General features: G+C 70.0%; 52 protein-coding genes, 2 tRNA genes and 1 other RNA gene (2 of these 55 only partly in view). 13 read left to right on the forward strand and 42 right to left on the reverse strand.

Annotation, left to right across the window (positions count from 1 at the left end):
* The 8 genes from ACIPYT_RS00595 to ffs all read right to left on the reverse strand — a co-directional run.
* Positions 1-1,427, reverse strand: the 5' portion of a protein-coding gene (locus ACIPYT_RS00595; RefSeq protein WP_401069378.1) for a DNA polymerase III subunit gamma and tau. 931 nt of this gene lie to the left of the window's left edge; 1,427 of the gene's 2,358 nt are visible here — the first part of the coding sequence; it begins with the start codon at positions 1,425-1,427; its stop codon lies beyond the left edge, outside the window.
* 75 nt (positions 1,428-1,502) lie between these two features.
* Complete coding sequence (locus ACIPYT_RS00600; protein WP_401069381.1) at positions 1,503-4,001, reverse strand: glycoside hydrolase family 65 protein; 2,499 nt, start codon at positions 3,999-4,001, stop codon at positions 1,503-1,505.
* A complete protein-coding gene (locus ACIPYT_RS00605; protein ID WP_401069384.1) occupies positions 3,998-4,822 on the reverse strand; it encodes an HAD-IA family hydrolase in 825 nt (274 codons plus the stop codon). The genes ACIPYT_RS00600 and ACIPYT_RS00605 overlap by 4 nt, the downstream gene beginning before the upstream one ends.
* A 68-nt stretch (positions 4,823-4,890) precedes the next feature.
* Positions 4,891-6,111, reverse strand: a complete 1,221-nt coding sequence (locus tag ACIPYT_RS00610) for an acetate/propionate family kinase (RefSeq protein ID WP_401069387.1) — start codon at positions 6,109-6,111, stop codon at positions 4,891-4,893.
* Positions 6,108-8,225: a phosphate acetyltransferase gene (gene pta / locus ACIPYT_RS00615; protein WP_401069390.1), complete on the reverse strand. Its 2,118-nt coding sequence runs from the start codon at positions 8,223-8,225 to the stop codon at positions 6,108-6,110. Before pta ends, ACIPYT_RS00610 begins: the two co-directional genes overlap by 4 nt.
* 73 nt (positions 8,226-8,298) lie before the next feature.
* On the reverse strand, positions 8,299-8,874 hold the full coding sequence (locus ACIPYT_RS00620) for a hypothetical protein (RefSeq protein WP_401069393.1): 576 nt from the start codon (positions 8,872-8,874) through the stop codon (positions 8,299-8,301).
* A gap of 107 nt (positions 8,875-8,981) precedes the next feature.
* Complete coding sequence (locus ACIPYT_RS00625; RefSeq protein WP_401069396.1) at positions 8,982-9,593, reverse strand: rhomboid family intramembrane serine protease; 612 nt, start codon at positions 9,591-9,593, stop codon at positions 8,982-8,984.
* A gap of 41 nt (positions 9,594-9,634) precedes the next feature.
* Positions 9,635-9,731: signal recognition particle sRNA small type (gene ffs / locus ACIPYT_RS00630), an RNA gene on the reverse strand.
* A gap of 91 nt (positions 9,732-9,822) precedes the next feature.
* Between ffs and ACIPYT_RS00635 the strand changes: the two genes are divergently transcribed.
* From ACIPYT_RS00635 to ACIPYT_RS00645, 3 genes are read left to right on the forward strand one after another with little or no spacing between them, the layout of a single operon-like run.
* Positions 9,823-10,812 carry an AAA family ATPase gene (locus ACIPYT_RS00635; protein WP_401069399.1) on the forward strand — a complete coding sequence of 330 codons (990 nt, stop codon included), beginning with the start codon at positions 9,823-9,825 and terminating at the stop codon, positions 10,810-10,812.
* A 14-nt stretch (positions 10,813-10,826) separates the two neighbouring features.
* On the forward strand, positions 10,827-12,041 hold the full coding sequence (locus tag ACIPYT_RS00640) for a DUF58 domain-containing protein (protein WP_401069402.1): 1,215 nt from the start codon (positions 10,827-10,829) through the stop codon (positions 12,039-12,041).
* Positions 12,028-14,277, forward strand: a complete 2,250-nt coding sequence (locus tag ACIPYT_RS00645) for a transglutaminaseTgpA domain-containing protein (protein WP_401069405.1) — start codon at positions 12,028-12,030, stop codon at positions 14,275-14,277. Before ACIPYT_RS00640 ends, ACIPYT_RS00645 begins: the two co-directional genes overlap by 14 nt.
* Before the next feature lie 40 nt (positions 14,278-14,317).
* Here ACIPYT_RS00645 and ACIPYT_RS00650 read toward each other — a convergent pair whose 3' ends face one another.
* A complete protein-coding gene (locus ACIPYT_RS00650; protein WP_401069408.1) occupies positions 14,318-15,208 on the reverse strand; it encodes a rhodanese-related sulfurtransferase in 891 nt (296 codons plus the stop codon).
* Positions 15,209-15,304: 96 nt separating this feature from the next.
* Between ACIPYT_RS00650 and ACIPYT_RS00655 the strand changes: the two genes are divergently transcribed.
* Positions 15,305-15,392 (forward strand) — tRNA-Ser (locus ACIPYT_RS00655).
* Positions 15,393-15,628: 236 nt separating this feature from the next.
* On the opposite strand, the gene ACIPYT_RS00660 is transcribed toward ACIPYT_RS00655, so the two are convergent.
* The 8 genes from ACIPYT_RS00660 to ACIPYT_RS00695 form a co-directional block, all read right to left on the reverse strand.
* Positions 15,629-16,234: a GNAT family N-acetyltransferase gene (locus ACIPYT_RS00660; protein ID WP_401069411.1), complete on the reverse strand. Its 606-nt coding sequence runs from the start codon at positions 16,232-16,234 to the stop codon at positions 15,629-15,631.
* Positions 16,235-16,262: 28 nt separating this feature from the next.
* Entirely contained in the window at positions 16,263-16,910 is a 648-nt protein-coding gene (locus ACIPYT_RS00665; protein ID WP_401069414.1) for a phosphatase PAP2 family protein, read from the reverse strand.
* A 31-nt stretch (positions 16,911-16,941) separates the two neighbouring features.
* Complete coding sequence (locus tag ACIPYT_RS00670) at positions 16,942-18,300, reverse strand: multidrug effflux MFS transporter (protein ID WP_401069416.1); 1,359 nt, start codon at positions 18,298-18,300, stop codon at positions 16,942-16,944.
* A gap of 79 nt (positions 18,301-18,379) precedes the next feature.
* Entirely contained in the window at positions 18,380-19,534 is a 1,155-nt protein-coding gene (locus ACIPYT_RS00675; protein ID WP_401069419.1) for a cystathionine gamma-synthase, read from the reverse strand.
* Between the two features lie 53 nt (positions 19,535-19,587).
* Entirely contained in the window at positions 19,588-20,964 is a 1,377-nt protein-coding gene (locus tag ACIPYT_RS00680) for a cystathionine beta-synthase (protein WP_401069422.1), read from the reverse strand.
* Between the two features lie 89 nt (positions 20,965-21,053).
* On the reverse strand, positions 21,054-22,016 hold the full coding sequence (locus ACIPYT_RS00685) for a carbohydrate ABC transporter permease (RefSeq protein WP_401069425.1): 963 nt from the start codon (positions 22,014-22,016) through the stop codon (positions 21,054-21,056).
* Positions 22,016-23,155, reverse strand: coding sequence for a carbohydrate ABC transporter permease (locus tag ACIPYT_RS00690; RefSeq protein WP_401069428.1), 1,140 nt, complete (start codon positions 23,153-23,155; stop codon positions 22,016-22,018). Before ACIPYT_RS00690 ends, ACIPYT_RS00685 begins: the two co-directional genes overlap by 1 nt.
* A gap of 104 nt (positions 23,156-23,259) precedes the next feature.
* The gene (locus ACIPYT_RS00695; protein ID WP_401069431.1) at positions 23,260-24,576 is read right to left on the reverse strand and encodes an ABC transporter substrate-binding protein; all 1,317 of its coding nucleotides are present in this window, start codon (positions 24,574-24,576) and stop codon (positions 23,260-23,262) included.
* Positions 24,577-24,853: 277 nt separating this feature from the next.
* On the opposite strand from ACIPYT_RS00695, the gene ACIPYT_RS00700 reads away from it, so the two are divergent.
* A complete protein-coding gene (locus ACIPYT_RS00700; protein WP_401069434.1) occupies positions 24,854-25,858 on the forward strand; it encodes a LacI family DNA-binding transcriptional regulator in 1,005 nt (334 codons plus the stop codon).
* A gap of 101 nt (positions 25,859-25,959) precedes the next feature.
* Here the strand turns inward: ACIPYT_RS00700 and rplL are convergent, their stop codons facing one another.
* The 3 genes from rplL to ACIPYT_RS00715 form a co-directional block, all read right to left on the reverse strand.
* Positions 25,960-26,340: a 50S ribosomal protein L7/L12 gene (gene rplL, locus ACIPYT_RS00705; protein ID WP_401069437.1), complete on the reverse strand. Its 381-nt coding sequence runs from the start codon at positions 26,338-26,340 to the stop codon at positions 25,960-25,962.
* A gap of 48 nt (positions 26,341-26,388) precedes the next feature.
* Positions 26,389-26,877, reverse strand: a complete 489-nt coding sequence (gene rplJ, locus ACIPYT_RS00710; RefSeq protein WP_067121242.1) for a 50S ribosomal protein L10 — start codon at positions 26,875-26,877, stop codon at positions 26,389-26,391.
* Positions 26,878-27,264: 387 nt separating this feature from the next.
* Entirely contained in the window at positions 27,265-28,245 is a 981-nt protein-coding gene (locus ACIPYT_RS00715; protein WP_401069439.1) for a hypothetical protein, read from the reverse strand.
* A gap of 284 nt (positions 28,246-28,529) precedes the next feature.
* Here ACIPYT_RS00715 and ACIPYT_RS00720 point away from each other — a divergent pair, with 284 nt between their 5' ends.
* On the forward strand, positions 28,530-29,210 hold the full coding sequence (locus ACIPYT_RS00720; protein ID WP_401069442.1) for a YqaJ viral recombinase family protein: 681 nt from the start codon (positions 28,530-28,532) through the stop codon (positions 29,208-29,210).
* Between the two features lie 43 nt (positions 29,211-29,253).
* Here the strand turns inward: ACIPYT_RS00720 and ACIPYT_RS00725 are convergent, their stop codons facing one another.
* From ACIPYT_RS00725 to ACIPYT_RS00745, 5 genes are all read right to left on the reverse strand, one after another.
* Positions 29,254-29,784 carry a hypothetical protein gene (locus tag ACIPYT_RS00725; protein WP_401069445.1) on the reverse strand — a complete coding sequence of 177 codons (531 nt, stop codon included), beginning with the start codon at positions 29,782-29,784 and terminating at the stop codon, positions 29,254-29,256.
* Entirely contained in the window at positions 29,781-30,443 is a 663-nt protein-coding gene (locus ACIPYT_RS00730) for an LPXTG cell wall anchor domain-containing protein (RefSeq protein ID WP_401069447.1), read from the reverse strand. Before ACIPYT_RS00730 ends, ACIPYT_RS00725 begins: the two co-directional genes overlap by 4 nt.
* The gene (locus tag ACIPYT_RS00735; protein WP_401069450.1) at positions 30,440-31,045 is read right to left on the reverse strand and encodes a signal peptidase I; all 606 of its coding nucleotides are present in this window, start codon (positions 31,043-31,045) and stop codon (positions 30,440-30,442) included. The genes ACIPYT_RS00730 and ACIPYT_RS00735 overlap by 4 nt, the downstream gene beginning before the upstream one ends.
* Positions 31,046-31,075: 30 nt before the next feature.
* Positions 31,076-31,633 carry a SipW-dependent-type signal peptide-containing protein gene (locus ACIPYT_RS00740; RefSeq protein WP_401069452.1) on the reverse strand — a complete coding sequence of 186 codons (558 nt, stop codon included), beginning with the start codon at positions 31,631-31,633 and terminating at the stop codon, positions 31,076-31,078.
* Positions 31,634-31,739: 106 nt separating this feature from the next.
* The gene (locus tag ACIPYT_RS00745) at positions 31,740-32,375 is read right to left on the reverse strand and encodes a SipW-dependent-type signal peptide-containing protein (RefSeq protein ID WP_401069455.1); all 636 of its coding nucleotides are present in this window, start codon (positions 32,373-32,375) and stop codon (positions 31,740-31,742) included.
* A gap of 278 nt (positions 32,376-32,653) precedes the next feature.
* Between ACIPYT_RS00745 and ACIPYT_RS00750 the strand changes: the two genes are divergently transcribed.
* Both ACIPYT_RS00750 and ACIPYT_RS00755 read left to right on the forward strand, forming a co-directional pair.
* Positions 32,654-34,351 carry an MDR family MFS transporter gene (locus ACIPYT_RS00750; protein ID WP_401069458.1) on the forward strand — a complete coding sequence of 566 codons (1,698 nt, stop codon included), beginning with the start codon at positions 32,654-32,656 and terminating at the stop codon, positions 34,349-34,351.
* Complete coding sequence (locus ACIPYT_RS00755) at positions 34,341-34,814, forward strand: MarR family winged helix-turn-helix transcriptional regulator (RefSeq protein WP_401069461.1); 474 nt, start codon at positions 34,341-34,343, stop codon at positions 34,812-34,814. Before ACIPYT_RS00750 ends, ACIPYT_RS00755 begins: the two co-directional genes overlap by 11 nt.
* A 19-nt stretch (positions 34,815-34,833) precedes the next feature.
* On the opposite strand, the gene ACIPYT_RS00760 is transcribed toward ACIPYT_RS00755, so the two are convergent.
* Positions 34,834-35,706, reverse strand: a complete 873-nt coding sequence (locus ACIPYT_RS00760) for a LysR family transcriptional regulator ArgP (protein WP_401069464.1) — start codon at positions 35,704-35,706, stop codon at positions 34,834-34,836.
* A 70-nt stretch (positions 35,707-35,776) separates the two neighbouring features.
* Here ACIPYT_RS00760 and lysE point away from each other — a divergent pair, with 70 nt between their 5' ends.
* Positions 35,777-36,430 (forward strand): L-lysine exporter, encoded by a 654-nt coding sequence (lysE, locus tag ACIPYT_RS00765; RefSeq protein WP_401069467.1) that lies wholly within the window; start codon positions 35,777-35,779, stop codon positions 36,428-36,430.
* 111 nt (positions 36,431-36,541) lie between these two features.
* On the opposite strand, the gene ACIPYT_RS00770 is transcribed toward lysE, so the two are convergent.
* The 10 genes from ACIPYT_RS00770 to poxB form a co-directional block, all read right to left on the reverse strand.
* Positions 36,542-37,351, reverse strand: coding sequence for an amino acid ABC transporter ATP-binding protein (locus ACIPYT_RS00770; protein ID WP_401069471.1), 810 nt, complete (start codon positions 37,349-37,351; stop codon positions 36,542-36,544).
* A complete protein-coding gene (locus tag ACIPYT_RS00775; RefSeq protein WP_401069474.1) occupies positions 37,338-38,003 on the reverse strand; it encodes an amino acid ABC transporter permease in 666 nt (221 codons plus the stop codon). The genes ACIPYT_RS00770 and ACIPYT_RS00775 overlap by 14 nt, the downstream gene beginning before the upstream one ends.
* A gap of 21 nt (positions 38,004-38,024) precedes the next feature.
* Positions 38,025-38,840, reverse strand: a complete 816-nt coding sequence (locus tag ACIPYT_RS00780; RefSeq protein WP_401069477.1) for an amino acid ABC transporter substrate-binding protein — start codon at positions 38,838-38,840, stop codon at positions 38,025-38,027.
* A gap of 179 nt (positions 38,841-39,019) precedes the next feature.
* Entirely contained in the window at positions 39,020-39,709 is a 690-nt protein-coding gene (rplA, locus tag ACIPYT_RS00785) for a 50S ribosomal protein L1 (RefSeq protein ID WP_401069480.1), read from the reverse strand.
* Positions 39,710-39,720: 11 nt separating this feature from the next.
* Positions 39,721-40,152 (reverse strand): 50S ribosomal protein L11, encoded by a 432-nt coding sequence (gene rplK / locus ACIPYT_RS00790; protein WP_247625126.1) that lies wholly within the window; start codon positions 40,150-40,152, stop codon positions 39,721-39,723.
* Positions 40,153-40,397: 245 nt separating this feature from the next.
* Positions 40,398-41,435, reverse strand: a complete 1,038-nt coding sequence (nusG, locus tag ACIPYT_RS00795) for a transcription termination/antitermination protein NusG (RefSeq protein ID WP_401069482.1) — start codon at positions 41,433-41,435, stop codon at positions 40,398-40,400.
* Between the two features lie 40 nt (positions 41,436-41,475).
* The gene (gene secE, locus ACIPYT_RS00800; protein ID WP_401069485.1) at positions 41,476-41,751 is read right to left on the reverse strand and encodes a preprotein translocase subunit SecE; all 276 of its coding nucleotides are present in this window, start codon (positions 41,749-41,751) and stop codon (positions 41,476-41,478) included.
* A 40-nt stretch (positions 41,752-41,791) separates the two neighbouring features.
* Positions 41,792-41,864, reverse strand: a tRNA-Trp gene (locus tag ACIPYT_RS00805).
* A 164-nt stretch (positions 41,865-42,028) separates the two neighbouring features.
* Complete coding sequence (locus ACIPYT_RS00810) at positions 42,029-42,406, reverse strand: hypothetical protein (protein WP_401069488.1); 378 nt, start codon at positions 42,404-42,406, stop codon at positions 42,029-42,031.
* Positions 42,407-42,588: 182 nt separating this feature from the next.
* Complete coding sequence (gene poxB, locus ACIPYT_RS00815) at positions 42,589-44,313, reverse strand: ubiquinone-dependent pyruvate dehydrogenase (protein ID WP_401069491.1); 1,725 nt, start codon at positions 44,311-44,313, stop codon at positions 42,589-42,591.
* Between the two features lie 240 nt (positions 44,314-44,553).
* On the opposite strand from poxB, the gene ACIPYT_RS00820 reads away from it, so the two are divergent.
* The 3 genes from ACIPYT_RS00820 to ACIPYT_RS00830 are packed head-to-tail and all read left to right on the forward strand — an operon-like array spanning position 44,554 to position 46,983.
* Positions 44,554-45,192, forward strand: coding sequence for a DedA family protein (locus ACIPYT_RS00820; RefSeq protein ID WP_401069493.1), 639 nt, complete (start codon positions 44,554-44,556; stop codon positions 45,190-45,192).
* Positions 45,193-45,208: 16 nt separating this feature from the next.
* Positions 45,209-46,339, forward strand: a complete 1,131-nt coding sequence (locus tag ACIPYT_RS00825) for a sensor histidine kinase (RefSeq protein ID WP_401069496.1) — start codon at positions 45,209-45,211, stop codon at positions 46,337-46,339.
* Positions 46,330-46,983, forward strand: coding sequence for a response regulator (locus ACIPYT_RS00830; protein ID WP_401069499.1), 654 nt, complete (start codon positions 46,330-46,332; stop codon positions 46,981-46,983). Before ACIPYT_RS00825 ends, ACIPYT_RS00830 begins: the two co-directional genes overlap by 10 nt.
* A 190-nt stretch (positions 46,984-47,173) precedes the next feature.
* On the opposite strand, the gene ACIPYT_RS00835 is transcribed toward ACIPYT_RS00830, so the two are convergent.
* From ACIPYT_RS00835 to gabT, 6 genes are all read right to left on the reverse strand, one after another.
* Entirely contained in the window at positions 47,174-48,538 is a 1,365-nt protein-coding gene (locus tag ACIPYT_RS00835; protein ID WP_401069502.1) for an NAD-dependent succinate-semialdehyde dehydrogenase, read from the reverse strand.
* A gap of 23 nt (positions 48,539-48,561) precedes the next feature.
* A complete protein-coding gene (locus tag ACIPYT_RS00840; protein WP_401069504.1) occupies positions 48,562-50,028 on the reverse strand; it encodes an NAD-dependent succinate-semialdehyde dehydrogenase in 1,467 nt (488 codons plus the stop codon).
* 44 nt (positions 50,029-50,072) lie between these two features.
* Positions 50,073-51,614 (reverse strand): APC family permease, encoded by a 1,542-nt coding sequence (locus tag ACIPYT_RS00845; RefSeq protein WP_401069507.1) that lies wholly within the window; start codon positions 51,612-51,614, stop codon positions 50,073-50,075.
* Positions 51,614-52,498 (reverse strand): universal stress protein, encoded by an 885-nt coding sequence (locus ACIPYT_RS00850; protein ID WP_401069510.1) that lies wholly within the window; start codon positions 52,496-52,498, stop codon positions 51,614-51,616. The genes ACIPYT_RS00845 and ACIPYT_RS00850 overlap by 1 nt, the downstream gene beginning before the upstream one ends.
* Positions 52,498-53,880, reverse strand: coding sequence for a flavin monoamine oxidase family protein (locus ACIPYT_RS00855; RefSeq protein ID WP_401069513.1), 1,383 nt, complete (start codon positions 53,878-53,880; stop codon positions 52,498-52,500). Before ACIPYT_RS00855 ends, ACIPYT_RS00850 begins: the two co-directional genes overlap by 1 nt.
* Positions 53,881-53,980: 100 nt before the next feature.
* On the reverse strand, positions 53,981-55,342 hold the full coding sequence (gabT, locus tag ACIPYT_RS00860) for a 4-aminobutyrate--2-oxoglutarate transaminase (protein ID WP_401069516.1): 1,362 nt from the start codon (positions 55,340-55,342) through the stop codon (positions 53,981-53,983).
* 99 nt (positions 55,343-55,441) lie between these two features.
* On the opposite strand from gabT, the gene ACIPYT_RS00865 reads away from it, so the two are divergent.
* Positions 55,442-56,357 carry the 5' portion of a PucR family transcriptional regulator gene (locus ACIPYT_RS00865; RefSeq protein WP_401069519.1) on the forward strand. 593 nt of this gene lie beyond the right edge of the window, so only the first 916 of its 1,509 coding nucleotides appear in the window; the start codon lies at positions 55,442-55,444; its stop codon lies beyond the right edge, outside the window.

Below are 56,357 nucleotides of genomic sequence, written 5' to 3' on the forward strand. Positions count from 1 at the left end.
GCCGTGACGCGATCGAACGTGACCGGGCCGGAGGGGGCGGGAGCCGCGGGAGCGCTCGCGGCTCCCGTTCCGGAAGGATCGGCGGGTGTCGTCGCGGTCGGTTCGCTCTCCGGTTCGGCGACCGGGGCGGGTGCTTCGCTCTCTCGCGGGGCGACCGGGGCGGATGCGTCGCTCGCTCGCTCGGCGACCGGAGTCGGTGCGTCTGCAGCAGCGGGTGCCGGCGCACTGGCCCGCGGAGCCGGGGTGGACGGCGCGGTCGCACGCCCCGCGGTCGCGACCGGAGCTGCTGGCGCCCCGGCACCGGCATCCGCAGAGCCGGACAGCACACGCGCCACCATCAGCTCGAGGTGCAGGCGCGGCGAGGTCGCGCCGGACATGTCGTCGAGGGCGGCGCTCACGACGTCGGCCGTGCGCGACAGACGCGCGGCGCCGAAGGCCTCGGCCTGCGACTGCATGCGCGCGAGCTCGTCCTCCGCGATTCCGCGGAGCACGGCGGAGGCTCCCGACCCGACGGCGGCGATGACGATGAGGTCACGGAGTCGCTCGAGCAGGTCGTCGACGAAACGGCGAGGGTCCTGACCGGTCTGCACGACCCGGTCGATCGCGGGAAACGCTCCGGCCGCATCGCCCGCAGCGAGGGCGTCGACGATCTCGTCGAGAAGAGCGGCGTGCGTGTAGCCGAGCAGCGCGACGGCGCGCTCGTACGCGACCGTCACGGTCTCGGAGCCGGCGGGCGAATCCGATCCCGCGATCAGCTGATCGAGAAGCGACAGCGTGTCTCGCGGCGACCCGCCGCCCGCGCGCACGACCAGGGGCAGCACGCCGCGTTCGGCGACGACCCCCTCCTCGGCGCAGAGCTTCTCGACGTACTCGAGCATCGCGGCGGGCGGCACCAGTCGGAACGGGTAGTGGTGCGTGCGCGAGCGGATCGTGCCGAGGACCTTCTCGGGCTCGGTCGTCGCGAAGATGAACTTCACGTGCGGCGGCGGCTCTTCGACGAGCTTGAGCAGGGCGTTGAAGCCCTGCGGCGTCACCATGTGCGCCTCGTCGAGGATGAAGATCTTGTAGCGGTCACGGCTCGGCGCGAACGTCGCGCGCTCGCGCAGGTCGCGGGCGTCGTCGACGCCGTTGTGGCTCGCAGCGTCGATCTCGACGACGTCGAGCGATCCGCCCCCGGCGCGCGACAGCTCGACGCAGCTGGGGCAGGTGCCGCACGGCACGTCGGTCGGGCCTTCGGCGCAGTTCAGGCAGCGCGCGAGGATGCGCGCCGACGTCGTCTTGCCGCATCCGCGCGGGCCGGAGAAGAGGTAGGCATGGCCGACGCGGTCACCTCGCAGCGCCGTCATCAGCGGGTCGGTCACCTGGGCCTGCCCGATCATCTCGCCGAACGACTCGGGGCGGTAGCGGCGGTAGAGGGCTGTGGTCACCAGAACAGCCTACGGCGTGCCGCCGACATCGCGGCAGGCGCGGCATCCGCTCGCGCATCTCGGCGCGGCGCCGAGTCAGTCCTGCGACTCGATCACCGGGATCGCGGTCGTGATCACCGGGACCGACGCCGACAGACGCGTGCCGTCCTCACGACGCGCATCCGCGAACTGGCGCAGGGTCGGACGCCCCGCGATCAACGGCCCCTGGTCGGCGAGAGGTGCCACGACGTCGGCATCCGTCGTCGCGACGTACTCCACGTCGCGAACCGTGAACCGCACCGGTTCGCCCGAACGCACGTGCACACGCAGCTCGTGCTCGGTGACGGTGACCTCCAGAGCCGAGCCCTGCCACTGCAGCGGGAACGACAGCGACGGCCAGCCGGCGGGGAGCCGCGGGTCGAAGCTCAGCTCCCCCGCCCAGTCGCGCATGCCGCCGAAGCCGCATACGAGCGCGGTCCACACGCCGCCGGCCGAGGCGACGTGCACCCCGTCGGAGGCGTTGTGGTGCAGGTCGTGCAGGTCGACGAACAGCGACTGCTCGAAGTACTCGAGCGCGAGATCCTGGTATCCCACCTCGGCGGCCAGGATCGACTGCACGACGGCCGACAGCGTCGAGTCGCCCGTCGTCAGCGGGTCGTAGTAGTCGAAGTCGGCCTTCTTCTCCTCGGGAGTGAAGTGGTTGCCCTGCAGGAAGAGCGCCAGCACGACGTCGGCCTGCTTGAGCACCTGGAACCGGTAGATCACCAGCGGGTGGAAGTGCAGCAGCAGCGGACGCTGCTCGTCGGGCGTGTGCGCCAGGTCCCACACCTCGCGCTCGAGGAACAGCGAGTCCTGCGGGTGGATGCCGAGCGCCTCGCTGTACGGGATGAACATGGCGTCGGCCGCCCGCTCCCATCCCTCGGCCTCGCCCGGCTGCAGGCCGGTGCGCTCGCGGACGAGCGCGAACTCCTCGCCGTTCGCCTCTTCGGCCTCGCGCACGACCTTGGCGGCGTAGCGGAGGTTGTAGCGCGCCATGACGTTCGTGTACAGGTTGTCGTTCACGACCGTCGTGTACTCGTCCGGCCCGGTGACGCCGTGGATGTGGAACGTCTCGGTCGGGTCGCCGACTCCGGGCACGGCGTGCGAGGAGCGCCAGAAGCCGAGCGTGGCCCACAGTCGTGCGGTCTCGATCGCGACGTCGATGCCCTCGCGGCGCAGGAAGTCCTCGTCACCGGTCGCCCGCACGTACTTGCCCAGTGCGAAGCTCACGTCGGCGTTGATGTGGTACTGCGCGGTGCCTGCCGCGTAGTACGCCGAGGCCTCCTCGCCGTTGATCGTGCGCCAGGGGAACAGCGCTCCGGCCTCGTTGAGCTGGGCGGCGCGGCGCCGGGCGGCCGGGAGCATGTGCACGCGGGCGCGCAGCGCGTTGCGGGCCCACTGCGGCGAGGTGTACGTGAGGAAGGGGAGCACGTAGATCTCGGTGTCCCAGAAGTAGTGACCGCTGTAGCCCGATCCCGAGACGCCCTTCGCCGGCACTCCGGTGCCGTCGGCCCGCGCCGACGCCTGAGCGAGCTGCAGCAGGCACCAGCGGGTCGCCTGCTGCACGGCATCCTGCCCTCCGATGCGCACGTCGCTGCGCTCCCAGAACGCGGCGAGCCATTCGGCCTGGCGGCGGAACTGCTCGTCGACGCCCTCGGCCATCGCCCGGTCGAGAGACCGGCGGCAGCGGTCGACGAGCTCGCGCGGCGGCACGCCCCGCGAGGTGTGATAGCTCACGAGCTTCGTGATCGAGATCGGCACCCCCGCCTTCGCCTGCACGCGGAAGACGTTCTTGGCGATGTCCTCCTCGATCAGGGTCCGCGAGGTGTACTCGTTCTCGGTCTCGATGATGTGGTCGGCGACGACGGCGACAGTCATGCCGGACGCCGCGACCGAGTACGACAGCGCGGAGCGCAGGCCGTCCTGCCAGTGCTCGGCCGGCTGCAGCACGCGCTCGGCGATCTTCTCGGCCTTGCGCGGATCGAAGCCCTTCTTCGCCTCGACGGGGGTGCCGGCGTACACGCCGGCGCCGTCCTGGCGGTTGAGCAGCTGGCAGCTGATCGTGACCGGGGCGTCGGAGTTCTCGACGACGACCTCGAGCCGCAGGATGGCGAGGTGCCGCTCCTCGAAGCTCACGATGCGCTCGTCGCGCATGCGCACGCGCTTGCCCGACGGCGTCTCCCAGACGACGATGCGCTCGAGCACGCCGGTCTTCATGTCGAGCGTGCGACGGTACTCGCGCACGTCGGCGACGTCGAACGAGATCGGCTCGTCGTCGACGTACACGCGCATGACCTTGGCGTCGGGCGCGTTGACGATGGTCTGCCCCACCTCGGCGAAGCCGTACGCCTGCTCCGCGTGCCGGATCGGCCAGGTCTCGTGCAGGCCGTTCACGAAGGTGCCGTGCTCATGCGCGCCACGACCCTCGATGTGGTTGCCGCGCAGTCCCAGGTAGCCGTTGCCGACGCCGAACAGGGTCTCCCCCACTCCGTCCTCGGAGTAGCGCGTCTCGATCAGACGCCAGGGGTCGACGGGGAAGCGGTCGCGGTCGATCATGCGGTCTCCTCGGGGTCGGAAGGTGCGGACGAGGTGGTCGAGGTGGGATCGGATGCCGGGAGGAACGCGTCGAGGTCGGTCACGACGACGGTCGCCCCGGCGGCGCGCAGGGCCTCGGCGCCCGCACCGCGATCGACGCCGACGACCGTCGCGTATCCGGCTGCCGCGGCCGACGCCGCCCCGGAGGTGGCGTCCTCGACCGCGACGCTGCGGGCGGGGTCGACGCCGAGTGCCACGGCGCCGGCGCGGAACATGTCGAGCGCGGGCTTGGAGGCGAGACCGTCGCGCTCCGCGACCACCCCGTCGACGACCACGCGGAAGAACCCGCGGATGCCGGCGGCGGCCAGCACCTCCTCGGCGTTCTTCGAGCTCGACACGACGCCGAGGGGGATGCCGGCGGCGGTCAGCGCCTCGACGAGCGCGAGAGAACCGGGGAAGGGCGCGATGCCCTCGGCGCGCAGCGACGCCGCGAAGGCCGCGTTCTTGCGGTTGCCGATGCCGCAGATCGTCTCGGCCTCGGGCGGGTCGTCGACCGCTCCCCACGGCACCTCGACGTTGCGGCTCTGCATCAGGCTCGCGACACCGTCGTAGCGCTTCTTGCCGTCGACGTAGTCGAAGTAGTCGGCGTCCGTGTACGGGGGTTCGATGCTCCACTGCGCGAAGACCTCGTCGAACACGTGCTGCCAGGCGCGCATGTGCACCTCGGCGGTCGGGGTGAGCACGCCGTCGAGATCGAACAGCACGCCGTCTGCGCCGAACAGATCGGGCAGGGCTTCGGGCACAGGAGCCTCCAGGAGAAGGACGAGGGATTCCGGCACCATCTCCGTGCCACTGTGCCAGCGTAGTGGGGTGCGGCGGACGTCGGTAACCCCCGACGCGGGTCGGCGCGTCAGAGCATCCGGGAGGTCTGCCGGGCGATCTCGAGCTCCTCGTCGGTCGGGACGACGAGCACTGCGACCGCGGAGGCGTCGGTGGAGATCCGACGGATGCCGCGACGGCGCTCGACGTTGCGGCCGTGGTCGACCTCGATGCCCGCGAAACCGAGCGTCGCGAGGGCTTCGGCGCGGACGACCGCGGCGTTCTCGCCGACGCCGGCGGTGAACGAGATGACGTCGACGCCGCCGAGCTGGGCGATGTAGGCGCCGGCGTAGGCGCGCAGCCGGTGGATGTACACGTCGAACGCGAGCGTGGACGCCGGGTCTCCCGCATCCCGCCCGGCGAGGATGTCGCGCATGTCGCTGCGCCCGGCGAGTCCCTGCAGGCCGCTGCGCGTGTTGAGCAGGGCGTCGAGGTCGTCGATCGAGTATCCCGCTCGGCGCGACAGGTGCACGAGCGCGGCCGGGTCGAGGTCGCCCGATCGCGTGCCCATCACGAGTCCTTCGAGCGGGGTGAGCCCCATCGAGGTCTCGACGGAGCGCCCGCCCTCGATCGCCGTGACCGAGGCCCCGTTGCCGAGGTGGAACACCAGCTGACGGAGCGTGCCGAGATCGCGCCCGAGGAACGCCGCCGCGGCCTCGCTGACGAACTGGTGGCTGGTGCCGTGGAACCCGTAGCGGCGCACCCGGTGCGCGGCGGCGAGCTCGGCATCGATCGCATACGTGTACGCGGCGGGCGGGAGCGTCTGGTGGAAGGCCGTGTCGAACACCGCGACGTGCGGCACGTCGGAGAACACGGCACGGGCGGCGCGGATCCCGGCGAGGTTCGCGGGGTTGTGCAGGGGCGCGAGCACCGCGAGCTCCTCGATCTGCTCCTCGACGCCGGGTGTCACCAGGGTCGGCGCGTAGAACCGCGCCCCGCCGTGCACCACGCGGTGCCCCACGGCGGCCGGCGGATGCTCTGCGAGCGCGGGCCCGTGCTCCGCGAACTGCTCCAGCATGACCACGAAGGCCGCGTCGTGATCGGCGACGGCGCGCTCGCTCTCGTACGAGGCGTCGAGCATCGCGACGACGGCCTCGCCCCCGGCATCCGGTCGCACGGTGTGCGTGATCGCGCTGACGTCCTGCCCGATCCGCTCGACGAGCCCGCTCGCGAGCTCGCGTTCGTCGTCGATGTCGATCAGGGAGTACTTGAGCGACGACGAGCCGCTGTTGATCACGAGGATGGTCGTCACGCGTCGGCTCCCTGGGCCTGGATCGCGGTGATCGCGACCGTGTTGACGATGTCGTCGACCAGCGCACCCCGCGACAGGTCGTTGATGGGCTTGTTGAGGCCCTGCAGCACCGGACCGATCGCGACGGCGCCGGCCGAGCGCTGCACGGCCTTGTAGGTGTTGTTGCCCGTGTTGAGGTCGGGGAACACGAACACCGTGGCGCGTCCGGCGACCGCGGAGTCGGGGAGCTTCGCCTTCGCGACGGCCGCATCGGCCGCGGCGTCGTACTGGATCGGCCCCTCGACCAGGAGCTCCGGGGCCCGTTCGTGCACGAGCGCGGTGGCCTCGCGCACCTTGTCGACGTCGGCGCCCGAGCCCGACTCCCCCGTCGAGTACGACAGCATCGCGATGCGCGGATCGATCCCGAACTGCGTCGCGGTCGCGGCGGACGACACCGCGATGTCGGCCAGCTGCTCGGCCGTGGGGTCGGGGATCACGGCGCAGTCGCCGTACACGAGAACGCGGTCGGCGAGCGCCATGAGGAAGACGCTCGAGACGACCTTCACGCCGGGTTTCGTCTTGATGATCTCGAACGACGGACGGATCGTGTGCGCCGTGGTGTGCGCGGCACCCGACACCATGCCGTCGGCGAGCCCCAGGTGCACCATCATGGTGCCGAAGTACGACACGTCGGTGACGGTGTCGGCGGCCTGCGCGAGCGTGATGCCCTTGTGCGCGCGGAGCCGGGCGTACTCCGCGGCGAAGCGCTCGACGAGTGCGGGATCGGTCGGGCTCACGACGTCGGCTCCCGCGATGTCGACGCCCAGTTCGACCGCGCGGGCGCGCACGGCCGACTCGTCGCCGAGGATCGTGAGATCGGCCACCTCCCTCGCGAGCAGGGTGGCGGCGGCGCGGAGGATGCGGTCGTCGTCGCCCTCGGGCAGCACGATGCGTCGGCGGTCGGCCCGCGCCCGCTCGATCAGGCCGTACTCGAACATGAGGGGCGTGACCACGGTGGACTCGGCGAGCCCCAGCTGCGTCGTGAGCTCGGTGATGTCGACGTGCGTCTGGAAGAGGCCGAGCGCCCGGTCGTATCGCGCGCGGGACTCGGGCGAGATGCGACCGCGCGCCCCCATGACCCGCACCGCGGTGTCGTAGGTGCCGAGATCGGTCGCGATGATCGGCACGGTCGAGGCGAAGCCGTCGAGGAGCTGCACGATCGGCTCGGGCAGCGGGAAGGGCCCGTTGAGGATGATGCCCGCGATGCGGGGGAAGGTGCCGGAGGCGTCGGCGAGCAGCGTGGCCAGCAGCACCTCGGTGCGGTCGGCCGGGATCACCACGACCGCCTCCTCGGTGAGCCGGGGCAGCACGTTGACCATCGACATCCCCGCCACCACGATCGTGAGCGCTTCGCGCGCGAGCCGGTCGGGGTCGCCCTTGATCAGACGGCCGTCGACGGCCGCGAGGATGCCGCGGATCGACGGGGCGACGAGCGTGCGGTCCTCGGGCATCGCCCACACGGGGGTGCCACGGGCGGGTCGCACCGCCGCGACCGCCGACTCGATCTCGGCGAGGAGGTCGGGATCGGCGCGGTTCACGACGACCGCGAGCAGTTCGGCGCGCTCGACCTCGAGCTCCGACAGCGCGAGCGCCGCGATCTGGCCGACCGCCGCGGGGGTGCGGGCCGTGGTCGTGCCGAGCTGCTCGGCCTGCCGCTGCTGATCCCGACCGCTGAGCACGAGGAGCACGGGGGCTGCGAGGTTCGCGGCGATCCGCGCGTTGTACCCGAGCTCGGCGGGGCTCGCGACGTCGGTGTAGTCGCTGCCGATGATCACGACCGCGTCGCACTGCGCCTCGACGGCCTTGAACCGGGCGACGATGGTCGACAGGGCGCGCTCGGGGTCGTCGCGCACGTCGTCGTAGGTGACACCGATGCAGTCGTCGTAGTCGAGATGCACGCCGTCGTGGGCGAGCAGGAGCTCGAGAACCTCGTCGCGCGCGGTCACGGATCGGGCGATCGGCCGGAAGACGCCGACGCGCGGAGTGACCCGCATGAGCGCATCGAGCACGCCGAGGGCGATCGTGGACTTCCCGGTATGGCCTTCGGCCGAGGTGATGTAGATGCTCTGCGCCACGCCTCCAGCTTAGGCGACCCTCACCGGGCCGTCCCTGGCATCGACCGTGAGAATCGCTCGACGCCGGGCGACGTCAGCAGGGCTCCGACATCGCGTCGACGACCGCCACCGCATCCTCGGTGTACCGCGTGTAGTAGGCCGGGTCGAGGTTGATCTGCACGCGGTGGATCGCGAGCGACCGGTCGAGATTCTGCCAGTCGGGAACGCGGGCGAGTCGCTGGTAGAACAGCGTCGCGGCGGTCGCCGGGTCCATCCGCTGCTCCACGCTCCCCCACCACTCCTGCTGCTGGAACAGGCCGACGCTCGTGGTCCGGCTGCCGTCGGGGTTCGTGAAGCCGCTGGTCTCCCAGTCGCCGTAGTCGATGTTGCGCAGACTGCTCTCGCCCATCGCCGTCATGACCCCGAGGATCTGCCCGTCACGACCGAAGCCGAGCGACGACGCCGTGAGCATGATCGTCGCGGCGTTGTCGAGCTGCTCCCCCTCCCAACCGGCGATGCCCGCCTCGGGGAAGCTCGTCGGATCGCTCAGACAGATCGCCGCCGTCCGCTCGTGCGCGAGGCTCAGCGGGATCAGGATGCCGGCGACGGCGACCACCGCCACCGCGGCCGCCGAGAGCGCGATGCGCACCAGGACGCGCCTGCGCTGCATCCGCCGTCGTGCCCGCGCGCGCGCCGACGGCCGGCGTCGACGCGCGCGTGTGGCTGTGCGCCGTCGCGTCGTCGGGCGGCCTGCCCCGCGCCGTCCGGTCGACCGGGTCATGTCGCGCGCGGCCGTCCGCGTCCGACGAAGACCGCGAGCCCTCCGCCGACCGCGCCGAACAGGTGCGCCTGCCACGAGATGCCTTCGCGCACCCCCACGACGCCGGCGAGCATCGACCCGCCGTACAGGGCGATGACGACGAGGGCGATCACCGCGTACAGGATGCGGTGCGACACGCGCCCCGGGGCGAACACGCGCAGCACGGTGTAGCCGAAGTACCCGAAGACGAGGCCGGATGCGCCGACCGTGAGCGTGCCCGGCGCGTTCAGCAACCACGTTCCGAGGCCGCCGACGACCGCGGCGAGCGCCGTGACGATCCAGAAGCGGCGGGCGCCCTCGACCGCGACGAGGCAGCCGAGCACGAGCAGCGGCACCGTGTTCGCGATCAGGTGCTGCCAGTTGGCGTGCAGCAGCGGACCGACCACGATGCCCATCAGCCCGTCGAGATCCCACGAGCGCAGACCGAAGCCGGTGAACGACCCGGGGAGGATCGCGTCGGCGAGCTGGACGACCCACATCACGGCGAGCAGCAGGAGCGGCGAGGCGAAGCGTCCCATCGCGCTCGGGCGCGGGGCGCCTGCAGCGCGGATCGCATCGGGGCTCGTCACGTCTCGATCCTGTCAGGCGTGCCCCGGAAGACCCTGAAAAAGAAAGTGACCCTCCGCGCACCCAGCAGAGCCCGGTTACCCTTGCTGCGTTTCCGCCCTGGGGGAATTGGCCTGGATGCCGCCACGCGGAGAGCCGTGGACCAGTCTAGCCGATCCGGGGCACTACCCCCGCCGCTCGGGTTACGATCGGTTCACGCGCGCATCGCTGCGCCCACGTGAGAGGGAACCCATGCATGAGAACCCGCCCCCGAGGCCGCCGGTGACCGACGCCGCGCAATTCGCCGCGCAGACCTCGGCCATCATCGACTCGGTCTCGCGCGTGATCGACGGCAAGCCCGAGGCGGTGCGCAGCGCCCTCGTCTGCCTGCTCGCCGAGGGGCACCTCCTGATCGAAGACGTTCCCGGCGTCGGCAAGACCATGCTCGCTCGCGCTCTGGCCTCGAGCGTCGACGCCACGGTGCGCCGCATCCAGTTCACCCCCGACCTCCTGCCCGGCGACGTCACCGGCGTCAGCGTCTACAACCCCGTCGACCGCGAGTTCGAGTTCAAGCGCGGTGCGGTGTTCGCGCACATCGTGATCGCCGACGAGATCAACCGCTCGTCGCCGAAGACGCAGTCCGCGCTGCTCGAGGCCATGGAGGAGGGGCAGGTCACGGTCGACGGCTCGACGCACCCGCTGCCCGACCCGTTCCTCGTGGTCGCCACGCAGAACCCGCTCGAGATGGAGGGCACGTACGCGCTGCCCGAGGCGCAGCGCGACCGCTTCATGATGCGCATCTCGATGGGATACCCGGATGCTGCGGCGGAGGCCGAGATGCTGCGCCAGCGCGACACCGTCAACCCGCTGTCGTCGGTCACCGCGGTCGCAGATGCCGCATCCATCACGGCGCTCATCGCCTGGGCCCGGTCGGTGCACGTCGCCCCGGCGATCGAGGAGTACACGGTCGCGCTCGCGCAGGCCACCCGCTCCGATCCGAGTCTGCACCTCGGGGCGAGCCCACGCGCCACGCTCCAGCTCATCCGCGCCGCGAAGGTGTGGGCGGCGCTCGACGGACGGGACTTCGTGATCCCCGACGACGTGTCGGCGCTCCTCGCCCCCGTGCTCGCCCATCGTCTGCTGCCGGCACGCGGCGCGCACCGCGCGGGTGCGCAGCCCGTCGAGGCCGCACTGCGGCAGATCGTCGAGCGGGTGCGCGTGCCCGTCGCCGCTCGGTCCTGATCGGACGCACGACCATGCCCCGCCGCCGCACCCTCACCCTGCGGGGAGCGGGTGCGCTCGTCGCGGGCGCCGGATGCATCGTGGCGGCGAACCTGCTGGGCGCGCCGGTGCTGCTGTACATCGGGTTCCTGCTGATCGCCCTGACCGTGCTCGCCGTGATCGTGGTGCGCGCCCCTCGGCGCTCGGGGGCGGTGACGCGGCAGGTGTCGACCGATCTGCTCACGGTGTCGGAGACATCGCGCGTGTCGATCCGCTTCTCGCTGCGCGCCCTGCGCATCCCCCGCGGACTGTGGCGCGACGTCCTGCCGGAGGCCGTGTCGGGCGATGCCGCGGGCGAGTACCCGCCGCCCACCGGTCAGCTCGGCTACCTCATCACCGGGGTGCGGCGCGGTGTCTGGCCGATCGGGCCGCTGCTGCTGCGCACGGTCGATCCGTTCGGGCTCGCGCAGCGCGAGCAGGCGTTCGGGGAGACCAGGACCGTCACGGTGGTGCCGGAGGTCTTCACGCTGTCACCGCTCACCGCACGGGTCGGAGCGGCCGGCGGCACGGCGCAGACCTCGTCGAGCCGACTCGGCCAGGGCAGCGACAACCTGTCGCCGCGCGTGTACATCCCCGGCGACTCGATGCGGCGCATCCACTGGCGGGCGACCGCGCATCGCGGACAGCTCATGGTGCGCCAGGAGGAAGAGGAGTCGAGCCCGGACGCCCTGGTCGTGCTCGACCGCAGCGCTGCACGCTGGACGGCGCGGGGGGACGAGGCGGATCCGGCGTTCGAGGCGGCCGTGTCGCTGTGCGCCTCGGCCGCCGTGCATCTCGCGCAGGAGGGGTACGGCGTCGACGTGGTCGACAGCGCGGGCGCGCTGCTGGGCACGCTGCGCGGACACGAGGACGACCGCGACGGCCTCCTCGTCGCCCTGGCACTGGTGACCCCGCGCGGAGAGGCGCGCGATGTCGCCGCACTCGTGGGCGGCACCCCGCCGGGGCCGCTCGTCTACATCACGGGCGCCCTCGACGAAGAGGATGCCGCGCTGCTGCGCCCTGCCGGCGCGGCCGCCCCGATGCTGTTCACGACCGCACCGGCGCCGGGCGCTGCAGCCGCCGCCACCCTGCACGGCTGGCGGGTCGCGACCCTCGGCGACGACGTGACCGAGGCCTGGGACGACGCGCTCCCCGAACGCATCGGCCTCACACCGGCGGAACGACGGGAGCCCGGCGATGTCCCGGCGTGATCGCACCCCCGTGCAGACGGCGCAGTGGCACCGGGAGTACGACCTCCCCGCGGGAGTCGTCGCACCGGGGGTGCTCGCCGCCGCCGCGGGACTGGTCGCGATGTGGCCGTTCACCGCGGTCATCCAACCCGGCGCATGGTCGTTCTCGGTCGTCGCGGTCATCGTGGTGACCGGGATCACCGGCGTCATCGTGCGTACTCTGCTGCGCCGCCGGACGCCGTGGGTGCGCGACCTCGTGACACTCACCGCCCAGGTCGTGATCGCGGTCGCCACCGTCACGCGTCTCGTCGCCGGAGACACGGCCGTGCTGGGCGTGATCCCGACGGAGACGACGCTCGTCACGTTCCAGACGCTGGCGGCGTCCGCCGCCGAGCAGATCACGTTCGGATCTGCTCCTCTCGAATCCACCCCCGGCCTGCAGGCCATCCTGGCGGGAGGGTTCGCGATCGTCGCGATCCTGCTCGACCAGCTGATCGCGCAACGGGGCGCGGTCATCGCCTTCCTGCTCACGGCCGTCGTGGGGGCGATGCCGATGATCGTCACCGTCAGCGGCGTGAACGTCGTGTGGTTCGTGATGCTCGGCATCCTGCTGTTCCTCCTGCTGCGGCAGACCGCCGCACAGCATCCCGAGGCACCGCGGCGCTCGTCCGCCGCGCTGGCTGCGGGCGTGGGCGTGGCGGCTCTCGCGTCGACCGTGATCATCGCCCCAGCGCTCCCCGTCTCGGCAGCGCTCACGGGAACCGGTGCGGGAGTGACGGTCGACGCGTCGCTGCGCCTCGGGAACGATCTGCGGCAGCCCAACCCGGTCGAGGTCCTCACACTCGCGACAACGGCCGACACGGCCCCGTACCTGCGACTGACGACGCTCTCGGAGTTCGACGGGCGCGTGTGGCGGCCCGACCGCGGCGACCTGCAGGCGCAGAGCGAAGGCTTCGGCGCCGAGGAGTGGGGGTCGGAGATCGCTGTCGAGGAGCAGAGCACGTCGATCCGCGTGATCCGCATGTCGAGCTCGTGGCTGCCCGTGCCCTACCCCGCGACGAGCGTGCAGGGCATCCCGGCGACGTGGCGGGTCAGCCCTGAGAACCGCACGCTCACCTCGCGCAGCGCCGACGCCGCGGGCAACGACTACACCGTGCGCTCGCTCTCCGTCGAACCCACGCTCGAGCAGATCCGCGCGACGCCCGCGGCCCCGGCCGAACCCGACCCCGACGCCGAGCCCGTCGAGCTCCCCGCGGTCATCGCCGAGAGCGCCGATGAGGTCACGGCGGATGCGACGAACGACTACGACCGCCTGATCGCGCTGCAGTCGTGGTTCCGCAGCGAGTTCACCTACTCGCTCGAGACGCCCGTCGAGGAGGACTTCGACGGCACGGGAGCTGAGGCCGTGGCGCGGTTCCTCGACGTGCGATCGGGGTACTGCATCCACTTCGCGGGCGCCTTCGCGCTCATGGCCCAGAGCCTCGACATGGACGTGCGCATCGTCGTCGGGTACCTGCCCGGTTCGCTCACGACGAGCACGCGCGGCGACGAGGCCGTGTACTCGGTGTCGAGCGACCAGCTGCACTCCTGGCCCGAGGTCCGGTTCCCCGGCATCGGATGGGTGCCGTTCGAGCCGACCGCCTCCCTCGGCGTCCCCACGGCCTTCGCCGCGGGCGCCACGACCGGGGGTGGCACGGGAGGCAGCACGCCGACCGAACCGTCCGCCGCCCCGAGCGCCGAGCAGACGACCGGGCCCGAGGTCGAGCGTCCGGATGCCGGCGACAACGCCGGGGCGACGGGCACGCTGCGCACGCTCGACCCGACGCCGGTGATGCTCGTGACCTTCGGCGTGCTCGTGGTGGTGCTGCTCCCGGGCCTGATCCGTCTCGCCGTGCGCGCGTCACGCCGAGGACGCGCGCGGCGCGGCGACGCGGCATCCGCATGGACCGAACTGCGCGCGACCATGCTCGACCTCGGCCTCTCCCTGTCGGATGCCGAGTCGCCGCGCATGCGCGGAGCCGACCTCGTGCGGGATCACGGCGTGGATGCCGACGCGATGCGCATGCTCACGGATGCCGTCGAGCACGCGAGCTACGCCCGCCCCTCCGCCGCGCCCGCCGACGACCTCGACGATGCGCTCGCGACTGTGCTGGCCCGGTTGCGCCGGAGCGTGGACAGGCCCGCGCGGCTGCGGGCGCTGTTCATCCCGCGGTCGCTGTTCGCGAGCCGCGACCAGGACGCGCCCGTCCTCGCCTGAGCCCGACTCCGCGGCCGGTGCCGTCGTGCGTGGGCGCGGGTCAGGCCGCGTGCGCGACGCAGCGCACGGCGTCGCAGGCGGCGCACACCACGAACTGCTCACGGCACGACGCATCGGGGCAGTTCGCGGTGCGGTTCGTCGCCACGCCGCATCCGGCGCAGGCGCCGATCACGGCCGCGTGGTCGGTGAAGTCGACCGATCCGCGCTTGTCGAACACGTACAGCGACCCCTCCCACAGCCCGTCGTCGCCGTAGGTCTCGCCGTAGCGGACGATGCCGCCCTCGAGCTGGTACACCTCGCCGAAGCCGCGCGATGTCATGAGGCTCGACAGCACCTCGCAGCGGATACCGCCCGTGCAGTACGTCACCACCGGCTTGCCCTTGAGGTCGTCGTAGGCGCCGGAGTCGAGCAGCCGCACGAAGTCTCGCGTGGTGTCGACGTCGGGCACGACCGCGCCGCGGAAGCGACCGATCTGCGCCTCGAGCGCGTTGCGTCCGTCGAAGAACACGACGTCGTCGCCGCGTGCGTCGATCAGCTCGTGCAGCGCCTCGGGGCTCAGGCGCGTACCGCCGCCGACCACGCCGTCGGCGTCGACACGCAGCTCGTCGGGGGCGCCGAACGACACGATCTCGTCGCGCACCTTCACGCTGAGCTTGGGGAAGTCGAGGCTGCGACCATCGGCATCCACGCCCGTGCCCTCGCTCCACTTGAGGTCGACGTCGCGGAACGGCGCGTAGGAGCGGAACGAGCGCGCCCACTTCTTGAGCGCGGGCAGGTCGCCGCCGAGCGTGCCGTTGACGCCGTCCTTCGAGATCAGCAGACGCCCACGGAGTCCGAGCGCCTCGCCGAGGTCGCGCTGCCACAGCCGGATCGCCTCGGGATCGGCGAGCGGGGTGAAGACGTAGAAGAGGACGATCTTGGGGGTTGCCACCTGGAGATCTTACGTCGCGTGCGCGGGCCGTCGGTCGGGCGGTGGGCTGGTCGTGGGCATCGGATGCGATCGGATAGACTGTTCAGGTTGTTTCCTGGTGACGTGTCCGAGCGGCCGAAGGAGCACGCTTGGAAAGCGTGTGTTGTGCAAGCAACCGCGGGTTCGAATCCCGCCGTCACCGCCAAAAAGCAGAAGGGTCTCCGCGCCAGCGGGGGCCCTTCTGCTTTTTATCTGATGCTGTGGGATTCGGGGAGCCCTGAGCGCAGCGAAGAGCGGAGTCCCGCCGTCACCGCCACACGTCACACGGCCCTCGCGAAGCGAAGAGTCACCCGAAGGTCGTTGAGCGAGCGGAGCGAGACGAAACGCGGCGAGCCGACCCGCGACACCTGACCCGTTTCGTCTCGTCGCTGCGCTCCTCGCTCAACGACCGGAGAAGGTCACGCCGTAGCTCTGCCCACCGGGCTCGGCGGGCAGTCGCGTCATCCCGAGGCGCTCGTAGAACGCGGCCGCTCCCGTATTGGCGGGGTCCATGCCCAGGTGCAGGCCCTTCACGCCGCGGCGCTCGAGCTCGGCGAACAGCGTCTCGATGAGGCGGCGCCCGAGGCCCTGGCCCTGCGTCTCGGGCAGCAGGTCGATGTGCAGGTGGGCGGGGTACTCGGCCGCGTTCGCGTTCGTCCCCGGCGCCTGCGCGTAGCCGTACTCGACCATCTTCTCCTCGCGGGTCGACGGCTCCGCAGCACGCGGGTACGTCGCGGCGAGCGCCGGCCACCACTCGTCGCGGAACCAGGTCGAGAACGCCTCGGTGTCGTCGGTCGCGACGATGTAGCCGATCACGCGCTCGTCGTCGGTCTCGACGACCCAGGCGAGGTCGGGGTGACGTTCGACGTAGGGCACCGCGAACAGGTCGCCCCACAGCTCGTCGTTCGAGAAGATGCCGGTCGCGTCTGACCCGGCATCCGCGGTGCGCACGCACACCTCGTATAGGGCGGCGCGGTCGGACGGACGGTACGGGCGGATGCGCGTCACGGAGACTCCTCGATGAGTGGGGATGCCGTCAGCCTACCGGCGCGGCAGGTGCGATCCGCCGAGGGATGCGCTCCGACATCGTGCGGGCCCACGGCAGCACGAACCCCGCGATGACCAGCACGACCCCCGCGCCGACGAGCGCTCCGCCGACCGTGTCGGTCGCCCAGTGCACCGAGAGCAGGGTGCGCGAGAGCGCCATCGCGACGACCCAGACCGCCCCGGCGACCGCGACCCAGACCCGCGGGAACAGCAGGTACAGCACAAGCGCGATCGTCGCCGCGTTCGCGGCGTGCCCCGAGGGGAACGATCCGAAGTCGCTCGCGACGATCATGTCGTCGGGGCGCGCGCGGCCGAACAGGTGCTTGAGCAGCTGCACCGTCCCCGCGCTCGCGAGGAAGGCCATCGCGGCGAAGAGCGCTCCCCGCCAGCGACGCGCGAGCAGCAGGGCGACGATCACGAGCAGCGGGACGCCGAGGATCGCGACCCACCCGCCGCCGATGTGATCGAGCACGAGGGCACCGTCGAGCATCCACTCCGCACGGTTCTCGACGACCTCGCTGTTCCACCAGCGGTCGAATCCGGGCGGCTCGGTGTAGCCGAACACGATCACGGCCCCGAGGGCTGCGGCCGCGGCCAGCATCCCGATCCCCCACCACAGCATCGCCCGCGATCTCATCGCACCATTCTGCCGGGTGGACCCTGTGGGTTCAGGGAGCGAGCATGCCGACCGTGCGCGGACGCACGATCAGCCACAGCGACAGGATGGCGATCACGGCGCAGCCGACCATGACCGAGGCCATGGTGGTCGCGGTGATGCCCGCACCCTGCGAGATCCACCCGACGACCGGGGAGATGAGTCCCGCGACACCGAAGTTCGTCGCCCCGATCACCGAGGCCGCAGTGCCCGCCGCCTTGCCGTGACGATCGAGCGCGAGCACCTGCACGTTCGGGAACGTGAACCCGCACGCGGTCATGAAGAAGAAGAGCGGGATGACCGTACCCCACAGTCCGAGTCCGAGCTGGTCGGTCACGACGATCGCGGTGCCGGCGATCAGCAGCACGGCCGTGGAGTACGCCATGACCCACTGCGGGCCGAAGCGCGCAGCGAGACGGGATGCCGTCTGCACGCCGATCACGACGCCGAGCGAGTTCACGGCGAACAGCAGACCGTACTGCTGCGCGTCGAGACCGTGCGTCTGCTGGAACAGGAACGGCGACGCCGAGAGGTACGAGAACAGACCGGAGAACGTCATGCCGCCGATGATGAGCACGCCGATGAAGACGCGGTCGGAGAACACCGAGCGATAGCGCTGCAGCACGGTCGCGCCACCGCGCTCCTGACGCCGCGCGACCGGCAGCGTCTCGGGCACGAAGATCAGCGTCGACACGAGCATGACCACGCCGTACAGCGCGAGCACGATGAAGATGCCCTGCCACGGCATGAGGGTGAGCAGCCACGAGCCGATCAGCGGCGCCACGACCGGCGCGACACCCGACACGAGCGCCAGGCGCGACAGCATGACGACGAGACGACGACCGCCGAACAGGTCGCGCACGATCGCCATCGCGACGACGCCGCCGGCCGCGGCCCCCACGCCCATGAGCACGCGCGCACCGCCGAGCAGCGGCAGCGTCGGGGCGAACGCGGCGGCCGCACTCGCGAGCACGTGCAGCGCGGTGACGGCGATGAGCGGCACGCGCCGCCCGATCTTGTCGCTGAGCGGTCCGACGATGAGCTGTCCGAGAGCGAAGCCGATCATGGTGCCGGTGAGGGTGAGCTGCACGGCCGCAGCCGTGGTCTGGAAGTCCTCCTCCAGCACCGGGAAGGCGGGGAGGTACAGGTCGATCGTGAACGGTCCGAGCGCGGTCAGCGCTCCGAGCAGCACGATGTACAGCGCGCGGCGCCCGTTCGAGATCGAATCGCCGGGGTGCAGCATGATCGGCGCGGTCGCGGGGTTCGCACCGAGGGTGCGGATCGCGCCCGTCGAGGAGGGCACGCGGATGCTGCCGGTCGCGGTGCGCTCGGGAACGGTGGGGACGGAGTCGGTGCGGGGCGCGTCAGACACAGGTTCTTCCGGGTCGGAGGGATGCTTCTCGAAACGATTCGAGGGAGGCATCCATGCTATCGCCTCCGGGACGCGCCCGTCAGCGCGCGATGCGGGAGAGCCCCTGCTCGAGATCGGCGATCAGGTCGGCCGCGTCCTCGATGCCGACCGAGAGCCGCACCACGTTCTCCGGCACGGCGAGTTCGGTGCCGCGCACCGACGCGTGCGTCATGTCGGGCGGATACCCGATCAGCGACTCCACTCCGCCCAGCGACTCCGCGAGCGCGAAGAGCTCGGTCGACTCGGCGAACGCCTTGGCCGCCGCTCCCCCGGCCGCGAGGCCGAGCGACAGCATCCCCCCGAAGCCGCTCATCTGCCGCGCGGCGATGTCGTGCCCCGCGTGCGAGGCGAGCCCCGGGTAGTACACCTGCGCGAACTCGGGGCGTTCCGCTGCCCACTCGGCCACGGCCTGCGCGTTCTCGGAGTGCTGGCGCACCCGCACGGCGAGCGTCTTGATGCCGCGAGTCGTGAGCCAGGCGTCGAGAGGGGCCGAGACGGCGCCCACCGCGAACTGCTGGAACTTCACGTCTTCGACGAACCGGTCATCGCCGAACACCACGGCGCCGCCGAGCACATCGGAGTGCCCGCCGAGGTACTTGGTCGTCGAGTGCACCACGAGGTCGGCGCCCAGCGACAGCGGCTGCTGCAGCGCGGGCGAGGCGAACGTGTTGTCGACCACGGCGACGGCCCCGGCCGCATGCGCGATCTCGGCGATCAGCGCGATGTCGACGATCTTGAGCAGCGGGTTGCTGGGCGTCTCGATCCAGACGATCTTCGTCTCGGGCCGCAGGGCCGCGCGCACCGCGTCGGTGTCGGACATCTCGACGACCGTCGAGAGAACGCCCCACTTGGCGAGCACCCGCGCGAACAGCCGGTACGTCCCGCCGTAGACGTCGTTGCCCAGCAGCACGTGGTCGCCGGGTGAGAGGATGCCGCGCAGCAGCGCGTCCTCGGCCGCGAGGCCCGAGGCGAACGACAGCGCCCTGGTGCCGCCCTCGAGCGCCGCGAGCTGCACCTCGAGCGACGAGCGCGTCGGGTTGCCTGCGCGGTTGTACTCGTAGCCGTCGCGGAAGCCGCCGATGCCGTCCTGCACGTGCGTAGACGCCTGGTAGATCGGCGGGATGATCGCCCCGGTCGTCGGGTCGGGTTCCTGACCCGCGTGGATGGCTCGGGTGGCGAAGGAGTGCTCGGGCATGCCCTCAGCCTACGTCCGCCGTCTCCCCGACGGTCGGCGCGTTACGCCCGGGGTCAGCGCGAGAGATAGGCGAGCAGGTCCTGTCGCGTGAGCACCGTGTGCGGTTTGCCGCCGTCGGTCACGAGCAGCGCGTCGGCATCGGCCAGGGCGGCGCGCGCCTGGGCCAGCGGAGCCTGGACGCCGATCAGGGGCAGCCGCTCCCCCACGTGGTCGCCGAGGGCGTCCGTCGGCTTCGCCTCGCCGCGGAAGAGCAGGTCGAGCAGACCCTTCTCGTCGACCGTGCCGACGACCTCGCCCATCATGACGGGCGGTTCGGCGCTGAGCACGACGAGCTGCGACACGTCGTACTCGGTGAGCAGGCCGATCGCCTCGAGCACGGTGTCGGTCGGGTGCGCGTGCACGAGGTCGGGGATGCCGGCGCCGTGGCGCGCTCCGCGGGCCGCGAGAACGTCGGCGACCGTCTCGCCCTCGGCGACATCGCTGAAGCCGTACGACCGCATCCATCCGTCGTTGAAGATCTTCGCGAGGTAGCCGCGTCCGCCGTCCGGCAGCAGCACGACCATCACGGCGTCGGCGGGCAGGTCGCGCGCGACGCGCAGGGCGCCGACGACGGCCATGCCGCTGGAGCCGCCGACGAGGATGCCCTCCTCGCGCGCGAGGCGCCGGGTCATCGCGAACGCCTCGGCGTCATCGACCGCGACGATCTCGTGCGGAACGCTCGGGTCGTAGGCGCCGGGCCAGATGTCCTCGCCGACGCCCTCGACGAGGTACGGGCGACCCGTGCCGCCGCTGTACACGCTGCCCACGGGATCGACGCCGACGATGCGCACGCGTCCGTCCGATGCGTCGCGCAGGTAGCGCCCGGTGCCCGTGATCGTGCCGCCGGTGCCGACGCCCGCGACGAAGTGCGTGATCCGGCCGTCGGTGTCGCGCCAGATCTCCGGACCCGTCGTCTCGTAGTGGCTGCGGGGGCCGTTCGGGTTCTCGTACTGGTTCGGCTTGAACGCCCCGGGGATCTCCCTCGCGAGCTTGTCGCTCACGCTGTAGTACGACTCGGGGCTGTCGGCCGCGACCGACGTCGGGGTCACGACGACCTCGGCGCCGTAGGCGCGCAGCACGTCGATCTTGTCCTCGCCGACCTTGTCGGGCACGACGAAGACGCACGAGTAGCCGCGCTGCTGCGCCACGAGCGCGAGGCCGACGCCGGTGTTGCCGCTCGTCGGCTCGACGATCGTGCCGCCGGGCTTCAGCTCACCGGAGGCCTCCGCGGCGTCGATGATGCGCGAGGCGATGCGGTCCTTCGCCGATCCGCCCGGGTTCAGGTACTCGAGCTTGACGAGCACGGTGCATGCGATCCCCTCGGTGACGCGCTGGAGCTTCACGAGGGGCGTGTCACCGACGAGGTCGACGATCGAGTCCGCATACTTCATGTCTTCAGGGTAGACGTGCGGATGCCGCGACCGGGGTTGTGTTGCACCCGGCCGCGGCATCCTCTTCGTCGCGTCCCCTGCGCCGTCCGTCAGCCCTTCGTGGACCCCGCCAGCAGCCCGCGCACGAAGTAGCGCTGCAGGGCGAAGAACACGATGAGCGGGATGATGATCGACACGAAGGCGCCCGCGGTGAGCAGGTACCAGTCGTTGCCTCGTGTTCCGGTGATCTCGGCCAGCAGCTTCGTGATCGGCGCCGCCGCCCCGTCGGCGAAGACGAGGGCCACGAGCAGGTCGTTCCAGACCCAGAGGAACTGGAAGATCGCGACCGAGGCGATCGCCGGCATCGTCAGCGGCAGCACCACGCGGAAGAAGATCTGTCCGCGCGAGGCGCCGTCGACGCGCGCGGCCTCGATGATCTCGCCCGGGATCTCCGACATGAAGTTGTGCAGGAGGTAGATCGCGAGCGGCAGCGCGAACATCGTGTGCGCGATCCACACCTGCGCGTACCCCTGCGAGGCGTCGAGCGGCAGGGTGACCTGCAGCCCGAACAAATTGATGCCCCGCGAGAACGAGCTGAGCAGCGGCACCAGAGCCATCTGGATCGGCACGATCTGCAGCGCGAACACGAAGATGAACAGCGCGTTGCGACCCTTGAAGTCGATCCATGCGAAGGCGTACGCCGCCATCGCCGCGATCATCAGCGGGATCACGGTCGCCGGGATCGTGATCGCGATCGAGTTGACGAACGACTCGAGGATCGTCAGCTGCGTGGTGCCCGACTGCAGCACCTGCACGTAGTTGTCGAACGTCACCTGGGGGTTCGCGAAGAACTCCCACCAGCCGCTGGACTGGATGTCGTCGCGCGGACGGAACGACGAGATGAACAGGCCCAGCGTCGGGATCGTCCACAGCACCGCGATCAGGATGGAGCCGACCGACGCCCACGGACGGGACAGACGCTTGCGCGCGCGGCCCGCCGCGGCATCCAGCCCTCCGCCGGTCGTGATCGCGCGGGTCGAGGCCGGGGTCTCGGTCTTCAGCGTGTCGCTCATCAGCGCACCTCCCGCTGCTTCTTGATCTGTCTGGCGTTGTAGATGACGATCGGCAGCACCAGGATGAAGAGGATGACCGACAGCGCGGCGCTGCGGCCGGCCTCGAACTTCGAGAACTGCGTGTACATCTCGTTCGCCAGCACCGAGGTGCCGTAGTTTCCGGCGGTCATGGTGCGCACGATGTCGAACACCTTCAGCGAGGCGATCGAGATCGTGGTGAGCACCACGATCAGCGCGGGGCGGATCGACGGCACCGTGACCGAGCGGAAGCGCTGCCAGGCGTTGGCCCCGTCGAGCTCGGCGGCTTCGAGGAGCTCGGCCGGGACGCCCTTGATGGATGCCGACAGCACGACCATCGCGAATCCGGTCTGCACCCAGATGAGCACCACGATGAGGAACAGGTTGTTCCACGGCTCGTTGAGCAGCCACTGCTGCGGCGTTCCCCCGAACCACACCAGGATCTGGTTCAGCAGACCGATCTGCTTGAAGTCGCCGCCCCGGTACTCGTACATGAAGCGCCAGATGATGCTCGCGCCGACAAACGAGATCGCCATCGGCATGAAGACGAGCACCTTGTAGATCTTCTCGCCGCGTGTGCGGTCGATGAAGACGGCGTAGGCGAGACCCACGATCGTCGACACGGTCGGCACGAGCAGCACCCAGATGATCGAGTTGACCACCGAGGTGACGCCGTCGGACTGCGTGAAGATCCACACGTAGTTCGCGAACCCGACGAAGTCGCTGTTCGAGGAGTTGCGGAACGACGAGTACATCGTCTGGATCGACGGGAGGATGAGCCCGACGAGCAGCAGGAGCAGAGCCGGGGCCATGAAGGCCACGAGCTGGATCAGATACCCCGCACCGTCGCGGGATCGGTAGTCCAGCAGGAAGAACAGCGCCCCCACGACGACGGCGACGCCCATCGCCCAGTAATAGGAGCTGAAGAAGAACATGACGGCCGCCGGGATGAGGAGGCACATCGCCAGCCGCACCCAGGTGTAGACGGCCCCTCGACGCGGAGCGATGTCGACGAGGAGGAGGATGACGGCCACGACCACCGCGAACGCGATGACCACGACCACTGCTTGAAGGATCTGGGGCAGTGTCCCGATCCATTGGAAGAATGTTGTCGCGTTCACGGATTCCCCTTCATGACGCGGTGCGGATCGGCCCGCACGCCACTGTGCGGGCTGACAGGAGGGAGAAGGAGGGCCGCCCCGGGCGGGCGGCCCTCCTCATCCGATCAGCTGGACGGCCAGCCGGTCTCGATCTGCGTCAGGACCTCGTCGGTCGAGGTGCCGTTGACCCAGGCGACGATGCCCTTCCAGAAGGTTCCGGCGCCGACGGCACCGGGCATCAGGTCGGACGCGTCGAAGCGGAAGGTGGTGTCCGGGTCCTGCAGGATCTTGATGGTCTCCTGGAGGATCGGGTCCTTCGCGTTCGCCGGGTCGAGCCCGTTGTTGGCCGAGGTGACACCGCCGAGGCTCACGCGGCTGTTCGCCCACTCGGGGCTGGACAGGTACGCGAGGACCTTCTGGGTGGCCTCGGAGTCGCTGAACGCTCCGACGATCTCGCCGGCACCGGTCACGGCCTTGTCGTCGGCGCTCTCACCCGGGAGCATGAACGCCCACACGTCGCCGTCCTCGGCGATGTTGGTGCCCTCGGGGAAGAAGCCTGACAGGAACGAGGCCTGGTGGGTCAGCGCGCAGGTGCCGCCGGCGAGGGCCGGGGCCACGTCGCCGAACGCGGTCGAGTTGATCGAGCGCACGTCGCCGAAGCCTGCGTTCACGTTCGCCGGGTTGAGCAGGATCTCGCCGACCGAGTCGAACGCGGTCTTGATCTGCGGGTCGGTGAACGGGATCTCGTTGGTCACCCACTGGTCGTAGACGTCGGGACCGGCCTGACGCAGAACGTAGTCCTCGACCCAGTCCGTGCCCGGCCAGCCGGTCGCGGTGCCCGACTCGAAGCCGGCGCACCATGCCGGGGTGCCGGTCTTGGCCTGGATGGTGTCGGTCAGCGCCTGCATCTCGTCGAGCGTGGTCGGGACCTCGACGCCCCACTCGGCGAACTTCGCCGGCGAGTACCAGATCCACCCCTTGACGTTCGCCATGAGGGGGGCGCCGTAGAAGGTGCCGTCGACCGTGCCGTAGTTGACCCAGTCCTCGGTCCAGTACTCGTTGGCGTTCTTCTCGACCTCTTCCGGAGCGGGCTTCAGGTAGTCGCGGTTCGCGAAGTCGGCGAACAGACCCGGCTGCGGGAAGATCGCGATGTCCGGCGGGTTGCCGCCCTGGGCGCGCGTGCCGAGCTGGGTCTCGAAGTCCTGGCTGCCCTCGTACTTGATGGTGATGCCGTTCTCGTCGGCCCAGTCCTTCCAGGACTCCTGCAGGAGCTCCGCCTCGGAGTCGACGATGGTGCCGTAGATCGTGACGGTGTCGTCTCCTCCACCGCCGCCGCTGCCGCCGCCCGGGGCACCGGGGGCACCGCAACCCGCGAGCGCGATGCCCGCGACACCCAGGAGGGCGATCGGCGCGTAACGCCGGGAACGCTGTGACAGACCCATGTGAATTCTCCTCTTCGAGTTTCACGACTCCCGGCTGATCTGCACCGCCCCTCGGCGCAGATCGGGAACCGATTCCAGGACAACCTACCGGCGTGCAGTATCCCGGCACAACACGAGAGGATCACAACCGTGCAACCTTTGCGGACGGGTCGGGCGGGCGCACGGGAGCGCTTTCGACCCCTGTGCCTGGAACCGGTTCCCTTCGCGTTCGGGAAGGGCTACGATGACTTCGGCGCGCACGGGGTCGTACGCGCCGGCACCGGGTCGAGGAGGACCGATGAGCACGATCGCGGACGTCGCGGCCCGTGCGGGCGTGTCGAAGGCCACCGCGAGCCGCGCGCTGAGCGGGCGCGGATACGTCTCGGACGACACCCGCCGACGCGTGACGGATGCCGCGGACGAACTCGCCTACGTCGCCCACTCCTCCGCCACCAGCCTCGCCACCGGGCGCACGCAGACCGTGGGCGTCATCATGCCACCGGTCGACCGGTGGTTCTTCTGCGAGCTGCTCGCCGGCATCCAGGAAGCGCTGTTCGCACTCGACTACGAACTCGCGCTGTACGGCATCCGCGAGGGCACCGAGACGCGCGAGCGCCTCTTCGAGAACGTGCTCCCCGGACGTCGCTTCGACGGGATCATCGCCGTCGGCATCCAGCCGAGCGCGCAGGAGCTCGAGCACCTGCACCGTTCCGAACGCCCCCTCGTGAGCGTCGGACCCTACAGCGAGGGATCCAGCGCCGTCTCGATCGACGACGTCGCCGCGGCCCGCATCGCGACCGAGCACCTGATCGAGCTGGGGCACCGCGACATCGCCTTCGTGGGCGGAGCGCACGAACCCGCGGCACTGAGCTTCGGCGACGCCCGACGCATCGACGGCTACCGCGAGGCGCTCGCGGCGGCGGGTCTCGCGGATCGCGCGCGCATCGCCGAGGCCCCGCCCACCATGCCGGGCGGCTACGCGGCGGCGGTCGAGCTGCTCGGCGACCGGAGAGGACGCCCGAGCGCGATCATCGGGGTGTGCGACGAGGCCGCGATCGGAGCCATGATCGCCGCCCGACGCCTCGGCATCGCGGTCCCGACGGAGCTGAGCATCGTCGGCGTCGACGATCACCAGCACGCTGAGATGTTCGCGCTCACGACGATCAGGCAGTCGCCGCGCGAACAGGGGCACGAGGCCGTGCGCCTGCTGCAGCAGCGGATGCATCGGCCGGATGCTCCGCTCGAGCGCACCGTGACGGCATCCTCGCTCGTCGTGCGCAGCTCGACCGCGGCGCCGCGCTGACCGGCATCCTCTGCCGGGGGACGCACGAAAGCCCCGAGCCGGAGCACGGGGCTTTCGCAGACGTTCAGGACGCGATGGGATGCATCGCGACCCGGACGGGATTACTTGAGGGTGACCGTCGCGCCGGCCTCTTCGAGAGCGGCCTTCGCCTTGTCGGCGGTCTCCTTGTTCGCGCCCTCGAGGACGGCCTTGGGAGCGCCGTCGACGACAGCCTTGGCCTCGCCGAGGCCGAGCGAGGTGAGCTCGCGGACGGCCTTGATGACCTGGATCTTCTTGTCGCCAGCAGCCTCGAGGATGACGTCGAAGGAGTCCTTCTCCTCGACCTCTTCGGCACCAGCGCCACCCGCAGCGCCGGCGACGGCGACGGGTGCAGCAGCGGTGACCTCGAACTTCTCCTCGAACGCCTTCACGAAGTCGTTGAGCTCGACGAGGGTCAGGCCAGCGAACTGCTCGAGCAGCTCCTCGGTGGAAAGCTTCGCCATGATGTATCTCCTAGATAGATGGGGTTGTTGTACGAGAACGTGAGGCGCTTACGCGGCCTCGGCGGTCTCGAGCTTTTCGCGAAGCGCGTCGATGGTGGCGGCAGCCTTGCCCATCGTCGCCTTCATCATGCCCGCAGCCTTCGCCAGCAGAACCTCACGGCTCTCGAGCGAGGCGTACTTGTTGACCTCGTCGGCGGTAAGGGCGTTGCCCTCGAAGATGCCGGCCTTGATCACGAGAAGCGGGTTGGCCTTGGCGAAGTCACGAAGAGCCTTGGCAGTGGCGACGAAGTCACCGTGCACGAACGCGACGGCCGACGGACCCTTGAGGTCGTCGTCCAGCGCGGTGATGCCGGCCTTGTTGGCGGCGATCTTGGTCAGCGTGTTCTTCACCACGGCGTACTCAGCGTCCTGACGGATGCTGTTGCGCAGCTCCTTGAGCTGGGCAACCGTCAGACCGCGGTACTCGGTCAGCAGAACGGCAGTCGAGTCCTCGAATGACTTCGTGAGCTCGGCGACCGATGCATCCTTCTGCGCCATGGTCACTCCTTGGTGTGTACGAGGCGCCTCACGGCGGTGAGGCGCCACCTCGACCGCATGCAACAGAAAAGCTCCGGCGCAAGCGCACGGAGCTTCGGGAAGTTCGTGTCCTGCGCGGGCCCCTGCTGAGCAGAGCTTCGATCGTCCGTGTTCGCACACGTTCGATGACCAGCGGTCTTCGGTTGCGACAACTCTACCTCAGGTTCCACCTCTCCCCAAATCCCACTCTCTCCCCTCTCCTCTCCCTCTCTCCCCCTCTCCCCTCTCCTTCTCTCCCCTCTCCCCTCCCTCCGCCGAACCACCCCCTTGTGGTCGACCCACCCCGCTACGGTCCGTACATAGCGGGGTGGGTCGACCACAAAGGGGTGGGTCGACAGGGGGTCGCCCTTACCGCGTCGGGCGAAGACCGAACGCACGAAATCGAGCGTCGGCCGAATCGACGCTTCGCATATCCGCGCTGTCGATGCGCACGACCCGCCATCCCGTGGTCCCCCGCACCCAGTCCTCGCGCGCTTTCTCGTCGAGCAGCACCTGCTCGGTCGTCCGGGCACCACGAAGCGAGGGGTCGAGGTACTTCGAGAGCCCATCGCATTCGATGAAGGTGCGCGCCGCCTCGAGCCCGAGATCCATCCAGAAGACACCACCGCCCGGTGCCGCCACCGGCACCTGCACCAGCGGTCTCGCGAATCCGAGCTGATGCAGGCGGTATCGAGTCACGCTCTCCAGCGGGAGCTGAGCCCGACCGTCGGCTAGGGACACGATCTCCCGAGCTTGGCGGATGCCGCGGGCACCCGTCGTCCGCGCCCGCCGAGCGAGCGCCCTCAGCAAGACATCCGCGGCGAGCGCGTCAAAAGCCCACGGGTCGCCCGCGACATGCGCGATGGCGGCATCGGCGATGGCGAGAGCGGCTTCAGGATTCAGGGTGCGCGCGACGTCATACACGGTTCGACTCAGACTCGTCACGCGAATGCCCGCGATCTCGTCGATGTCTGCGGCTGGCAACGCACCCTCGTGTCGAAGGATGCCGGGCACGCTGTGCCGATGGTGGGCACGCTCTGCCATGACATGCACCCGTTGCGGTCGCACGCGGTGGAGCGGCAAGTTCCACAGCACCGCCGCGGAGACATGCGAGAACACCGGCCGCGCGGTCGTCGTCGACCCGGCAGTGGCGAGCACTTCAGCGCGGTGCCGCGATTCGGGCCACAGGTCATCCCACTCCTCACGCCGCATGAACCATCCTCGTCGAACCCGGTGGAGGCGCCCCTCCTCCACTGCGCCACGAATCGAACGCGACGTCCATCCGTCGCGTTCGAGACGAGATCGATCGAAGAGGAGGTCGTCGAGTTCATGGAGGTCGGCGTGCCGCATCCCGTGAGTGTGCCTCTCCACGCATCAGGGTCGGCGAGATCGATCAGCGATGTGTATGGAATCACGAACATTCACCGATGTGCAGACGAAGTCGCTTCACCCCACATCCGGTCCCCGCTGCCCCCGAGCCACCCCTCTTCCTCCGAGCCACCCCTTTTCGCATGGTCCCTTTGGGGGTGGCTCGCACAAAGAGGGGTGGTTCGGCGAGAGGGGAGAGGATGCAGGACGGGAGCGCGGCGGCGTGGGAGGGCGGGACCGTCGGCGGGCGGGGTTAGGGTCGAGAGGTGACCCCGGAACTCGAAGCGCGCATCGTGGCGGACTCCCGCGACCGTGTCGCGTGGATGCGGGCGAGGTCACGGGGCATCACGGCGACCGACGTCGCCGGACTCACGGGCGAGAAGTCCATCGCACGCGCGGCCGACTCCAAGCTCGGCGGCGGCCCCCGCTTCGGCGGCAACGCCTACACCGACCACGGCCGTCGACGCGAGCCCGAGATCGCCGCGTGGGTGGCCGCGACGCACGGCATCATGCCCTCGTCGGCGCTGTTCCGGGCGGAGGTCGAGCACCGCCACCTCGCCACCCCCGACGGCATCGCCGTGGACGCGGGCGGGCGGGTGCAGCTCGCCGAGATCAAGACGACGAACAAGGCGTTCCGCGGCATCCCTCGTACCTACCTCCGTCAGGTGTGGTGGCAGCAGCACGTGCTCGGCGCCGAGCGCACGCTCTTCGTGTGGGAGGAGCACGTCGACTTCGCCCCGGTGCACGATGAGCCCCGGTGCGTGTGGATCGACCGCGACGAGCGCGAGATCGCGAAGCTCGTGGGCCTCGCGACCGACCTGATCGACGAGCTCTACCGGCGCACGACCGGACAGCAGATCCCCGCGCGGATGCCGGCGGCGTCGCCGAGCCGGCGCGACCACCTCCGTGAGCGCGACGCCTTCCGCGCGCTCGCCCTCGCCGACTGATCCGCAGGGTCGCCCACACCCGGAGGCACGCCGCATCCGCCGGCTAGGTGCAGGTGCCCCCGATCCCCAGCGCGCCCACGGCGAGCTGCCGCGACGCGCCGGCCGAGATCCACGATGTGCCGACGAGCAGGTTGTTCACCGTCATCGTCGTGGTGCTGCCGAGCAGGTTGGCGATCAGGCTCACGAGCAGTCCCTGGTTGAGCACCGCCGTGTGCGTGTAGAGGCCTCCCGTGGGTCCGGTCGTGGTGATGTTCGCCGCCGGGACCACGGCCGTGGTCGCCCCCTGGGTGAGCGTCAATCGCACGCCGTTCGCCGGGTACGGCGACGTCCACACGAGCGTGACGCTCTGGAAGATGCCGAGCCCGTTGAGCGCGACCGTGCACGAGGTGATCGTCGGCGCGGGCACGACGAAGGCGGTGAAGGTCCCGGATGCCGTGTACTCGATGTCGGTGAAATAGGCGTCGGTCTGCGGAAGCGAGGCGATCCCCCACCCTCCGACGGCGAGCGACAGACCGAGGATGCCGGCGAGCAGCCGCCTGCCCGCCGATGACGACCGCGTACGTCGCCTGCTCATGGCCGAGCCCTCCCGCGCTCGCCCAGCGGGTCGTCGCGCCGGGAGCGCAGCGCGAGGAGCCCCACGCCGATCACGGCGAGCGCCGCTCCCGCCCCGATCGCCCAGGGGGCGAGCGCTCCGCCCGTCGCGGGCAGCGTTCCACTCGACCCGGCGACCACGCTGTCACCCGCTCCGCGCGCGTGGACGCGGATGTCGGTCGCGGTGTCCTCGTCGTCGTCGCCCTCGGGGTCGAGGGCGACGAACAGGCGCAGGTGTGCGACCTCTTCGGATCCGAAGTCGGCGAGCGCCACCTCGTCGCCGTCGCGGGGGATGCTCCACGACGTCTCGAGCACGGTCGCACCGCCCGGGCATCCCGTATCGCTCCACTCCTGCATGCACAGTTCGGCGTCGACCAGGACCGGTGCATCTCCCGTGGCGCTGACGGCGAGGGTGACGCGGCCCGCGTCGGGGGCGTCGGCACTCACGGCGACGTCCCACTGCACGCGTTCGCCGGGCAGGAGGCTCGACGCCGCCGCCCAGTCGGCCACCGAGACGAGGCGCAGCACCTGCCCCTGGATGACCTCGGTGCTGGGTGCCGCCCATGCGGGAGCGGCGCCGCCGCCGAGGAGCAGCGCGACGGCCGAGGCGGCACCGACCAGGCATCCTCGCCGCACGTTCATGTGACGCCGCGCTCTCGACGTCGCGGGCTGCGCGGCCAGAACGCCCAGACCACGAGCAGCGTCGCCGCGGCGGTGAGCGCGCCGAGCACGACCGGATTGCCCATGCCGACGATCAGGGTCGCGACGGCGGGCACCGAGAAGAGCACGATCCGCACCGACGACACGGTGTACGGGAACGGGTCCTCGGCGGCGTTCGCGTCGCCGCGCATGGTGATGACCCGCTGCTCGGCGGTGGGGCCGTCGGCGACGGACGTGACGCGATGCGTGATCGGCAGCTCGCCCTCGCGGTCGACCGTCACGACGTCGCCGACCTCGATCGCCGACGCCGGCACGTGCTGCACCACGGCGACCGACCCCGCCGGGATCGTCGGCGACATCGACCCCGTGCGGAACATGATGAGCGTGATCTGCGCCGTGACGGCGAGGATCACGAGCACGATGCACACCGCTCCGCCGAGCGCGGCGATCCACAGCAGGACGTCGCCGAGCATCCGTCCGATCCCCCGCCGCCGGCGCGGAGACGGAGGAACGGATGCCATGGCCGGCGCCTCGCCCGACTCCATGCGCTCGCGCAGATCGCGTCGTGTCATCGGCGTGCTCATCGCATCCTCTCCTCTCCGTGTCGATCGGGGCTACGACGACGTCCCCTGGATCTGCCAGGTCTGCGTCATCGTGAGTCCCTGCGCACCGTTCGCCGCCGTGGTCGGCAGGGTGACCGCGACGCAGTAGTTGAGCTGGTTGCCGCCGTTCGCGGTGACCGCCTGCGGCACCGTCGTGGTCGGCGACCCGTTGACCGTGAGGGCGGATCCGTCGGCGACGATCACACTGCTCGCGCCCGAGGCGGCAGCGTAGGTCGCCGCGGTGCACGAGAGACTCGGCGTGGCGGCGGTCGGCACCAGTCGCACCCCGTAGGTGAGGTAGGTGGCGAGTCCCGTCCCCCCGGGTGTTCCGGCGGTCAGCTGCAGGGTTCCGGCCGCCGAGGGGTTCGCGGTCTTCACGCTGAAGAGCGCGTACGTCGTCGTGCCGGGGACCATCGCCGTGGGCGCGACGGCGAAGCTCAGCGTCGCGGCGGCGCCGGCGGTGGCGTGACTCGAGAAGGTCGCCCCGTCGGTCGCCCCGACGATGTCGAAGCGCCCGGCGGTGAAGGTCGCCGTGGCGTACTCGGAGTCGTTCCATGCGGCCAGGGTCATCGCAGCGCCCACGCCGAACACGAGTCCCCCCGCGAGGAGGGCCCGGATCCGGCGGGAGCGATGTCGCTTCGCCTCCCGCATGGCTCTGCGGGTCTGCATCTCGGGCTCAGGTCGTCGAGGACGCCGTGAACTTCCACGTCGCGGTCGTCGCCAGCCCCTGCTTGAGCGCCGTAGCCGCCGTGACCTTGAAGCACAGCTGGACGGCGGTGCCCGCGGTCGTGGCGTTCGCTCCCTTCGTCAGCGTCATCGGCGTCACACCGGTCTGCACGTCGAGGGTGGCGCCGCTCGCGACGGGCGTGCCGGTGGCCGAGGCCGCGTTGCACGTCGCACCCGGCGCCAACTGGTACACCTGATACGACAGGTTGCCGGTGTTGGAGGTCGCGGCGGGGTCGGCCGTCGTGCCGTTGGCCGACAGGCTCGCCCCGGTGGTGGTGCCGGCGGCGAGACGCACCCAGAATCCGGCGTAGACCGCATCGCCCGGAGACATGTTGCCGACGAGTCCTGCGGGCAGCGTGAACGCGAGCGTGGCGGCGGTGCCGCCGGTGTCGACGTTGTGATCGCTGTAGCTGGCGTTGACGTCGCCCGCCACCGAACCCTGCAGATTGAACGAGCCGGACGTGAACGTGCCCTGCGCGAACTCCGAGTCGTTCCACGCGGCGAGAGTCACGGCGACCCCCACTCCGAGGACGAGTCCGCCGGCGAGAACCGCCAGGGTCTTCCGCTTCCGATCTTTCGTAACCATGCTGCAACCCCCTCAGGATGCGTTGTCGGTCGCACAGGCGCATCAGGTCTGCGACCCCGTGGGTGCGCTCCCATGCGTTGCCCGCAATCCTTGCGGAAGCGCTCCCACAAGACAAGAGGGTCTGGGTCATTTCGTTGAACCGCCCTTCAACCCACACCCCATCGGAGCAAATGGTTGACGAAGATCAACCACGCGAGTATGGTTGACGAAGTTCAACTATCTTCGCGTGCGCCAGAGCTGTCGCAGCATCCCGTCCTGCGCATCACGAAAGGCCCCGCATGACCACCGACTCCCCCGCTCGGATGACGCACCGCCAGGTGCTGGAGGCACTGACCGGCCTCCTCCTCGGCATGTTCGTCTCGATGATCGCGACCACGGTCGTGTCGACGTCTATGCCCGTCATCGTGCACGACCTCGGCGGCGACCAGGCCGCCTACACGTGGGTCATCACGTCGACGCTGCTCACGACCGCGATCTCCACCCCGATCTGGGGCAAGCTCGCCGACCTCTTCAACCGCAAGCTGCTCATCCAGCTCGCGATCATCATCTTCGTCGGCGCCACGGCTGCCGCCGGATTCGCACAGGACACGAACACGCTGATCCTGTTCCGCGCGATCCAGGGCCTCGGCGGCGGCGGGCTCGCCGCGCTGAGCCAGGTCATCATGGCCGACATCATCAGCCCGCGCGAGCGGGGCCGCTACATGGGACTGTTCGGCGCGGTCATGGCCGTCGCGACGGTCGGCGGGCCGCTGCTCGGCGGCTGGGTCACCGACACGATCAACTGGCGCTGGAACTTCTTCGTCGCCCTCCCCTTCGCGGTCGCGGCGCTGATCATCCTGCAGAAGACCCTGCACATCAGCACCGAGCGCACCCGCAAGGCGTCGATCGACTACCTCGGCATCGTGCTGCTGTCGTCGGCCGTGTCGCTGCTGCTGATCTGGGTCACGAACGCCGGGTCGTCGTTCGACTGGTGGAGCACCGAGACGGTTCTCATGGTCGGTGGTGCGATCCTCGCCACGATCGCGTTCGTCATCGTCGAGCTCAAGGCGCGCGAGCCGCTCATCCCGCTCTCGCTGTTCCGCGGCCGCACGTTCACCCTCTCGGTGGTCGCGTCGATCTCGATCGGCGTCGCGATGTTCGGCACCTCGGTGTACCTCGCGCAGTACATGCAGCTCTCCCGCGGCGCCTCGCCGACCGAGGCCGGCCTCATGACGCTGCCGATGATGGCCGGACTCCTGATCGCGTCGATGGTCGTCGGGCAGCTCGTGACGCGCTTCGGCAAGTGGAAGGGCTACCTGATCCTCGGCTCGGTGCTGCTGATCGCGGGCTCCACGCTGCTGTCTACCCTGCACTACGACACGAACTTCGTGCTGGTCTCGATCTACATGTTCCTCACCGGAGCGGGCGTCGGCATGACGATGCAGAACCTCGTGCTCATCGTGCAGAACGTCGCGAAGCCCGCCGAGATGGGCGTCGCGAGCTCGGGCGTCACGTTCTTCCGCAGCCTCGGCGGCACGGTCGGCGTCTCGGTCATGGGCGCGGTGCTCGCGAACTCGCTGACCGGCCTGTTCGCCGACGGCAAGGAGAGGATCGGCGCCGCGATCGCGCAGCTCGGCGACAAGGGCGCCGAGGTCGCAGCCCAGCTCTCCAGCGGCACCCTGCCCGAGGTGCGTCTGCTGCCCGAACCCGTGCGATCGATCATCGAGGACTTCTACGCCCAGGCGATCTCGCACGCGTTCCTGATCGGCATCCCGCTCGCGATCATCAGCCTCGTCGCGATCCTGTTCCTGCCGAACAAGCCGCTCACCCGCATGACCACGAGCGAGCGCGCCGAGGCGGATGCCGCGAAGGATCGAGGCTCGGTCGAGGATGCCGCCGACGTCGCGATCTCAGACGCCGAGGCTCTGTCGGGCGCCCCGCGCACCGGCACCGTGACGGTGATGCGGCCCGGATCCGGCGACTCCGATGGACGGTGACCTCGCCGAGGCTTCCAGGGAGCGGACCGCTGCGGTCCGCTCCCTGGAGGCGGAGTTCAGCGAGCTGATCACGCACTTCCGGCGTCTCATCATGGAGAACGCGAATCGCGTGAGTCCCGGCATGCTGCCCGGCGCGTACAAGACGTTCACCGCGATCGCCCGGTGCGGCTCGGTCACGGCATCCGGACTGTCGGAGCGGATGCTGGTCGACAAGGGGCAGGTGAGCCGCACCGTGCGCGAGCTCGAAGACCTCGGCCTCATCGAGCGCTCCCCCGACCCGAACGACGGCCGCTCCTCTCTGCTGAGCCTCACCCCGCGCGGCCAGGCGAAGCTCGTCGAGGCCCGCGAGCCCCTGGAGGGCATGCTGATGCACAACCTCTCCGAGTGGAGCGTCGCCGACATCGACAGCCTCTCGCGGCTGCTGCACGCGCTCAGCTCGGGCGCGACGCCGCCGCGCGACTGAGCCCGTCGGCCCCGCCCCGTCAGGCGGCGAGCACCCGCCGGGCCTCGGCGGCGACCTCGACAGCGATGGTGTCGAGCAGCTCGGAGCGCAGGTTCCACTGCTGCCAGTAGAGCGCCACGCGCAGCGGCGGCCCGCCCAGGTCGACGAGATCTCCGTCGTCCTGCAGCCGGGGCACCATGCCCCACCCGAGCCCGAGACGCACCGCGAGGGCGTAGTCGTGCGATGCCGGCACGTAGTGTCGGGGCACCCCGGCCGCAGCGACACCGCGCGTCGCGAGCCACTCGTGCTGCAGCGTGTCACGGCGGTCGAAGTCCACGAACGGCGCGGCGGCGAGGGTCTGCGGCGTCACTCCGTCGGCGAACCAGCGGTCGACGTACGCTCTCTCGGCCATCGCGCGATACTCCAGCACACCGAGCGGTGAGACCGAGCATCCGGCCACCGGCGTCGCCTCGCTCGTGACCGCCGCCATGACCGTACCCGACTCGAGCAGTCGCGCCGTGAAGTTCTGATCGTCGCGGTGCAGGTCGACGTCGACGCCGAGCGCGGTCGACAGCCGCGCGAGCGGCGGCAGGAACCAGGTCGCCATCGAGTCGGCGTTCACGGCGAGCGGGATGCGGGGGCGCGGCGTCTCTCCGTCGAGTCCCAGCCCGCCCAGGGCGTCGTGCTCGAGCAGGGCGATCTGGCGCGCGAGCCGAACGACGGCCTCGCCCGCCTCCGTCAGACGAGCCGGCTTGCTGCGCACGACGAGCACGCGGCCGAGCTGCTGCTCCAGGGTCTTGAGCCGCTGGCTCACCGCCGACGGCGTGATGCGCAGCACACGGGAGGCGGCGTCCAACGTGCCCTCGTCGGCGACGGCGGCGATCGTCGCCGCGAGCTCGGGATCGATTCTCACATAAGCGATGCTAATGGTTCATGAGTAATCCTCGCTGGTGCTCATGTTTGCCGCGATCTAGCGTGGAGGCATGCTCTCGCTCTTCTCGGGTCTCGGACTCGGCCTCTCCCTCATCGTCGCAATCGGCGCACAGAACGTCTTCGTGCTGCGCCAGGGGATCCGCCGCGAGCACGTGCTGCCCGTCGTGATCATCTGCGCGCTGTCCGACGCGCTGCTCATCGTCGCGGGCGTCGCGGGGCTCGGCTTCGTGATCTCCGCCGCCCCCTGGCTCGTGGTCGTCGCCCGGTGGGCGGGCGCGCTGTTCCTGCTCACCTACGGAATCCTCGCGGCCCGTCGTGCGTGGCGCGGGGGCGAGGAGCTGCGGGTGGATGCCGCGGACGACGAGCCGGATGCCGGCGGTGGCGTCGCGACGGCCACGCGCACTCGCACCCGCCTGGCACCCGTGATCCTCACGGTCCTTGCGCTCACCTGGCTCAACCCGCACGTGTACCTCGACACCGTGCTGATGCTGGGCTCGATCGCGGCGACCCACGGCGAAGAGCGCTGGCTGTTCGCCGCCGGGGCGGTCGCCGCGAGCATCCTGTGGTTCACGGCCCTCGGTTTCGGCGCCCGCTACCTCGGCAGGTGGCTGCGCACCGAGCGCTCGTGGCGCATCCTCGACGGACTCATCGCCGTCGTCATGATCACCCTCGCGATCAGCCTCGTCCTGCCCGTCCTGGCCTGAGGCCCGCGGGCCGCCCCGCTCACCTGCATGCCGAGCCGACGGATGCATGCCGGAACGGCCGGAATCGGCATGCATCCGTCGTTCCGACCTGCATCCGGGCAGGAGATCCGGTCAGTCGCCGTCGAGCGGGCGCAGGATGCGGGTGAGGAAGCGCTGCGTGCGCTCATGGCGCGGGGCGCCGAAGATCTCCGAGGGCGGACCCTCCTCCACGACCGCGCCGCCGTCCATGAACAGCACCCGGTCGGCGGCCTCGCGCGCGAAGCTCAGCTCGTGGGTCACGACGACCATGCTCCAGCCCTCGTCGGCGAGCTCCTTGATCACGAGCAGCACCTCGCCCACGAGCTCCGGGTCGAGCGCGCTGGTCGGCTCGTCGAACAGCAGCAGGTCAGGTCGCAGCGCGAGTGCGCGCACGATGCCGACGCGCTGCTGCTGACCACCCGAGAGCTCGTGCGGGCGGGCGCCTTCCTTGTCGGCGAGGCCGACGCGAGCGAGCAGCGTGCGGGCCTCGGCGACGACCTCGGCCTTCGGCCGCTTCTGCACGCGCCACGGCCCCTCGATCACGTTCTCGAGCACGGTGAGATGCGGGAAGAGATTGTTCTGCTGGAACACCATCGCCGAGCGGTCCCGCAGCGCGTACCGCTTCTGCTTCTGCTCGCGCGCGTTCCCCCGCCCCGATGGTGCGAAGTCGATCGCCGGTCCGCCCGCGACCTCGAGCGTGCCCGCATCCGGCGTCTCGAGGCCGTTGAGCGAGCGCAGCACCGTGGTCTTGCCCGAGCCGCTGGGCCCGATCAGCACCACGACCTCGCCGCGATGCAGGGTCACGTCGATGCCGCGGAGCACCTCGTTGTCGCCGAAGCTCTTGTGCAGGCCGCGGGCCGTGAGGAGCGGCTCGCCCGTCGACCGGGGGTCAGTGCGCGACATGGCGGTCGAGCCTCCTCTCGAGGGCGCTCTGCCCGAACGACAGCACGAGGCAGAACACCCAGTACACGAGCGCCGCGGCGAGGTACACGGTCATGAACTGCAGGGTCGCCGCCGCGATCTGCTGCGACACCTTGAACAGCTCGGTCACGAGGATGAGCGAGGTGAGCGAGGTGTCTTTCACGAGCGAGATGAACGTGTTCGACAGTGGGGGCACCGAGACCCGCGCGGCCTGCGGCAGGATGATGCGCGTCAGCGTGTGCGTGCGGTTCATGCCGACCGTGTACGCGGCCTCCCACTGCCCCTTCGGCACCGAGAGGATCGCGGCGCGCACGACCTCGGCGGCGTAGCCGCCCACGTTGAGCGACAGCGCGATGATGGCGCTCGGCCACGGGTCGAGCTTGAGCCCGATCGACGGCAGACCGTAGAAGATCACGAACAGCTGCACGAGCATCGGTGTGCCGCGGATCACCGAGATGTAGAACCGCGCGACGTTCGACACGATCGGGTTGATCGAGATGCGCATGAGCGCGACGCCGATCGCGATCGCGAGCCCGAGGGCGAACGACACGAGCGCGAGCGGCACGGTCGCCGTCAGTCCCTGCAGGGCGATCGGCCCGAGGGAGTCGAGGAACAGCTGCCAGGGATTGTCCATCGGTTCGTGGGTGACGCCCGCTTACTGGGTGACGTCCTCGCCGAAGTACTTGTCGCTGATCTCGGCCAGCGTGCCGTCGGCGCGCAGCTCGTCGAGCGCCTTGTCGATCGCCTCGACGAGCGCCGTCTTGTCCTTCGTGAACACGAACGCCTGCTCGCCCGCCTCATCGGTCTCGGCGGCGATCTTCAGACCCGAGTCCGGGTTCGTCGTCTCGTAGTCCAGGAACGTGAGCTTGTCGTTGACGGTCGCGTCGACGCGCCCCTGACGCAGCAGCTCGACGGCCTGCGCCCAGCCCTCGACGCCCTCGACCTTGGCACCCGACTCGGTCGCCAGCTCGTACCAGTTGCTCGTGAGCGACTGCGCGGTGGTCTTGCCGTCGAGGTCGGCGAACGACGAGATCGAGTCATCGTCGTCGTTCACGACGATCACACCGGGCGAGACCGTGTACGGCGAGCTGAACAGGTACTTCTCCTCGCGCTCGTCGTTGATGCTGACCTGGTTCGCGATCACGTCGAAGCGACCGGCATCCAGGCCCGCGAAGATCGCGTCCCACTGTGTCTCCTGGAACTCGACCTTCAGGTCGAGCTTGTCGGCGACGGCCTGGATGATCTCGACGTCGAAGCCGGTGAGCGGGCCGGTGCCGTCATCCTCGTGGAAGCTGAACGGACGGTACGTGCCCTCGGTCGCGACCGTCAGCGTGCCACCGGTGACGAGTCCGTAGTCGTCGCCCGCGCCCTGCGATGAGCTGGTCTCGGCCGGAGCGGTGCTGCCGCTGCACGCGGTGAGCGCGGCGGCGCCGAGGACGAGAGCGGTGACGGCGATCAGGCGACGGGACATGGGGTTACCCTCCTGGGGTGCTGTGGTGCGCGGGTGCTGTGGTGCGCGGAACTCCCTCACCCTACGCGGGATGTGCGACGGCATCCCAGTCGGATGACGTTGCGAGTCACCGTGACGAGGTCGAGGAGCGGGAACAGGAAAGGCCCCCGCATGATGCGAGGGCCTCTCCGGAGTCATGCTCAGATGGCGTTGACGTCCAGCGGGATGCCGGGGCCGAACGTGGTCGACACGGCGCCCTTCTGGATGTAACGGCCCTTCGAGCTCGACGGCTTCAGGCGGACGACCTCTTCGAGGGCCGCCTTGATGTTCTCGTCGAGCTGCTCGGCCGAGAACGACGCCTTGCCGACGACGAAGTGCACGTTGGCGTGCTTGTCGACGCGGAACTCGATCTTTCCGCCCTTGATCTCCTCGACGGCCTTGGCCGTGTTCGGGGTCACGGTGCCGGTCTTCGGGTTCGGCATCAGACCACGCGGGCCGAGCACCTTGCCGAGACGACCGACCTGGCCCATGAGCTCAGGGGTGGAGACGGCCGCGTCGAACGCGGTCCAGCCGCCGGCGACCTTCTCGATGAGCTCGGCGCCGCCGACCTCGTCAGCACCTGCGGCGATCGCAGCCTCGGCCGCGGGGCCGGTGGCGAACACGATGACGCGGGCGGTCTTGCCGGTGCCGTGCGGGAGGATGACGGTGCCGCGCACCATCTGGTCCGCCTTGCGCGGGTCGACCGAGAGCTTCAGCGCGACCTCGACGGTGGCGTCGAACTTCGCGGAGCCGGTCTCCTTCGCGAGGCTGACGGCCTCGGTCGGGGTGTAGAAACGGTCTGCCTCGATCTTCTCGGCGGCAGCCTTGTAAGCCTTGGACTTGGTAGCCATGATTATTCTCCTCAGCCCTCGACCGTGATGCCCATGGAGCGGGCGGTGCCGGCGATGATCTTCGAGGCGGCCTCGATGTCGTTCGCGTTCAGGTCGGCCTGCTTCTGCTCGGCGATCTGACGGACCTGCTCCTTGGTGATCTTCGCGACCTTGACGGTGTGCGGGGTCGACGAGCCCTTGGGCACGCCGGCGGCCTTCTTGATGAGCTCCGCAGCCGGCGGGGTCTTCAGGATGAACGTGAAGCTGCGGTCCTCGTAGACGGTGATCTCCACGGGGATGACGTTGCCGCGCTGCGACTCGGTCGCGGCGTTGTACGCCTTGCAGAACTCCATGATGTTGACGCCATGCTGACCGAGCGCGGGGCCGATCGGCGGCGCCGGGTTGGCTGCACCGGCGTTGATCTGAAGCTTGATCAGGCCGGTCACCTTCTTCTTCGGTGCCATTCTCTTTCCTTTCGTCGAATCGGATGCCGGAGCATCCGCTTCTCCCACGAGACCGGCATCTCCGGACCGTGGTCGTCCGCACGCGCGCGAAAGCAGCGCACAAACCACAACAGTCTACCCGACGTGACGAGAGATGGAAAACGCTCCGGAAGGGGTGCTTTCCGCGGCGTCTTCCATCTTCCGTCCGTCCCCGAACGCGAAGAGGCCGCCCCGACGGGGACAGCCTCTTCGTGCGACGCGGAGCGTCAGATCATCTTGGTGACCTGGTCGAACGACAGCTCGACCGGAGTCTCGCGCTCGAACAGGGAGACGAGCACCGTGAGCTTGCCGCTCTCGGGCTTGATCTCGCTGATCGAACCGGGAAGACCCGCGAACGAGCCCTCCTTGATGGTGATGGTCTCGCCGACCTCGAAGTCGACCTCGGCCTGCACCGGGCGGGCGACGGCGACGCCGCCCTTCGACGCGATGTTCTTGGCGGTCGGGACGTCCTTGACCTCGACGAGCGCCTTCAGCATGTTGAAGGCCTCCTCGAAGCGCAGCGGCGTCGGGTTGTGGGCGTTGCCCACGAAGCCGGTGACACCGGGGGTGTGACGGACGACCGACCAGGTGTCCTCGTTCAGCTCCATGCGCACCAGCACGTAGCCGGGGATGCGCACGCGGTTGACCATCTTGCGCTGGCCGTTCTTGATCTCGACGACGTCCTCCATCGGGACCTCGATCTGGTAGATCTCGTCCTCGACCTCGAGCGTCGACTTGCGCTGCTCGATGTTCGCCTTGACCTTGCGCTCGAAGCCCGCGTACGAGTGGATGACGTACCACTTGCCCGGGAGCATCCGCAGGTCCATGCGGAAGGCCTCGTACGGGTCCTCCTCGGACTCGTCGGCGTCGTCGTCGGCGGAGGGACGGTCGTCCTCGCCGTTCACGTCGGGGCCGTCGTACGGCGTCACCTCGTCGGCCGCCTCGGCCTCCTGCTCCGCGGCGTCCTCCGCCACGGCGTCGTTGAGAACCTCAGCGGCGGCCTCGGACTCCGCTGCTTCGTCCAGGTTGAGCGCGTCGTTCACGATCGCATCCGCCTCCGGGTCGTCGATGTCGATGTCTGTGTCTTCTTCGGTACCGGTCTCGTCGTCGCCGTCGGCATCCTCCACGTGGAGGGCGACATGCTCGGCGGACGTGACGGAGAGCTCCTCCGCGGCGAGGACGTTGCCCTCCTGGGCCTCGTCCTCCTCGCTGGACTGCTCTGCGGCTGTCGCCCAGTCGGCGTCGTCGGAATATCGTTCAGACACGTTGCTTCTTTCCCATCACTGCAGCCGGAGCCGCAGGTCGTCACGCGTCGGGAACCCCGAACACGATGTGCGTCACCCAGGCGAACAGGGTGTCCAGTCCGTAGACGATGCCCATGACGATCAGAACGAAGACGAGCACCACCGCGGTGAACTTGAACAGCTCCTTGCGGGTCGGCGTGACGACCTTGCGAAGCTCTGCGATGACCTGACGGAAGAACAGGGCGATGCTCCCGAAGAACCGTGAGAAGGCGTTGCCCTTCGTCTCCCGGGTGGCACCGGCCGCGACGACGTCGCCGCGCGGTTCGTCCTGATCCATCCTGAATGTACCTTTCGTGTGTCAGCGTGGCGCTGACGCGCAGGGCGGACAGGAATCGAACCTGCAACCTGCGGTTTTGGAGACCGCTGCTCTGCCAATTGAGCTACCGCCCTAGAGACCGGACGGTCTCGGGGTGTCGCCTCCATCCTGCCACCGCTTCGGATCCGAAGACCCGGGGCACGGCGAAAGAATGCAGACAACAACTGCTCGTCAAGCATACGGCATCCGTCGCGCCCTGCCGAACCGGCGGGCGCTTCGCGGCGGCGCGCAGCGCGCGTCACCGATGGTCCAGTCCGTCGCAACTCACGAGATCGCGGAATTCTCCGGCCGCCACCCGACCCGCGACCTCGGGGTAGGACGTCGCCGGCAGGATCGCGACCTCCACGTTCCGCGCCTCGTGCAGGTCCTCGCTGTCGGCGCAGGCCGCCACGACCGTCCACTCGTCAGGGCTCGACGTCCCGAGGGAGAAGGACGCCGACAACCCCACCCGCGTCGATGCGTCCTGGATCAGGAACCCGGCGTCAGGAGCAGACGAGGTGACGTCCGCCAGTGAGCCCCCGACCGCATCACCCACAGGAGCGGGCTGCTCCGCCGCGCATCCGCTGACCATCAGCGCCATGAGGACCGAGCAGCAGATCGCCCATCCGCTCCTCACAGCCCGCACGAGATCGAAGTGCTCGACGGATTGAACGCCGCGAGTCGACCGCTGGTCTCGACTGTGCTCCCGGCGACAAAGGAACTCATAGTGACTCCATACGAGGACGTTTAGTAGTCACTTTAGATGGGCGCCCGCCATCGACAGCGATATCCCGGAACACGATGCCGCGGCGGCGCGCCTCAGAGCAGCTGGCGCCAGTTCGCGCGGGCGAGGTCGAGCAGTTCGTCGCCGCGACCCGACATGACGGTGCGGATCGCGTACAGCGCGAAGCCCTTGACCTGGGCGGCCTCGATCGCCGGCGGCATCGAGAGCTCCTGGCGCTCCGTGACGACGTCGAGCAGGGCCGGACCGTCGTGGGCGAGCACCTCGGCGAGCGCACCGGGGAGATCATCGCTGTCTTCGACGCGCCGCGCGAAGATGCCCATGGCCTCGGCGATCGCCGCGAAGCTCGGGTTGTCGAGCCCGGTGCCGAAGTTCACGAAACCGGCGGCCTTCATCTCGAGCTCGACGAAGTTCAGCGAGGAGTTGTTCACGACCACCGTCTTCACCGGCAGCCGGTTCTGCGTGAGCGTGAGCAGCTCGCCGAGCATCATCGCGAGACCGCCGTCGCCCGCGAGCGCGACCACCTGCCGGTCGGGGTGCGAGACCTGAGCACCGATGCCGTGCAGCAGCGCGTTCGCCATCGACCCGTGCGTGAACGATCCGATCAGCCGCCGCCCCTCGGTCATCGACAGATAGCGCGCGGCCCACACGGTCGGCGACCCCACATCGGCCGTGAAGATCGCGTCGTCCGCCGCTTGTTCGTCGAGGAGCCTGGCGAGATACTGCGGATGGATCGGGCGCCCCTTCTTCGACGGCGTCGCGAGATCGTCGAGCTTCGCCCGCGTCCGGCGGTAGTGCGCGGTCGCATCGTCGAGATGGCCACGGTCGGACTGCGCGGCGAGTCGCGGCAGCAACGCCTCGACGGTCGCCTTGACGTCGCCGACCAGACCCAGATCGAGCGGATGCCGTCGGCCGAGCTGCGAGCCGCGGATGTCGACCTGGATGGTGGTCGCGCGCTCCGGGTAGAACTGCTCGTACGGGAAGTCGCTGCCGAGCACGAGCAGCGTGTCGGCCGCCTCCATGGCGCGGTATCCGGACGCGAACCCGAGGAGTCCCGTCATCCCGACGTCGAACGGGTTGTCGTACTCGATGAACTCCTTGCCGCGCAGCGCGTGCACGATCGGCGCGCCGAGGCGATCGGCGAGCGCGATGACCTCGTCGTGCGCCCCCTCGACCCCGGCGCCGGCCAGGATCGTCGTCTTCTTCGAGGCGTTGAGCAGCGCCGCCGCACGCTCGAGCTCGTCGCCCCTCGGCACCACCACCGGACGCGTGCGCTCGATCACGACGGCACGGTCGTCGGCGATGTCCGCGAGGGCGACATCGCCGGGGATCACGAGCACCGCGACGCCGCGCTGCTCGATCGCCGCACGCATCGCGACCTCCAGCAGCCGGGGCATCTGCCGCGGATCGGCCACGTACTCGACGTACACGCTGCACTCGCGGAACAGCTCCTGCGGGTGGGTCTCCTGGAAGTACCCCGTGCCGATCTCGGCCGTCGGGATGTGCGCGGCGATCGCGAGCACGGGCACGCGCGAGCGGTTCGCGTCGTACAGCCCGTTGATGAGGTGCAGATTGCCGGGGCCGCACGAGCCCGCGACGACGGCGAGGTCGCCGGTGAGCGCAGCATCCGCCGCCGCGGCGAACGCGGCCGACTCCTCGTGGCGCACGTGGACCCAGCGGACGCTCCCGTCTTTGCGCAGTGCGTCGGTGAAGCCGTTGAGCGAATCGCCGGGGAGTCCGTAGACCCGGTCGATGCCGTTGGCGGTGAGCGTCTTGACGATGTTCTCTGCGACGGAGGCCATGATCCCGACCCTACGCCCGTGTGGTCGGCACAGGGTTGGCATGCACCTCGGCTCGGTCGCCCCGGCCGGCTCCGCTCGGCCTCGTGCGTTTCGCTCGGCCATCTCGCCCGAATCCGGCCGAGGGAAGCGCACGAGGCCGAGGGAGGGTCAGGGAGCCGATCGCGTGTTTCCGGTTTTCCGCACCCCGGTCGACGGGCAGCCGCAGTGACGGCATCCGTCAGGCTCCGTAGCGTCGAGAGCATGGACACCTCTGAGAGCCTCGGCCTGTTCGCGGACTGGGCGATCGCCCTCATGGAGGCGCTCGGCAGCGTCGGCGCCGGAGTCGCGGTCGCGATCGAGAACCTGTTCCCGCCGATCCCCAGCGAGGTCATCCTGCCGCTCGCCGGTTTCACCGCGAGCCAGGGCTCGATCGTGCTGTGGGAGGTGCTCGTGTGGACCACGGTCGGCTCGATCGTCGGCGCGCTCGCGCTGTACGGGCTCGGCGCGTGGCTCGGCCCGGTGCGGCTGCGGCGCATCGTCGACCGGATGCCGCTCATGAAGGTCAGCGACGTCGACCGCTCCGAGGCCTGGTTCGCGAAGCACGGATCGAAGGCGGTGTTCTTCGGCCGGATGATCCCGATCTTCCGGAGCCTCATCTCGATCCCCGCGGGGATCCAGCGGATGCCGTTGATCCGCTTCACCCTCCTCACTACCGCCGGCAGTGCGATCTGGAACACCGTGTTCGTGATGGCCGGCTACCTGCTCGGCGAGCAGTGGCACCGCATCGAGCAGTACGCCGACGGTCTGCAGCTCGTCGTGGTCGCCGCCGTGATCGTCGCGGTCTCGGTGTTCGTGGTCATGCGGGTGCGACAGCGCGTGCAGGGCACTCCCACGGTCTGACCGGCACAATGGGAGCATGACGTCCGCCGACGCCGCGCCCGCTTCCCGCCCCATCGTGCGTGACGTGCTGCGGATGCTCGGCGGCACCGCCTCGGGGATCACGCAGCTGCCCGCCACGGTCGTCGCGGTCGTCACGACGCCCCGGGCACCGGCATCCCGTGTGCTCGACGCACTGGCGGCACGGCTGACCGGCGTCGACGGCATCCCCCGACGCACGCCGCCTCCCGCCCGGCGCACCCGTGGACTGCTGGCCCTGTCGGCGCTGCTGCAGCTGGTCGTGCTCTGCATCCTGCTGCTGATCGCGGCGGGGCTCGTGGTGGGGGTGCAGATGCTCGCCGCGGCCACCACCGGAGGTCCGGTCGACCTGTTCAGCGCGCGCCCGGGCCGGGTCACCTGGGCGACGGTCGGTCTCTTCGTCGTGCCTGGCCTCGTGCTCCTCTTCCTCGCCCTGTCGGGCCTCGGCGGCATCGCGTGGCTCGAACGCCGCACGTGGGACGCCTTCCAGCGCCCCGGCGCCGGGGAGCTCTCGCAGGAGGTCGTGCGCCTGCACACGACTCTCGACGAGGTCGTGGATGCGGTCGACGCCGAGCGCCGCCGCATCGAGCGCGACATCCACGACGGGGTGCAGCAGCGGGTCGTCGCGCTGTCGATCCTGCTCGCGCGGGTCGAGCGGTCGGGTGCCGTCGACGGCGCTCCCCTGCTGCGCACGGCCCGCGACGAGACGCAGCACATCCTCGACGACCTCCGCGACGTCGCCTGGCGCACCTACCCCGAGATGCTGCAGCGCGACGGTCTCGCGGCGGCCCTGGAGGCGCTGCGCGACCGGGTCGCCATGCCCGTGCACCTCGATGTCGACCCCACCCCGATCACCGACAGGGCGGCCGAGACCGCCGCGTACTTCGTCGCGAGCGAGGCCGTGACCAACGCGATCAAGCACGCGCAGGCGACATCGATCACGATCGGCGTGCGCACGGATGCCGGACTCCTCACCGTCGCGATCGAGGACGACGGCGTCGGTGGAGCGGATGCCTCGGGCACGGGCCTGTCGGGCATCGCCTCACGGGTGGCCGCTCGCGACGGTCGACTGTCGGTGCACAGCCCCGCCGGCGGACCGACCGTGATCGAGGCAGTGATCCCATGCGCATAGCGATCGCCGAGGACTCGACACTGCTCCGCGAGGGCATCGCTCAACTGCTGGTCGCCGAGGGCCACGAGGTGGTCGCCGCGGTGGCCGACGCCGACGCGCTCATGGCGGCGCTCGCGGCCGGAGAGCCCGACCTCGTGATCGTCGATGTGCGGATGCCACCCGACTTCGTCGACGAAGGGATCCGCGCGGCACTGCGCATCCGGCAGGAGCATCCGTCCGTCGCCGTACTCGTGCTGTCGCAGCACGTCGAACGCCGCTACGCGAGCGAGCTGCTGCTCGACGGCCGCGGCGGGGTCGGATACCTGCTCAAGGACCGCGTATCGGACATCGCCGGCTTCCTCGACGCGATCGTGCGCGTCGCGGAGGGCGGATTGGCGTTCGACCCCGAGGTGATCCGACGCCTGATCGCCGACCGCTCGGGCGCCGATCAGGGCGTCGGCGAGCTGAGCGAACGCGAGGCGGCCGTGCTCGAGCTCATGGCCGAGGGGCACAGCAACGCGGCCATTGCGGAGCGCCTGTTCGTGAGCCAGAGCGGCGTCGAGAAACACATCAACACGATCTTCACGAAGCTCGGCCTCGCCGCCGGCTCCGGTGTCAACCGCCGGGTGCTGGCCGTGCTCGCCTACCTCGACCGCGCCGACTGACGGCATCCGTGCGAGGCACCCGGCATCCGTCCTGTTCCGGCTCGGGCACACCTGCAGGACCGGCGCACGGATGCAGGACCAGAACCCCGGCATCCGTCCTGCATCCGGGGAATCCTCCTGCAGATGCGCACGCGTCAGAGACGACGAGGGGCGGATGCCGTGGCATCCGCCCCTCCCCCGCCTGACGAGCTCAGCCGATGCGGATGAGCTTCTTGTTCACGAACTCGTCGGCTGCGAGGTGCCCGAGCTCACGGGCCGTGCCGCTGCGCTTGATGCCGCCGAAGGGCAGCTCGGGGCTGTCGGCGAGCACGAGGTTGACGTAGACCATGCCGGCCTCGATCCTGTCGGCGACGCGCTCGGCCTGCTCGGCGTCGGTCGTGAAGACGTACGAGCCGAGGCCGAAGGTCGTGTCGTTCGCGAGCGCCACCGCGCCGTCTTCGTCGGCCACCCGGTACACGACGGCCGCGGGGCCGAAGAGCTCCTCGCGGTAGACGTCCATGTCGGGGGTGACGTCGGCCAGCACGGTCGGGGCGAAGAACGCCCCGTCGCGCGTGCCACCGGCGAGCAGGGTCGCCCCCTGCGCGACCGCCGTGTCGACCTGCTTCTGCAGGTTCTCGGCCGCGGTCTCGGACGAGACGGGGCCGAGCACGGTGTCGTCGAGCATGGGGTCGGTCGCCTCGACCGCGGCCATCGCCGCCGTGAACTTCTCCACGAACGCGTCGTACAGGCCGTCGACGACGATGAACCGCTTGGCGCCGTTGCACGCCTGGCCGTTGTTGTCGAGGCGCGCGTCGACGCCCGCCTGCACGGTCGCGTCGAGATCGTCGGTCGACAGCACGATGAACGGGTCGGAGCCGCCGAGCTCGAGCGCGACCTTCTTGAGGTGGCGTCCGGCGATCTCGGCGACCGCCGCACCGGCCCGCTCGGAGCCGGTGAGCGAGACGCCCTGCACGCGCGGGTCGGCGATCATCGTCGCGATCTGCTCGTTGGTGGCGAGCACGTTCTGGTAGGCCCCCTCGGGGAACCCGGCGTCGCGGTAGATCGCAGCGATCGCCGACGACGACTCCGGGCACTGCGGAGCGGGCTTCAGCAGGATCGTGTTGCCGACGATGAGGTTCGGCGCCGCGAAGCGGACGATCTGGTACGCCGGGAAGTTCCACGGCATGATGCCCACGAGCGGACCGAGCGACGACCGGCGGATGATCGCCGAGCCGTCGCCGAGGATGGCGATCGGCTGGTCGGCCATGATCGCCTCGGCCTGATCGGCGTAGTACTCGGCGATGTCGGCCGCGAAGTCGACCTCGCCGAGCGCCGCCTCGCGCGGCTTGCCCATCTCGCGCACGAAGACGTCGGCGAGCTCCTCGCGGCGCTCGCGGTGCAGCTCGGCCATGCGGCGCACGAGCGCCGCGCGCTCGGCCACGGTCGACGACCGCGACCACTCGCGATGCGCGGTGTCGGCCGCCGCGACGGCATCCTCGATCTGCGCATCCGTGAACGTGTCGAAGGACTGCAGCGTCTCTCCGGTGGCGGGGTTGATGACGGCGTATTCGGTCATGTTCTCTCCTCCTCTGGCTCCGGTCAGGAGACCGGGATCAGCGTGTACTTGGTGGACAGGTACTCGTGGATGCCTTCGAGACCGCCCTCGCGGCCCACGCCCGACTGCTTGACACCGCCGAACGGAGCCGCGGCGTTCGACACCACGCCCACGTTGAGACCCATCATGCCCGTCTCGAGACCGTCGATCATCCGCTGGCCGCGCTGCAGGTTCTCGGTGAACACGTACGACACGAGACCGTACTCGGTGTCGTTCGCGAGGCGCACGGCCTCCTCCTCGGTCTCGAAGGTCGCGATCGCGAGCACCGGGCCGAAGATCTCCTCACGGAGGATCGCGGATCCGGCGACGACGTCGGTGAGAACGGTCGGCTCGTAGAACGACCCGGCGCCCTCCAGCGCCTTGCCGCCCGCGAGCAGGGTCGCGCCGCGCTCGACGGCGTCATCGACGAGCTCGCCCGCCTTGGCGACGGCATCCGCGTCGATGAGCGGTCCGATCGCCACGCCGTCTTCGGTGCCGCGGCCGATCTTCATGGCCTCGACCCGCTCGGTGACGCGCTTGGCGAACTCGCCCGCGACGTCCTTGTGCACGATGAAGCGGTTGGCGGCCGTGCACGCCTGGCCGATGTTGCGGAACTTCGCCAGCAGCGCGCCCTCCACCGCCTTGTCGAGGTCGGCGTCGTCGAACACGACGAACGGCGCGTTGCCCCCGAGCTCCATCGACACGCGCAGCACCCCGTCGGCGGCCTGGGCGATGAGCTTGCGGCCCACCTCGGTCGACCCTGTGAACGACAGCTTGCGCAGGCGCGGGTCGGCGATGATCGGAGCCGACAGCGCCGACGACTTCGACGTCTGCACGACGTTGACGACGCCCTTGGGCAGTCCCGCCCTCTCGAGCAGGGAGGTGAAGAACATCGTGGTGAGCGGCGTGAGTGCCGGCGGCTTGATCACGACCGTGCAGCCGGCGGCGAGCGCGGGGGCGATCTTGCGGGTCGCCATCGCGAACGGGAAGTTCCACGGCGTCACGAAGAACGACGGACCGACCGGGCGCTGCGACACGACCATGTGGCCGGTGCCCTCGGGGTTGATCCCGTACCGTCCGCTGATGCGCACGGCCTCCTCGCTGAACCAGCGCAGGAACTCGCCGCCGTACCCGACCTCGCCCCGGGCCTCCGCGAGCGGCTTGCCCATCTCGAGCGTCATGAGCAGCGCGATGTCCTCCTTGTGCTCCTGCACGAGGTCGAACGCACGGCGCAGGATGTCGCTGCGGGTGCGCGGGGCGGTGGCCGCCCACGCGTCCTGCGCGGCGACCGCCGCATCGAGAGCGCGGATGCCGTCGCCCGGCGTCGCATCCGCGATGGTCCGGATGACAGCGCCCGTCGACGGGTCCTGCACGTCGAAGGTCGCCCCGGTCTCGCCGTCCACCCACTCACCCCCGATGAAGAGGCCGGTGGGGATGCTGTCGAGCAGCGCCTTCTCTGTCTGAGTGCTCATGGATTCACTTTCTCTGGGGACGGGCGGCTGAGGTCGGTGGGTGTTCAGCGGCGGCGGAGGCTCGGCGGGGCGTCGGCGCCCAGGGTCTCGCCGCGGAAGAACGCGGGGCGCTTGATCGACTGCCAGATCATCACGACGATGCCGACGCCGATGATGCCGACGCCGAGCACGAACACGAGTCCGACGCCGCCGATGCTCGATCCGCTGCCGTAGGCGGGGTCCATCGAGTCGATCAGCGTCGTGACGAACAGCACCGCGAGGATCGCGCCGCCGACGAGCGGGAACAGGAACGTGAAGAAGAAGCTCCTGGTCGAGTCGAACCACTGCTTGCGGAAGTACCACACGCACGCGAACGCGGTGAGGCCGTAGTAGAAGCAGATCATCATGCCGAGCGACAGGATCGTGTCGGTGAGGACGTTCTCGCTGACGAGGCGCATGACGGCGTAGAACACCGAGGCGACGACGGCCGACACGATGGTCGAGTACCCGGGGGTGAAGAACCGCGGGCTGACCTTCGCGAACTTCTTCGGCAGTGCGCCGTAGTGACCCATCGCGAGCAGCGTGCGGGCGGGGCCGACGGCCGTCGACTGCAGCGAGGCCGCCGAGCTCGACAGCACCGCGAGCGACACGAGGAACGCGAGCGGTCCGAGGATCGGGTCGGACAGCGCGAAGAACACGTTCGCGGATATGCCCTCGTTCGCGAGGCCCAGATCGCCGTCGCCGACGCCCGCGAACATGATGAGGCCGATCGCGAGCAGCAGGTACAGGCTGACGACCACGAACACCGTGACCATCGCGGCGCGACCGGGGGTCTTGGCCGGATCCTTGGTCTCCTCGTTCATGGTGAGGACGACGTCCCAGCCCCAGAAGATGAAGATCGACAGCGAGAGCCCGGCGGCGAAGGCGCTGAACGTCGACACCTCGAACGGGTTGAACCACGACCACGAGAACGGGGTCGGGTCGGGGGCGTCGCCCGTGACAGCCTTCACGATCGCGACGGTCGCGAACGCCACCAGGACGAGCACCTGGAAGCCCACGAGGATGTACTGGAACTTCTGCGTCGTCTGCATGTCGCGGTACGACACGAGCGTCGCGCCGAGCATGAACAGCAGACAGACCACGACGTTGATGAACGGGTTGAAGGCCAGGTCGGCGATGGCCGCGTTGCCCGACAGCTGCGCGATCAGCAGGAACAGGAACTCGACCGCGATGCCCGCGAGGTTCGACAGCACGATCACGGTCGCGGCGATGAGGCCCCACCCCGTCATCCATCCGATCCACGGGCCGAAGGCCCGCACGCCCCACGTGAACGAGGTGCCGGAGTCGGGCATCTCGCGATTGAGCTCGCGGTACCCGAACGCGGTGAGGAGCATCGGGATGAAGCCCACGAGGATGATCGCGGGCACCTGCGTGCCCACGACCGCGACGGTCGGGCCGAGCGAGGCGGTGAGCGTGTACGCCGGGGCGATCGTCGAGACGCCGATCACGACGGCGCCGATCACGCCGACCGTGCCGACGCTGAGGCCCTTCTGCGAGATGCCGGTCGTCACACCGGAGGGCTCCGTCGCCCTGTTCGAGCTGCTCATCAGCGGACTCCTGCTTCGGCGCGAGTGCGCGGGACGACGATCATGGGAACGGGCAGCTCGTGCAGCATCTTCGCCGCGGTCGACCCGAGGAACAGCCGGCGAGGCTGGGCGAGGCGGCTGGATCCCACGAGCACGACCTCGCCGGGCAGCCAGTCGAGGTGCGCGACCGCGTCTTCGACGGTGTCGCCGTGCGCCTCCTGCATCGAGGCGTCGACCGTCTCGGGGAGCAGCCCCTGCGCGACCGCGAGCACTTCACGGGAATGCTCGTCGCCGACCAGGCGGATCGATCCGGTGTCGAGGCCGGGCGGCACGTCGAATGGCACGAGCGACACGAGACGCAGCGCGACGTGCGCGTCGCCGGCCACCGCGGCGGCCTCGTCGAGCAGGTTCTCGGCACCGGGACGGGTGCCCACGGCGACGGTCACGCGCGGCAGCACGTGGTCGTCCTGCGTGGAGGTGCCGGCCGGCGCGAGGGCCACGGGGATGGTCGACGAGTGCAGCAGCTCGGAGGCCACGCTGCCGAGGCGGTGGCGCCCGAACAGCGACCCTCCGGCCGCGCCGACCACGATGAGCCGGGCGCCGAACTCCTCGCCTGCGGCGATCAGCCCCTCGGCGAACGACTCGCCGAACCGCACGTGCCCGGTGCGCACGAGCTCCTGCGGCAGACCGCTCACGGCTTCCTCGAGCCACTGCGTCGCCTGGCGCCGCAGGTGGTCCTCGTAGGCGCGCTCAGGGGCGACGGCGGCGTTGCGCGTGCCCTCGGACGGGAGCACGATCACGAGGCGCAGCACCGCGCCGAGGCTGCGTGCCAGACGGGCGCCGAGCGCCGCGGCATCCGCACCGGCATCCGTCGCGGTGTAGCCGACGACGATCGACCCGCCCATCAGACGGCCTCGGTCGTGTCGCCCGCATCCCTCGTCGACTCGACGATGTTCGCAGCGACCAGGTGACCCATGCGGATCGCCCCGTCGACGTGCTGGTAGCCGGCGCCCGCCATGTCGCTGCACGCGAAGTGGATCGGTCCGACCGCACTGCGCAGGTCGGCGCCGTAGCGGTGCAGGCCGCCCATGTCGAAGCTCGCGGCGTAGGCCCCGCGCGTCCACTCCTCCGTGCCCCAGTCACTCTCGTAGTAGACGACCGGGTTCTTGGCCTCGGGTCCGTAGTAGTGCGACAGCGACTCGAGGATGCGCTCCTTGCGCTCCTCGGCCGACAGCGCGAACAGGTCGTCGGCGTTCTGGTCGCTCACGAAGCCGACGAGCGTGCCGCGCTCATCGCCGTGGTTGGTGTTGTCGTAGGCCTCATGCGAGAGCTCGTAGGGGCTGAAGGCGGTGCCGCTGAGTCCCTGCTCGCGCCAGAACGGGGTCTCGTAGACCGCGTGCACCTTGATGACGAAGCCCATCGACAGGTGCTGGTGCAGCTGGTGCTGGCGACGCGGCAGCGGCGGGACGAACGAGATGCGGTCGTACAGCACCGGCGCGTGCGCGAGGATCGCGAAGCGGGCGCGCACCGTGAGCTCGTCCGTCGTGGCGGTCACGCCGTCGGCGCCCCATTCGAGCGTGCGCACCGGCTGGTTCAGGACGACGTCGTCACCCAGACGCTCGGCGAGCAGGATCGGCACCTGCTGCAGGCCGCCGACCACTCGCTTGTCGAGGATGAAGTCGGCGTCGACGAGGTTCGAGTACGACCCCGCGGATGCCGCCATGAGCAGCGACTGCAGGAGGGAGAACGAGTGGGTCGGCTTGGTGAGCATCGCGGAACCGGTCGCGAAGGCGAGGTTGCGCACGGCCTCGTCGTCGTCGGTCTGCTGTCGCAGCCACGCGTCCCACGTGACCGTGTCCCACTCCTCGGCCTTCGGGTGCTCCCACGGGCGGTCGGGGTCGATCTCGGCGACCATGGCATCGAGGCGCTCGGTGACCTCGGCGATGACCTTCTCGGTCTCGGCGGACACGGGGAACATCTCGCCGGTGAAGCGGTGCACCTGTCCGTCCGGGCCGACGTAGACGCTGTCGCCCTCGCGGTAGCGGCTGTAGGTCTCGAGCCCGAGCTCCGCGATGGTCTCCTGCAGCGCCTCCTGGTCGGGCGACACCCACTGGCCGCCGATCTCGAGCATCGCGCCGTCGATCACGTCGGTCCACAGACGACCGCCGACGCGGTCTCGGGCTTCCAGCACGGCGACCGACAGGCCGGCCTTGCGCAGGTCGTTCGCCGCGGTGAGGCCGGCGGCGCCGGCTCCGACGATCAGCACGTCACGGGTGATCTCAGCCATCTGCTTCTCCTTCGTTGGAAAGAATGTGCCGGTCGCGACTCGTTATCCCCCGATACGAGTCGCGACCGGACGTGTGTGCCGGCCGCTCGTGGCGGTCGGGTCAGGCGGAGGCGAGCGCCTCCGCGACGACGTCGAGCCCCTCGTTCAGGAGGTCGTCGCCGATCGAGAGCGGCGGGAGGAAGCGGATGACGTTGCCGTACGTCCCGCAGGTGAGCACGATGACGCCCTTCGCGATCGCGGCCTTGGCGACGGCTGCGGTGAGCGCGGCATCCGGAGCCTTGGTCTCGGGGTCGACGAACTCGGCGGCGATCATCGCGCCGTGTCCGCGGATGTCGCCGATGCGGGCGTCCCGCGCCTGGATGTCGGCGAGGCGTCCGAGGAGGATCGTGCCGATCTCCTGCGCACGCTCGATCACGCCGTCGTTCTCGAACACGTCGATCGCGGCGAGCGCCGCTGCGCAGGCGATCGGGTTGCCGCCGTAGGTGCCGCCCAGGCCGCCTGCGTGCGAGGCGTCCATGATCTCGGCGCGGCCGGTGACGGCGGCGAGAGGCAGACCGCCCGCGATGCCCTTGGCGGTCGTGACGAGGTCGGGCTCGATGCCGAAGATCTCGCTGGCGAACATGTGCCCGGTGCGGGCGAAGCCGGTCTGCACCTCGTCGGCGATGAAGACGACGCCGTTAGCACGGCACCAGTCGAGGATCGCCGGCAGGAAGCCCTCGGCCGGGACGATGAAGCCGCCCTCGCCCTGGATCGGCTCGATGATGACGGCCGCGAGGTTGTCGGCGCCGACCTGCTTCTCGAGCTGCAGGATGACGCGGGCGGCGGCCTCGGGGCCGGCCAGTCCGTCGCGGAACGGGTACGACATGGGGGCGCGATAGACCTCGGGCGCGAACGGTCCGAAGCCGCTCTTGTACGGCATCGACTTGGCGGTCAGCGCCATCGTGAGGTTCGTGCGGCCGTGGTAGCCGTGATCGAATGCGACGACGGCCTGACGGCCCGTGTGCTTGCGGGCGATCTTGATCGCGTTCTCGACCGCCTCGGCACCGGAGTTGAAGAGGGCGGTCTTCTTGGCGAAGTCACCGGGGGTGAGGCGGTTGAGCGCCTCGGCGACCTCGATGTACGACTCGTACGGCGAGATCATGAAGCAGGTGTGCGTGAACTGCGCCGCCTGTGCGGCGACGGCCGCCGCCACCTTCGGGTGCGCGTTGCCGACCGACGTCACCGCGATGCCGGAGCCGAGGTCGATGAGCGAGTTGCCGTCGGCGTCGACCACGACGCCTCCTCCGGCGGCGACCGCCGCGACGGGAACCGTGTGCCCCACGCCCGCGGGAACGGCCTGGGCCCTGCGGGCGAGGATCTCCGCCGAGCGGGGTCCGGGGAGCTCGGTCACGAGGCGACGCTCCTGCGGGAGGTCGGGTCCGCCGAGGGGAACGGTCGCGGTATCGGTGTCGAGGAGAGCCATGTCGCGAGCGTACGACCGCGCTCACACGGCCTGCATTCGCCCGACTGTACAATCTGGATGAGCATTTCGCCCGCGTGTACATCAGGGAAGGAGAAGAGCATGGAGATCGCCGATCAGCCGACGCTGCGCGCTCTGTTCCGGCGACGCGACCTCGGGCTCCGGCTCGTCTCCGCCGAGGACACCCTGCCCGACGGCGCGCTCGACGGCCCGCTGCGCTGGGTGCACAGCTCGGATCTCGCCGACCCGACGCCGTTCCTCGCCGAGGACCTGGTGCTGTTGACCACCGGAACCCAGTTCGACACCGAGACCGACGTCGACGTGTACGTCGACCGTCTCTCCGATCGCGGAGTGCAGGGGCTCGGATTCGGCACGGAGGTGCATCGCGCCGGCATCCCCGATGAGCTCACGGCCGCGTGCGCACGACGGGGGATGCCGCTGTTCGAGGTGCCCTACCGCACACCGTTCATCGCGGTGGCGCGGGCGCACTCCGAGGCGATCGCGGCGCAGGCCTACTCACGGCGCTCCTGGGCGCTCGACACGCAGCGCGCCCTGGCGCTCGCCGCACTGCGACCCCGGGGCCTGGATGCGACCCTCGCCGAACTCGGCAGACGACTCGGCGTCTGGGTCGGGATGTACGACGCGGCCGGCGCGCTGCAGGTCTCGCATCCGAGCGCCGATCTCTCGGCCCGTCGGCAGTCCGATCTCGCCGCGCACGTGTCGGAGGTGCTCACTCGCGGACTCGAGGCCGGGCAGTCGCTCACGATCGGCGAACAGACGTTCATGCTGTTCACGGTGGGACGCGGTGGGCGCCTGCGCGGCGTGATCGCGCTCGCGATCGACGCGCTCGACGCCGAGGCCCGCACGGTCGTGACGTCGGTGATCGCGATGGCCGGCCTCGCTCTGGAGCAGAGCGAGCAGCTCTCCCGCAGTCGTCGGCGCCTGCACTCGCAGCTGCTCGTCTCGCTGCTCGACGACGACCCCGGGCTCGCTCGTCGCGTGCTGGGCGGGATCCCGC

The organism is Microbacterium sp. NPDC089695 (assembly GCF_044749085.1).
Taxonomy (GTDB): domain Bacteria; phylum Actinomycetota; class Actinomycetes; order Actinomycetales; family Microbacteriaceae; genus Microbacterium.

Coding starts and splice junctions, on each gene's coding strand:
- ACIPYT_RS00600 (WP_401069381.1), bottom strand. CDS start 4,001: ATGATCGACCGCGACCGCTTCCCCGTCGACCCCTGGCGTCTGATCGAG.
- ACIPYT_RS00605 (WP_401069384.1), bottom strand. CDS start 4,822: ATGGTGCCGGAATCCCTCGTCCTTCTCCTGGAGGCTCCTGTGCCCGAA.
- ACIPYT_RS00620 (WP_401069393.1), bottom strand. CDS start 8,874: ATGCAGCGCAGGCGCGTCCTGGTGCGCATCGCGCTCTCGGCGGCCGCG.
- ACIPYT_RS00635 (WP_401069399.1), top strand. CDS start 9,823: ATGCATGAGAACCCGCCCCCGAGGCCGCCGGTGACCGACGCCGCGCAA.
- ACIPYT_RS00640 (WP_401069402.1), top strand. CDS start 10,827: ATGCCCCGCCGCCGCACCCTCACCCTGCGGGGAGCGGGTGCGCTCGTC.
- ACIPYT_RS00645 (WP_401069405.1), top strand. CDS start 12,028: ATGTCCCGGCGTGATCGCACCCCCGTGCAGACGGCGCAGTGGCACCGG.
- ACIPYT_RS00665 (WP_401069414.1), bottom strand. CDS start 16,910: ATGAGATCGCGGGCGATGCTGTGGTGGGGGATCGGGATGCTGGCCGCG.
- ACIPYT_RS00675 (WP_401069419.1), bottom strand. CDS start 19,534: ATGCCCGAGCACTCCTTCGCCACCCGAGCCATCCACGCGGGTCAGGAA.
- ACIPYT_RS00680 (WP_401069422.1), bottom strand. CDS start 20,964: ATGAAGTATGCGGACTCGATCGTCGACCTCGTCGGTGACACGCCCCTC.
- ACIPYT_RS00685 (WP_401069425.1), bottom strand. CDS start 22,016: ATGAGCGACACGCTGAAGACCGAGACCCCGGCCTCGACCCGCGCGATC.
- ACIPYT_RS00695 (WP_401069431.1), bottom strand. CDS start 24,576: ATGGGTCTGTCACAGCGTTCCCGGCGTTACGCGCCGATCGCCCTCCTG.
- ACIPYT_RS00700 (WP_401069434.1), top strand. CDS start 24,854: ATGAGCACGATCGCGGACGTCGCGGCCCGTGCGGGCGTGTCGAAGGCC.
- rplL (WP_401069437.1), bottom strand. CDS start 26,340: ATGGCGAAGCTTTCCACCGAGGAGCTGCTCGAGCAGTTCGCTGGCCTG.
- rplJ (WP_067121242.1), bottom strand. CDS start 26,877: ATGGCGCAGAAGGATGCATCGGTCGCCGAGCTCACGAAGTCATTCGAG.
- ACIPYT_RS00715 (WP_401069439.1), bottom strand. CDS start 28,245: ATGCGGCACGCCGACCTCCATGAACTCGACGACCTCCTCTTCGATCGA.
- ACIPYT_RS00725 (WP_401069445.1), bottom strand. CDS start 29,784: ATGAGCAGGCGACGTACGCGGTCGTCATCGGCGGGCAGGCGGCTGCTC.
- ACIPYT_RS00730 (WP_401069447.1), bottom strand. CDS start 30,443: ATGAACGTGCGGCGAGGATGCCTGGTCGGTGCCGCCTCGGCCGTCGCG.
- ACIPYT_RS00735 (WP_401069450.1), bottom strand. CDS start 31,045: ATGAGCACGCCGATGACACGACGCGATCTGCGCGAGCGCATGGAGTCG.
- ACIPYT_RS00740 (WP_401069452.1), bottom strand. CDS start 31,633: ATGACCCTGGCCGCATGGAACGACTCCGAGTACGCCACGGCGACCTTC.
- ACIPYT_RS00745 (WP_401069455.1), bottom strand. CDS start 32,375: ATGGTTACGAAAGATCGGAAGCGGAAGACCCTGGCGGTTCTCGCCGGC.
- ACIPYT_RS00750 (WP_401069458.1), top strand. CDS start 32,654: ATGACCACCGACTCCCCCGCTCGGATGACGCACCGCCAGGTGCTGGAG.
- ACIPYT_RS00755 (WP_401069461.1), top strand. CDS start 34,341: ATGGACGGTGACCTCGCCGAGGCTTCCAGGGAGCGGACCGCTGCGGTC.
- lysE (WP_401069467.1), top strand. CDS start 35,777: ATGCTCTCGCTCTTCTCGGGTCTCGGACTCGGCCTCTCCCTCATCGTC.
- ACIPYT_RS00770 (WP_401069471.1), bottom strand. CDS start 37,351: ATGTCGCGCACTGACCCCCGGTCGACGGGCGAGCCGCTCCTCACGGCC.
- ACIPYT_RS00775 (WP_401069474.1), bottom strand. CDS start 38,003: ATGGACAATCCCTGGCAGCTGTTCCTCGACTCCCTCGGGCCGATCGCC.
- ACIPYT_RS00780 (WP_401069477.1), bottom strand. CDS start 38,840: ATGTCCCGTCGCCTGATCGCCGTCACCGCTCTCGTCCTCGGCGCCGCC.
- rplA (WP_401069480.1), bottom strand. CDS start 39,709: ATGGCTACCAAGTCCAAGGCTTACAAGGCTGCCGCCGAGAAGATCGAG.
- rplK (WP_247625126.1), bottom strand. CDS start 40,152: ATGGCACCGAAGAAGAAGGTGACCGGCCTGATCAAGCTTCAGATCAAC.
- secE (WP_401069485.1), bottom strand. CDS start 41,751: ATGGATCAGGACGAACCGCGCGGCGACGTCGTCGCGGCCGGTGCCACC.
- poxB (WP_401069491.1), bottom strand. CDS start 44,313: ATGGCCTCCGTCGCAGAGAACATCGTCAAGACGCTCACCGCCAACGGC.
- ACIPYT_RS00820 (WP_401069493.1), top strand. CDS start 44,554: ATGGACACCTCTGAGAGCCTCGGCCTGTTCGCGGACTGGGCGATCGCC.
- ACIPYT_RS00825 (WP_401069496.1), top strand. CDS start 45,209: ATGACGTCCGCCGACGCCGCGCCCGCTTCCCGCCCCATCGTGCGTGAC.
- ACIPYT_RS00830 (WP_401069499.1), top strand. CDS start 46,330: ATGCGCATAGCGATCGCCGAGGACTCGACACTGCTCCGCGAGGGCATC.
- ACIPYT_RS00835 (WP_401069502.1), bottom strand. CDS start 48,538: ATGACCGAATACGCCGTCATCAACCCCGCCACCGGAGAGACGCTGCAG.
- ACIPYT_RS00840 (WP_401069504.1), bottom strand. CDS start 50,028: ATGAGCACTCAGACAGAGAAGGCGCTGCTCGACAGCATCCCCACCGGC.
- ACIPYT_RS00845 (WP_401069507.1), bottom strand. CDS start 51,614: ATGAGCAGCTCGAACAGGGCGACGGAGCCCTCCGGTGTGACGACCGGC.
- ACIPYT_RS00850 (WP_401069510.1), bottom strand. CDS start 52,498: ATGGGCGGGTCGATCGTCGTCGGCTACACCGCGACGGATGCCGGTGCG.
- ACIPYT_RS00855 (WP_401069513.1), bottom strand. CDS start 53,880: ATGGCTGAGATCACCCGTGACGTGCTGATCGTCGGAGCCGGCGCCGCC.
- gabT (WP_401069516.1), bottom strand. CDS start 55,342: ATGGCTCTCCTCGACACCGATACCGCGACCGTTCCCCTCGGCGGACCC.